Genomic DNA, 57,671 nt, shown 5'->3' on the forward strand with positions numbered 1-57,671 from the left:
AGGGTATATCATTGCTATAGCGAATATATTTTTGGAGCGAAACGCTATGAAGCCGTTTTATAGTCCTAGTGACGTGGTGGAGCAATTAGGTATCCAATCACCTACATTATGTGTTAGAAAAATAGGATTACAGCTTCATAGGAAACGAGCGTGGGCATAGGAAGTATAGAAATGGCATTCCGTAAGGTTATAAACCTAAAGAATGACACAGATATGACACTAGAAAATACCACAAAGTAAATTGTATCATGGCATCAAGGTGTTGCTATTTTGAATCAACATGAAGTTGAGCGCTATAAAGAACCGGATTTCAACGCTACAAACGATGATTCAAAATCAAAAAGAAGTCATTGAAAAACAAAATGAGTTCCTTCAGGAATTAACCTAACGACTAACTGAGCAAGACTAGTAATTCATACAAATTGAATTTTGATTAATTAAGGAGTGAATTGAAATAGGAAGATACCCAGTGATTACAATAATAAAAGAATTAGATAATAGCGAATATGCGATTTATAGTTTTGGTCCTACTATTGATATTTGTGAGCAATACCCAGAAAGGTATGAAAGATGGCGTTTTAAGATTTTGAAAGATAAAATAACCTTTGAAGAAGGCTATGTTTTACTTGATGATATGCCTAAAGAACATTTCCAATTATTTTACAAGTGCGCCTTTAAGGTATATAAGCAAGTTGAAGAATGTTGTGGAATGGAGAATTTTAAAAATATTGATTTACCAGATCAAATTTCATTTATCATTTAAAATTTATTAGGATAGATTGTATTTTATTGAAACATTGATTGACAAGTATCATATAAAGGGAATCACCTTCATTTTATCACTCAATTGAATGTAGAAGGTTTCTTCAGTCAAAGAATTCTAATTCTCTATCATCAGTTTGCTGTTTGTTACCGTAATACATGGCCTATTACATTTTGAAAATATCAATACAATACCTAATATTTTTATTTTATCCATATCAAATCTTGCTTTAGCAGAACATGTTCGAAAAGAGCTTATGTTAGATTTACGTAAAATCCCCATCATGCTTGAAATATAAGTTGGCCGTGAAATTTACAATAAATAAAAATACTTATTATCAGTGTAGGATATTCGAAATGATTAGCTTATTCACTAGAATCTTTGTGATTTAAACCATAACTTCGCCACTTGGGCAAGGTTATGGTTCCTTTTAAAATTATTTTGCGGGATTTGAGTCAAAAATCAAATTTATTCTTCACTCACCAAACTTTCCCACTCACTTAAATACATGACTTCTTGTTTTACTTTTTTCTTTTCGGGAAGTAAACACAGAAATTCTAAAGAATTGCCGTCAGGATCATAAAAATAAAGATTTGCAGTAGGTGTCCAGGTATGAACCATAGACTCGGAAGGTTCAAGACCAAAAGCGGCCCTTGGATTTATTCCTTTATTAAGAAGCCATTCTCTTGCATGAATGATTTCTTCATAGTTAACCTTGAATGCAAAGTGACTTGTATGGAATGCTTCTTCTGATACCTCCCAAACGCCCAGCATTTGTTCCTTCTTATTTTCTTTATCAAACCAAAAGAATGCTACACGACGTTCTTCAATAGTGCGAGCATGAAATAATCCAAGTTTAGTATAAAACTCTTTTGCTACTTCTAAATTTTTTGTTTTAACATGTGTTTCATATAAAGTACCTGGAAACAAAGCATACCCCTCCTTTATATTTTTAGAAATTCTTACTATAAAGCCTATTTTAATAAACTAGAAATAGAAGTGATATCGTATTTTCTTAAAATGTTTTTTCAATTTTGTAGCCTTAATGTTGAACAAAAAAGTTCTCTTCATTATCCGCGCTGAGTTCAATAGGGAACCCTAGATATATATTGGGAAGCATAAGTTGGGCAAAACGGCCATCTTATGCTTATTGTTACAAAATAATTGAAAGAAAAGGAATTGTATTAAATAATTTAATTATAATTTGGTATAATTTAGGAAAATCCAGCTGCTAGGGGGCCAATAATGAAAGGGTTAAAGAAAATATTACCGTTCTTTTTTCAAAACAAAAGGAAAGATACAGATAAAGAGAATACGAATTATAAAGAGACGGCAACAAAAACACTTAACTATTTTATTGAATTAGAGCATTTCAATTTCATGAATTGCGATAAAGAGTCTATAACTTTGCATTCATTTAAAAGTTTTTTTCATAAAGAACCTAATATTCATATACCGGATTTTGTCAATCCTAATGGAACTCCACATCAGGATATGCAAATATTTCTTCAAAAAAAAGGAAATAGCGCAAAAGGAAAATATCTTGCAGATAATAATGCATCATTATTTTATTTACCAGTAGCAAAAAATGAAGTATTAAGGCATTTCTCGAATGAATCAAAGCAAAAAACAAGTTTTACTGATTTCCAAAAGGACCCGAATAGTTTTTTGATTCATATTCAACTAAATCAGATGCTTAAGCTAATCCCTGATACCCCGCTCGAATCTAGTGTGGTGGTTAGTCCGATTGTGAAGTACTTTCTACGTACAGGTAAGAGTCTGAAGGAGCTAGAATCAGATTTATTTAATACGATTTCATCTGTAATTGAAAGTGATAATTATGGAAAAAAAGACAAAACGCTTGAATTTATCGGGTCAAAAGAACAAGATTCTTTAGAAAAAGACATTAATTATATACATATCAGATTTAAAAATTGGGAAGAGCTGACCAAAAATATTCAAAGTACATTACAATCATATATTTCAAAGAGACATTTCGATAAAGATGGTGTATTTCGGTTTTGCAGTGAAAAAGAATATGAGAAATATGTACGTTTAACATATAAAGAACATGTAGGCGTAAACAGCTTTTATATAAATGATTTAGAAAAAGTAAAATATGAAATTAAAGATAGCTCCGTTGGTAAAGCTTTAGAAACCTATTTATCTTTAAGTAACTGGGAGGTATTAAAAAACTCAGGGGAAAGAGTGGATTTATTTAAGAATGAAAGTATAAGTGAAATGAAGAACGTATTACGAAAAATACCTATTACGAGATGGCCCTCGGAATTTCCATTAGGACTTATGCAGCAGGTTGCTTTAAATCTTATTATTGCAAAATCAAAAGAAGAGAATGGCTTTATTTTTTCTGTTAATGGGCCACCGGGAACAGGTAAAACGACGTTGTTAAAAGATGTATTTGCAAATATTATATTTGAAAAAGTAAAGTTTCTAAAAGAAGCCACAGATCTATTCTCAAAAGTGCAATTTGCGGAGGGACAAGAAGATTATTATTATTCCTTTCACCCTAAACTTAAGGAATATCGTATTTTAGTAACATCTAATAATAATTCTGCAGTTGAAAATATAAGTGTAGATTTACCAAAGGATAAGGATTTACTGAAGAACGGTTATCAATTTTTAGGATTCGACAAAGAGAAAAAATGTTGGGGGAAAATTTCTGCGGCAATGGGGAAAACTGCAAATATAAAGGAATACTTCACTACAATTACAGAAGATTTACAGCGTGTTGGTGATTTAGAGCATGAAAACGTATATTCATTTACACAATTAGAACAAAATGTGCTGAAAAAGATAGCTACGGCAGAAGAGAATGATGTCTGTCATAATGTTAATGAAAAGAAATGGCAAACATCTGAGGAACAATTTGTGAATATCGACGGTGAAAACAAAGATGAGCAGATGAATTGCGAGCGGAGCAAACTTTTTGCAAAGTTAATGAGTGAGTATAATGATTTTTTAATTGCAAATCAGGACAAGATTGAAAAGAACTTATCTTTAGCAAAAACCTATTTTTTAGGCGGTAAAGAAAAAGGAAATCTTGATTCCCAAATTAACGAAGCCAAAAGAGACAATTTCATTCAAGCTATGTTTGATACTGTGTTTTTACTCACTCCAATTCTCTCTTCAACATTTGCTTCCATTGCAAGGTTTTTAAAAGATTTAAAGACGGAGGATATAGGTTGGTTGTTTATTGATGAAGCAGGCCAAGCTACTCCCCAATCTGCAATAGGTGCGATTTGGCGTTCAAGGAATGTTGTTGTTGTAGGAGATCCCTTGCAAATTCCTCCTGTCGTTACATTAAGTGATGACCAACTTAAACTAATTGCAAATGACAGTGCTGGAATAAATGAGCAATATAATTTCTTTTATCGTTTAACTAGAAATGAAGTGAGTGTTCAAGAGTTTGCTGATCTTAATAATAGATATGGAGGCGAGATGATTGACTCAAATCAGAATAAAACATGGCTAGGGTCACCTCTGCGTGTTCATAGAAGATGTAAAAATCCAATGTTTTCAATATGTAATGAAACAACGTATCAAGGTAAAATGTTCTACGGATTAACGGATACTAAGAGTAAAGAAAGTAAGCCTCAATATGTTAGCCAATGGTTAGATATAGGTGGGAAAACATATGGGACAGGAAATCACTTTATTCCCGAGCAAGGTGAAAAAGCAATTGAAATTGCAAAAAAATTCTCGCAAGATAACCCAGATAAATCTTGCTATATTATTTCACCTTTTGTAAGTGTTGTTCAAAAATTAAAGCAACTCAAACAACAAAAACTACCTGGGAAAGAGTATGGAAATATTGAAATTGGGACCGTGCACACCTTTCAAGGGAAAGAGGCACCAATGGTTATTTTTGTATTAGGGGTAGATGATCAAAAACAAGGTCCACTAAAATGGGCTTCTAGTACGCCAAATTTACTCAATGTTGCAGCAAGTAGAGCAAAAGAGGTATTCGTAGTGATTGGGAATGCAGAAAGTTGGGGGAAACAAGAGTATTTTGACATTGCTTATCGATATTTAACAAAAGAGTTAGTTGAATTAAAATGAAATAGATAATCTCATGAATTGTTTGATGTAGGAGCTGTAATGGTAAATTTACAGTTCCTTTTTTGTTTTTAATTCAGTGACAACGTTCATTGTTACAATCACATTATTTTTGGCTCTTTTTGTTATAGGCCCAATAGCTACAAAACGAAAAGAAGAGCACGATAGATTGGAAAAGGAATTGTTAGAACAACAAGGGGTATTAGAGCAAGAAATTAAGAAGCAAGCAGTTGGTGATATACCGGAAGTGAAGGAAAATAAAATGAAGATCAATAAGAGACCTAAGCTAAAAACAACTTTTGAAATAAATTTATTCGTTTATGGAATTCGAATATAACTAATTGTAAAAATATGAAAATAAGTTCTTGCATTATATTTACAATGGAAATAAATAGCAATATAATTTGATTGATTAATCAATCATTTATTATGAAAGGGGTATCTAAATGGCACCTGGACTTACTAAAGATGAAAAAATGAAAAGAAAAAGATCTACTATCTTAAACGCCGCAATTAAATTATTTAGTGTGAATGGTTTTGCAGAGACAAAAGTTGCCGAAATAGCAAAAGAAGCAGGAGTTAGCTTTGGTACTGTATTTACGTATTTTGATTCAAAAGAATCACTTTATGAATCAGCGATTTTAGAGCCATTGGAGGAAATTAGACCATATTTTACTGAGATAGAAAAACACTTTAAAGGTAAACCTTTTGAAGTTGTGAGGGAAATGATAGATTGCCATGTACAACTTTTTTCAATGAGAAGTGAATACCTACGTCTAATTCAGCAGGTTCTTGCGAGACCTGATCGCTTTCCAAAACTTTTTAAAGAACTAGACGATTTCGTAAATGTATTTATAGACTGTATTCATCCAGTTATTGAAGCAGGACAAAGACTGGGTTACTTTTATGAAGAATCACCTTCATTAATTGCTAGGTCGTACTTATCCATCTTAAACGGAATGCGTTTAACGTTTATTGATGAATATGCAAACATGATGTGGAAGGATATAACGATACAAGCCCTGAGATTATTTGGACCTATCTCGAATAAATAAGGAGTGACTTATATGAAATTGAGGGATATCCATCCCAACATCAAACTTCGCCTAGCCATGCAATTTCTAGGCAGCCTGATTTCTATGGCCGTTATACCTTTTCTGGCAATCTATTTTTCTCAGAAAATCGGAGCCACTGAAACGGGTATTATCCTTATAATAATTGTGATTAGTGGAGTCATTGGAGGCTTTATCGGGGGGCATGTCTCAGACAAAATAGGTCGGAGAAAAATAATGATTTATTCTGAAATTGGTATATTGCTTTCGTATCTGTTTATAGCACTTTGTAATTCCCCCTGGTTTAACCTTCCTTATATTTCCGCAGCATTCTTTATCATCAATATGTTTTGTGGGGGAATGTTTCAGCCAGCAGCACAAGCTATGATCATTGATGTTACTAATTCTGAATCGAGAAAGCTTGTATTTACAATTAGCTACTGGTTGGGGAATTTATCAACTGCTATTGGAGGAATCATTGGAGCTTTTCTTTTTAAAAACTACTTGTTTGAGTTATTTATTGGGATTTCACTCATCTCTTTGTTATCTGTCTTCATGACCGTATTCTTCATCACAGAAACCTATACACCGGAACCTTCATCTAAGTCTTCTAATTATAAGAAAAAATTTTCATCAATAGAGATGCTTCAAACCTATTTAATCGTTTTAAAAGATAAGCTGTTTATGTTTTATATTTTCGGAGCGATCTTAATCTTTTCCTTGGAACAGTCTTTAACAAACTATATTGGGATTCGTCTTGAAAAGGATATACCCCATCATTCAGCTTCATTGTTTGGAATAGACTTCATGCTTGATGGCACGAAGATACTGGGTTTTCTCCGAACTGAGAATACACTTCTTGTAGTTCTCTTATCAAGTGTTGTATTATTCTTATTTAAAAAGCGGAGTGATCGCTGGACTTTAGTTACAGGGATGTTGATCTTTTCTATATGTTTTAGTGTTTTTGCTTTTACAAATAGCGTAGTATTTCTTTTTATTGCCATGTTTATTGGGACAATTGGTGAACTGATGTATGTTCCTATTAAACAGGCGATGATAGGGGAACTTGCACCACCTAACGCTCGTAGTACCTATATGGCTTTTAATAGCTTGACTTTCTACGGAGCAATGATTGTATCTTCATTGTTGATCATCGTTGGAGAGTGGATTCGCCCCATATATATGGGGGGATTGCTTCTTATTCTAGGATTAACTGGTACATTTTTGTACTACATAATAACAAAAACGTTAGACTCTAAAGTTAGTGAAAATAATGAAGGAAAAGTACCTGTTTCTTATTAAAGGATTGTTTTTCCACTAATACATGAAAAGAACCTAACTAGAAAACGATTTTCCGTAATTGGGTGTGATTGTGGAGTAACACAGGCAGAAAATAATCAAACTTTTTTATAAAACCGAAACATAAACTTGTTGAATAGGAATCCATTTTGAACAATTTTTTTCAAAATGGATTCATTTTATCTATCATAGAATACGGGTTAACACGATATTTTTAATGGTAGAAATTTCATTGTGGATAAAAGGAGTAATTATGTTGAAAATCATTAAAAGTACAATTTTATTTGTTCTATGTTTAGTAGTTCTTAGTGGTTGTTTTACTATAGAGGGAAAAGTTGTTGGGGGGAAAGTAAAAAGTTCTTCAAATAGAATATTGGGAGACTATAGAAAGTTTACCGGTTCTGCAAGTCGAGATATGGAAGTTAAAAAGGGTGAGAATTGGGTATTTTCTTTTGATGAAACAACAAAGAAAGGAACAATAACTGCCTATGTTGTGGATTCAAATGATAATACAATACTAGAATTTAATAATGTGAAAGAGGAAAAAATATTAAAGTAACTAAAGATGATACATATAAAGTTAAAATTAAAACGGAAGAACATGGTGGGGAATTTATAATGTCATGGAAAAAATAACAGTAGTTTTTCAAACGATCTTATTGTTATATTTTTTAGTATAGTGAGGTATCTTACATCAAGCTCAAACAAGCATACCCCCGTCCTAGATTTAGAACGGAGGTATGCTTGTTTGAGAAAGTGAATTTATTGTTTATATGGAAGAAGTTTTACTGTAAATGTTGTTTTTTCAGCATCGCTGTATACCTCAATTGTTCCACTATGAATCTCCACAATGCTTTTGGCAATGGCCAAACCAAGCCCTGACCCTCCCGTGTATGTGGAACGGGATTTTTCAACACGATAGAAACGTTCAAATATATGTGGTAAATCTGTACTTGGAATAGGCTGACCGTAATTGACAATATCGATTGCAATCACTTGATCTTCTTGATAGGCTATTATATCAATGAATTTCCCATCGTTTCCATACGTCATCGCATTTATAATTAAATTTTCAAATACACGCACCAATTTATCACCATCGGCAAGTACAATTAGTTTTTCTGATGGAAATGAAGGCCTACATTCAATATTTGCTTCTTGAAATTGCATACGAAATTGAACAGATAGTTGACCAAGTAATTCAATTATATCAATAGGTAAAGTATTTAGTTGTAACTCTTTATTTTGAACACGTGTATACTCAAACAAGTCATTCATTAACATGTTTAATCTAGTCACTTTATCATAAATAACTTGAATATAATGACGTAACTCTACCTCATCCCTATAATTATCATGGTGAATGAGATTAACATAGCCAACTATGGATGTTAAGGGTGTTCGTAAGTCATGCGATACATTTGTAATGAGTTCACTTTTTGCTTGTTCGGTTTGACGTTCTTCTTCAATAGAAACTTTTAACTGTTCTACAATTTGATTAACGCCATTTGCTAAGTCTTCTAAGTAATTATGTTGTAAAACGGAAATTTTATGATTAAAGTTTCCATTTGCAATATAACGAATTTCCTCTATCATTTTTTTAATACAAGCTTCATAGTATAACTTCTTCTCATGACGATAAAAAAGATACACGTAGGAGGAGAAAATAGAAAATAAAAATACATAAGACACCATCATAGCCCAAAAAGATTCTTTAAGTCCTCGATATTTTTCATAGCCGACGATTCTAACAAATTCTTCACTTAAAGCTGTTAATGTAAGGGAACTGTCAATTACACTTGTAACAAGACGAGATATGAAAACCTCTGAAATGGGTGTAAGTAAAATAGATATTAAAAGCCAAAATGCAATTTTCCATTTTGGGATGACCTTCAATATATCAAACGTTTCATTTTTCAATTTTATAACCTACTCCCCAAACAGTATGGATGAGTTTTTCACCATTCGTTCTTGTTTCAAGTTTATCCCTTAAGTTGCTAATATGAACCATTACAGTTTTATTAGAACCGTAACCATCTTCATTCCAAACACGTTCAAATATTTCTTCTGAACTAAATACTCTCCCAGTATTGCTAGCAAGTAGGTATAGGATATCAAATTCAATAGATGTAAGCTTAATATATTCTCCATTCACTTTCACAGTATGATTATGCTTATGTATTTCTGCAGAACGAATCCGAATAATTCCGTCTTCCTTTATTTGCGAGGCAGTATACTGGAAGGAGGATCTGCGCAATAACGCTTTAACTCTCGCAATTAATTCGAGTGGATTAAAAGGCTTAATCATATAATCATCAGCACCTGTCATAAGACCTAGAATTTTATCCATATCTTCGGCTTTTGCACTTAACATAAGAATAGGAACCGTATTTTTTTCCCTTACTTGCTGACAAACTTCTAATCCATTACGCTTTGGCATCATGATATCTAAAATCATAAGATCAATTTGATAAAGTGAGAGCATATGTAACGCTTCCTCACCATCATATGCTTTATAAATGTTGTAACCTTCATTTCGTAAATAAACGGCAAGCAATTCTACAATCTCTTTATCATCATCAATAATTAAAATATTTCTTTCCATCGTATATTTAATTCCTCTCTCTACATTTCATCATCATTAATATAATAACAAACATTTATGTGTTTGGGAGTTAAGATTATATACATAATTTCATGTAACGTATTGAAAGGATTTAAAAAACACATCACGAATAAAAATAAGAGGATGCTTTGTTACTTATGATAAATAGAATATAAGTTTTGTTAGAAGAGAGTAACGTGTTACATAAAGAACTAGCTACATTAGAATCGAGTGAAGATTGGGGAAAAGATATAAAAAACTTTTTTATTAGAATGTATGTTTATTTACGATGATAGAGGATGTGAGGTAATTGCGAAGAATAAAGAAATGATACGAGATTTATATAAGAAATATAAAGATTTGATTTCCTGTTATGAGCGAGAAAGTAATGATGAATTATTCAAATGAAAATAGGAGGAAGTGAAAAGTGTAATGAAACGTATTGCAATTGTATCAGCATGGGAGCCTGAGCTTACATACTTGCATCAGCATCATCCAAGTCATCGTGTAGAAAAACGAGCAGCTTGGGACTTTCATTTTCATTCTATAAATGACTTAGAAGTAATATCGGTAATTACTGGCGTTGGAAAAGTAAGCTGTGCTAGTTGCGTACAGTTATTAATAAGCGAATTTAAGCCTGAACAGTTATTTATGACAGGTATTTGTGGAAGTTTATCTGAGAAAGTAAAAAATGGTCATATTGTTGTTGCACTTAACACATTACAGCATGATGTAACGGCTGCAGGAACAGGAACAGATAGTTTCAATTTATATACTGGTAGAGCAGCTCCTATTGAAACAACAGAATATCTTGTAAGGCAAATAAAAAAAGTGCTTGCTTATGATACAGTGCATTTTGGGACTTTCATATCCGGAGATCAGCGTATTCGCAGTACGGAAATGAGATATTTACTACATACTGTTTACGGTGCAATAGCTGTTGATCAAGAAATAGCAGCTTTTGCGTATGTGTGTCATGTGAATAAAAAACCTTTTCTTTGTTTGAAAGCAGCTTCAGATCAAGCGAACGATAAAACAGTGGAAGAACAAAAAGTATTTAAAATGTTGGCATGTGAGAAAGCATGTGAATATTTAATTGCGTTTTTACGCGTTTACGAATTAACTACATCTCATCAATAATACGATGTATAAATCTATATCCTTTAAAAGGAGCCTAACTTTAGTCATGAAAATAATAAATAAAGTAGCAATTATCGGTGCAAACGGAAAGGCTGGTAAATACCTTATAACTCAAGCACTACTAGAAGGATACTTTGTCCGTATTCTCACACGAGATCCACAAAAGTTTAAAATATCGCATAAACATTTGGAAGTTGTAAAAGGAGATGCTCGCGATATTTCTGCAATACGTCGATTACTGCAAGGTTGCAATGCTGTTATTAATGCAGTGGGGCAACCTAAAAAAGAGTCATATATATTTAGCACAGTTACGAATCATATTTTAGAAGTAATGAAAGAATACGGGATCAAGCGATATATTCTTATTTCTGGAGGATCAATGGATGTACAAGAAGATACTAAAAGTTTATTAAATAAAATAGGGGCAAAGTTATTTCGTTTGTTTCTTTCGAGTATGATGAAAGATAAATATAAGGAATTACAACTAGTGCGAGATAGTAATGTGAATTGGACTATTGTACGATTACCTTTTGTTGTAGACGGAGAAGGGACCGGTAAAATAAAAGAGAGTCTTATAGATTTACCAGGAATTAAGATTCAAAATGGAGATATTGCGCCGTTTGTTATAAAGCAAATTCAGGATGAAATGTATAGTTGGAAATGCCCATTTATTTCAAACTAGTTGGAAAGGTGGATGAAATTGTTACGATGGTTCATTATAAAAAATGTAGCGAAGTGAATATAGATTTCGTGTACGAAGCTTTTCGAGATGGTTTTTCTGATTACATCATAAAGATGGAAGTTTCAAAAGAAGATTTTATAAAAAGATTCTTCGGTCCGGAAGGAAATAAACTTGAGTATTCTTATATAGCGTTGGATGAAAATAAACCAATTGGAGTTATACTTGGTGGAATTAAAGAATATGAAAGTATAAAAACAATGCGATGTGGCGCATTAGCGGTTCATCCGAACTATCGTGGGGTTGGCGTTAGTCATAAATTATTTGAATTTCATAAAGAAAAAGCGATAAAAAATGGATGTCAGCAACTTTTTCTTGAAGTCATTGTCGGTAATGATAGAGCGATTCAATTTTATACGAAGTTAGGGTATGAAAAAGTATATGATCTCTCTTACTATAATTTGAGGGACACTTCTATTTTGACAAGTAAGAGTGTCCAAAATATAGAAATAAAGCAAATTAAGTTTGGCGAATTTCAAAACGGTATACAAAAATGGTTAAACTTCCATATAAATTGGCAAAATGATGTCGAGTATATGGAGAAAACTGAAAATAATAAGTATTATGGAGCTTATATTAACGATGATTTAAAAGGATGTATATGTGTTGGTGACAATGGTAAGATAAGTTTATTATTTGTTGATAAAAAATATAGAAGAATTAGAGTCGCTACAAGTCTATTACAAACTGTAAGCAAAGAATTACAGCTTTCCAGTCTTTCTATTGGATTCCCTAATAATGCTTTACTTGAAGGATTTGTAAAAAAGTGTGGATTCGAGAAAAGTTCGTTGGCTCAGTATGAAATGTATTATACATTATAACCGATAGAGTGGAAATAGAGAAAATCTGTGATTTTAAATGGAGGTATGACAATGTTAGCTTTAATAGAAAAAGTAGATAATGGATATGTAGCTCAATTTAATCGTCCGTTACATTATTCAGTAGAGCAAGTTTGGGCTGTATTAACAGAAAATGAAAAGCTAAAAAGATGGATGCCGAATCTTTACATAGAAGATTTGCGACAAGGAGGTAAGATAAAATTTGATATGATGGATGGTTCTGGAGAATTTATTAATATTGATATTTTGCGATGTCAAATAAATTCTGTATTAGAGTTCACATGGGGAGAAGATCGAGTTCGATTTGAAATACATAAAGATCAAGAAAATTGTTTATTAATATTAAAAGAGTTTATCCACGAAATAAATGATCATACACCAAAAGATTTATCTGGGTGGCATGTATGCTTAGAAATTTTTTCTTCTGTATTAGATGATAGTGAAATGGAGTTTCCAAAAGAAGAGTGGGAAAGATGGTATAAGAGATATGAATTAGTAATGGATAAAATCAAAAATGAGAGAGTAAATTAATTGTATTATTATATAATAATTTCATATTAAAAAAGCGCATATACGACAGAAAGAACATTGTGCTAATATTTATTTGAGTAGGGGATAATGTGCAGTTTGAGAATATAGTAGGAGGATAATATTGACGAAGAGTATACCGATATTTTTTATCCTATGTATCTTTGTTATCATTATTATAAATATTAAAGGGAATAATAAGAAAAAACGATACGAATCCATCTCTAATGTGTATAGAAGGTGCTAAGTACATAAATTCAGTGGTACTATCTCAAGATAAGCAGCCTCTACCAAATATTAAAGTTTATGAAGAGGCTATTAGTGAAAAAGAGCTTGCAGTTACAAATTCAAAAGGAGAGTTGAAATTTACGACCGGTGTTTGTAGTAAAGTTACTTTAATATTTATTACCTAAAATGGAGATATATTTACAAAGAAATATGATAGAAATAATATATCTGAAATTATTCAGTTGGATTAGCATAGCTTAAAAATAATAAGATTACTATAATTTTATTATGTAAACATATAACGGATTAAATAAGACTCTGATTTTGAAATTACTTTTTCAAAATCAGAGTCTTTTATTTAGTAGAGATAAGTTAATGCCGTACAAGGTTTTCTTAATTATTTACAGTATCTCTAGTAACTTTAATTCCTCTTCTACAAAATCTATTACTTCTTTTATTGTTTTACTAGAAAAATCAAATTGGATTCCAGCAGCTTCATATATTTCTTTTACAGATTTAGAACTACCTAAAGATAATGCCTTTTTATAGTTTTGCAATGTTTGCTGAGGGTTTTCTTTATACTGTTTATACATTTGTAAGGCGCCGATTTGTGCGATTGCATATTCGATATAATAGAAGGGAACCTCAAAAATATGTAAGACAGATAACCATTGTGCGACGATCCAACTTTCATGCCCATTTATATTTACTACGCTTGAATTATATGTTGTAGAGAGCTCTAAAAACTTAACATTTCTTTCTTCAGCGGTATGATTTGGATTCTCATACAACCAGTGTTGAAATTGATCGATGATAAGCGTAATGGGTATATACTCTATAATTTGTGTTAATTGCTCTTGTTTAGCTTGTTTGAGTTCTTCTTTATTACTATAAAAAACATCCCATTTATCCATTGTAAATAGTTCCATTGTCATACTCGCTAATTCAGCAGTTTCCATTGGTAAATGCTGATATTGGTGTATTAAAATATCTTTCATTAAATCGTGATGAATACAGTGACCCATCTCATGTAAGAAAACAACAACATCAGTTTGTGTTGTTGTTAAATTCATAAAAATAAACGATAACTTAGATGAAGGTAAATATTCACAAAATCCACCTGGTGCTTTTCCTTTTCTGCTTTCCAAATCTAGATTGGTATGCATTTTTTCTAGAAGAGCTGAAAAACTCGAATCGATTTTCGCAAAAATTGTTTTACTTTTTTCTATTAATTCATTTTCACTTTTTACAGGCTGTAAAGGCTTATGCTCTATAGGTACAGCATGTATATCCCACGGGCGTAATATATCTACTTGAAGCTTTCCTTGTAGTTCCTTATGTATTTTTTCTTGCAACGGCACAACGTATTTACGAATAGATTCAGCGAACGCATTGCATTGCTCGACAGTGTAATCAAAACGCTCGTATTTTTTAAACATGTAGTCACGATAATTCGTTAAACCAACATTTCTAGCTTTTTTTGTTCGAAGTATAATTAACTGGTTTAAGATTTCCTGAATTTCATTCTCTACGGATAGAAATTTTTCAGAGATAGCAGCCATCGCTTTTTGACGAACATTTCGATCTGGGTCTTGTAGATATACCCTTAATTCAGAAATGTTTACTTCTTCGCCATTCCACATAGAAGTGAGGTTGCCTGTGATTTCAAAATATTTTGTGATTAACTCATCTTCAGTAACTTCTAGACTAATATTTTCTTCGTTAAAGAGTTCTATCGTATTTTTAATCTTTGTATCTAAGAATCCAAACTGAGAAGAATTTAATTGTAAACGGTAGGGTGATTCATAATATTTTTGATCTAATAGACTTTTATAACGTTTTAATATAGGCTGTACGTGTTTTTGATCAAAGTCAAAAGTTTCTTTTGCTTCTATATTATTCGTATTTTGTTGAAAGGCAATATAATGTTGCATGAATTGTTCATTGATAGAATTTAAAGTCTGTGATTGTTGTATTAACCAATTCTCAAGTTCTTGACTAGAAGATATTGAGACGTTTACTAGTATATCCAATTCTTTTATTAATTCATCTATATTACTAATATTGATAGGTATTGCCTGCTGCATGAAATATCCCTCACTTTTTTATTTACTAATAGAGGTATTCTTTTCTTTTATACGAATTCCTTTTTAACCAGGAAGTTCATACTTACTACACCAAGAATAATACTCCTGTAGTAATTGTAATTAATGTAGATAGATTGTTAAAGACATTCATTTTAGCTACTTTAATATAAGAAATATTCCGCTTGTAACTGTTAAAGCTAATTTCACAAATATAAATGAAAATCCTGTAATAAATATATAATAATACAACTATATACACTTTAGTTGTATTATTATATATTTTACCTCATATAGTCAATTTATTACCGGCCATATGCACATGGTAATCTTTCTGAGTCGATGCTACAATGTGAACAAATACAGACTGTACCGGTACGCAATAAACAAGAGGTGTAATCATGTATAAATATTTAAAGGTACTAAATGATTTAGAAAACATAATTCAAAAGGGAGAAATGCAAGAAGGGAAGAAACTTCCATCTATACGTTCGCTTGTGACGCAATATGGATGTAACAAAGCAACAATCATACGTGCGCTTCATGAATTAGAGAAGCGTCATATTATTTATTCCGTACCTCAAAGTGGATATTATGTAGTGAAGAGAATGGGGATTTATGAGGAAGATGAAACGGAGAATATTGATTTTGCATCTTCAGCTCCAGACCCTGATGTATTTCCTTATTTAGATTTTCAACATTGTATTAATAAGGCGATTGATACGTATAAGAATCATTTGTTTATATACGGTACACCCAAAGGGTTACCATCGTTAATTACAGTTGTGCAAAAACAATTAGTAAACTATCAAATTTTCACAAAAGAAGAAAACATCTTTATTACTTCGGGAGTTCAACAAGCTCTCGCTATATTAACTTCTATACCCTTTCCAAATCAAAATGAAACAGTACTTATTGAACAGCCAAGTTATCATTTATACATTGAATACTTAGAAACAAATCGAACCCCTGTAATTGGTATAAAACGTACTGCTGAAGGTATTGATTTAATTGAGCTAGAAAGAATATTCCGAACGGGAAAAATTAAATTTTTTTATACAATTCCAAGGTTTCACCATCCACTTGGCACTTCATATTCTAAGAAAGAAAAAGAAAAGATTATTTCTCTCGCAAGAAAATACAATGTATTTATAGTAGAAGATGATTATTTAGCAGATTTAGAACAAAATTCGAAGATAGGCCCACTATATAGTTACGATAATTCTTCACATGTAATCTATCTAAAAAGTTATTCAAAGATTGTTTTCCCTGGATTACGTGTAGGTGTGGCAGTTATTCCTCCTTCTATTGCAGCGTTGTTTCATAAATATAAAAAGCTATTAGATATTGATAGTTCGATGATTTCCCAAGCTGCGTTAGAAATTTACATAAAAAGTGGGATGTTTGAACGACACAAGCAAAAAATTCAATCATCTTACTATGCTAGATCTAAAGTGCTATCAGAAACATTAGAAGAAGTTTATAAAGAAAATCAACATTTGTTTACATATAAAGGTGAAAACAACATAGGAATACATACGTGCTTATCATTACATAAAGGTATTGCTAAAGAAACACTTATTAAAAGCCTAAGACAAAATCAAATATTTATTGATGCTATTGATAAAAATTATTTGTCTTCTTTCCATAAGGAAACACTTTTAAAACTAAATGTATCAAATGTGAAAGAAGATAAAATCGCGGTAGGAATTCATAGAGTAATCGAGGAAATGAAACGAGTAAGTCGTGTAGATTTCCATTTTAAGAAAGGCTAATTCTTTATATAGGAGGCTTAGTATGAAGAAAAACGTAATAGTCTTGTTGATATGTATGGTGGTAGGAATCGGAGCGATAGCAATTGTGATATATAATAAGAAAAGTGAACAATGTATAGCAGTTGCTATTCAAATAAAATCCGTTGTTGTAGATCATAACAACATGCCTTTAGCAAATGTTAAAGTTTATGAGGGCTCAATTACAAATAAGGAACGTGCTATTTCAAATTCACAAGGTGAATTTGATTTTTATTCTGGTGTTTGTGGTAAGATTACTTTACAATTGGTTACTCCAGATGGGGAGAGCTATACGCAAAAATATGATAGAGAAAATGTACCTAAATTAATTCAATTGGAAAATGAACATTGAGGAGAATAATATGAAACCATTACAAGGAAAAGTGGCAGTAGTTGCAGGAGCAACACGTGGTGCTGGAAGAGGAATAGCGATGATGCTCGGTGAAGCCGGAGCGACTGTATATGTAACAGGGAGAAGTACAAAAGGAAATTTATCATCAATGGGAAGAATGGAAACAATTGAAGAAACAGCAGAACTCGTTACAAAACAAGGCGGAAAAGGAATTGCCGTTCGTGTGGATCATACAGTAGAAGCAGATATTAAAGCACTATTTAATAGAATCCAAGAAGAACAAAACGGAAAACTTGATATTTTAGTAAATGATGTTTGGGGCGGCGATCCGCTTACTGAATGGGAAAAAGATTTTTGGGAGCATGATTTACATAACGGCTTGCTTATGCAACAACGTGCTGTCCATTCACATATGATGACAAGTTATTATGGTGTTCCGCTTATGGTGAAAAATAAGAAAGGACTTGTTATTGAAATTACAGATGGGATTGATTATCAGTACCGCGGTAATTTATATTATAGCTTAGCGAAAATCTCAACAATTCACTTAGCAGAAGCGATGGCAAAAGATTTAGAGAAACATGGTATTACTGCAGTTGCGGTAAGTCCTGGCTTTCTCCGTTCTGAAGCAATGTTAGATTTATTTGGTGTGACTGAGGAAAATTGGCAAGAAGGTGTAAAGGAAGATCCTCACTTTATCGCATCTGAAACACCTTTCTTTGTAGGAAGAGCAATTGCTGCTTTAGCAAGTGATTCAAACGTTCATAATAAAACAGGGAAAGCGCTTAGTTCATGGGAGTTGGCGAGGGAATATGGGTTTAAAGATATTGACGGAAGACAACCTGATTGGGGAAAATATTTCGAAGAGAATGTGTTAAAAGAACAATGAGTATTATATAAAATTAAATGAAGGCTAAGAACCCTTTATAAATCGGTTTTTAAGTCTTCTTTTTTGTTATTACAATCCTTGCTGATTAAATAGCTTCCTTTTTTATGTTCACCTTCCTTTTATAGTTAAAACGAACAAGCTATTTTTTTGTCTAATGAATAATATATGGCATCAAATAAATAAGGAAGTGAATCACACATTGTCCCAATGTTTTATTGCTAAATTAGGAGGCCGGGAGGAAGTGCCCTCTGTTTGTACAAATGCTTTTGGAATAGCACAATTTAGAATTAATGATGATTTTACGATACTTCCATTCAAACTGGTAGTGCATGATATAGAACGAGTGACTGCTGCTCATATTCATTTAGGAGAGGGAGTAGAAAATGGTCCAGTTGTTGTTTTTCTATTTGGTCCGGTTACACGAGGAATTAGTGTAGATAGAGGAGTGGTAACAGGAACGATTACAGCATCTGATCTTGTGGGTCCTTTACAGGGAATATCATTACTGGATCTCGTAAGAAAGATGAGTGCTGGTAATACTTATGTAAACGTTCATACGGAAAAACATCCAAATGGAGAAATTAGAGGACAGATAAAAAGATTTTAAAATTTCTTAACTGTATATTGTTAGTGCAGAATATAATCCCCTATTTTTTCTTATAAGTATGATGACAAAAACCTTTAGACATAATTATGACTAAAGGTTTTTAATGTGGGGAAATGTATACAGGACCAACAATTTTAAAGGAGGTTAAGTTCATGGAAGATAATAAAAAATCGATCCTTGCTTTTATCGTGTTAGTTTTAGGTTTAGTGTTTTTTGTTGGAGGTATGGTTTATAGCTTGTGGGGACCATTTTAAATTTGTTCGTGACTAACTGCCCCTGGGTAATCCAGTCATAAATTCCTTTTTATTAGTTAGGTTAAGTTATATATTTCGAACATAAAGGAGAACATTAGCAATGAATTATATACTATTTAAAGCGATAAATGGTCTTGCTAGACGAGGAACTACTATGGATACGATAATGATTTTTATCTCACAGAAGACTCGATATTTATACCTTTTCATATTAATATGTATGTGGTTTAGAAACAATTTCTACAAAAAAATTATTTTGTATGCAGGAATTTCAGCAGGAGTCACTTTAATTATAAATCGTATCATCCAAATTTTTTATTTTAAACCTCGTCCTTTTATTGTTCATCGAATTCGTTTGCTTATTCCATCAAAAAATAATTCTTCATTCCCAAGTAAACATACTGCTTTAGCTTCTGCTGTAGCAACTTCCATTTTACTTCATGAACGTTGCATGGGCTCTATTATGTGGTTATTAGCAGTTTTGACAGGTTTTTCACGTGTTTGGGTAGGGCATCATTATCCATTTGACATAATTGGGAGTGCTGTTATAGGTAGTCTAACAAGCATTGTTATTGATAAAAATACATATACGTTTCAATCTTTTACTACTTGGATTATAAAGATGTATTCATCGTTTACAAAATTATTTAAATGAAAAGAAGCAGCAACTCTCCTTTTTTATTCTCAAAAATTATACCCGATATAAAGAGAACATCCACTTCTTTTTGTGAAATTTGAAACAACCTAGTAAATAGATGAGGAGAAATAGGAATTGACTAGGATAACTAAAAACTAGGCACGGCTAGTATATACTTGTTTTTAGTTTTTATGTGCTGTGTGAACAATAAAGAACTGGATCAATGGTAATGCTATTTATTAATTACCATTAAAGGAATGGATTGTTGATGAATATTTTTTTTGAAAGCATAATTTTAATTGTTACGGGTATCCTTGCGTTAAAATTAACCGGAAGTAAATCTGTTAGTCAGATGACACGAGCTGAGATTATTATTGTTGTCTCCATTGCGCGTATTATTGTAGAGCCGGTATTAAGTAGGAAAGTAGGGCCATCAATCCTTGCAGCTTGTATATTTTCAGGCATTTTACTTGTTATTCATTATGTAGAAGTGAAATCAAGGGGGATAGAAAAATTTTTAAATGGTAATAGCATTGTTATTGTTGAGGATGGAGAAATTTTGAAAAATAATTTGAGACGTACGAAAATAACAGAACAGCAATTACTTATGTATTTAAGAGAACAGGGAATTCATGATATAACAACATTACAGCAAGCAACAGCAGAACCGAACGGTCGCATCGGATATCAATTAACAGCTGGCGCGCAGCCGGTTACATGTGAAATGTTAGAAAAGATGTTGCATCAATACAACCTGAAAAAATAGTTAATATGGGGTATATTAACTATTTTTTATTATTTTAAGGAATGTAGTAATACGTTATGAAGTCTTTTTAACCCAATCAACATGTCTTTTTCATTCAACATGGAGTAACTAATTCGTAAATAGTTATAGTTTGATTCATGATTCAAAATACAGGCCGTTCCTGGTAGGAATGAAACATTCACTTCATTCGCTTTTTTCAGTAGCATAAAAATATCAATTGAATTCGGAAGTGCTCCCCATAAATTAAAGCCACCTAGAGGTTTTTGAAAATAAACTTCTCCTGTTTGAAAAGTTAATATTTCTAGTGTTGTATCGCGTCTTACTTGTAAAGCAGTACGCAATTTTTCTAAATGGTTTTTCATTCTTTCTGCTCGTAAAAATGGAAGAAGTGCTTTTTGTGTCAATAATGGACTGCCTATATCCATCGAAGCTTTCACAGCGTATAACCATTCGAAAATAGGACCTTCTGCAGCTAATGCTGCAATACGAAGGCCTGGTGCTAATGTCTTACTGAATCCTTTTAAGTATATAACATGCCCGTTTGCATCAAAGGTTTTAAGTGGAGCTGGAATTTTAGCACCCTCAAAATATATTTCTCCAAAAGAATCATCTTCAATTATAAAGAAATGATATAGCTCCGCTAGTTCTACAAGTTCCATTCGTCTTCTTTTACTCATAACAGTACCTGTAGGGTTTTGAAAAGTAGGATTTACATAAATTAAAGTCGGCTTCTTTTTTTGACAAACTTCATCGATTAAATCAGAACGAATCCCTTGTTCATCAAGCTCAATTGGGATGATTTGAACCCCTTTATTTATAAATACATCGATTGCGGCACCATAGCACGGGCTCTCTATTATAACTGTGTCACCTGGTTTTAATAATGTTTGAGCAATTAAATCAATTCCTTGCTGAGCACCACTTGTAATTAATAAAGTAGAAGAGTCTACAGATAGTTTTTGATAATCCTTTAAATATCTTGCAATTTCTATTCGAAGTTCTTCATCTCCTTGAACTGATCCATAAGTTGCCAATATCATTTGATTGTCCGCTATTATTTTTTGCATTTCACCCGAAAGAAAAGGATTGGGTAAAAGCCGAGGATAAAGAATAGCTTGTGAAAAATCATAATGCTTTCTATGTTGATTCATTACATATTGAGATCGCATGACATTGATTGATTTTCTATGTTGCCAATCATATGGCTTCGGCTGATTTTTCCGATTTATCGGTTTATGTATATACACACCTTTTCCTTGCTGAATATATACATATCCTTTCGTTTCTAACTTTTTATAGGCTTTACGAACGGTTAATATGCTTATCTGTAAATCATCCGCCATAGAGCGTAATGAAGGTAAAAAATCCCCATTTGATAGCATTCCACTTTGAATCCGCTCAACGATTTGCATATAAATTTGTTGATAGAATGGTATGTTAGATTCTTTCCGCAGTATAATCTTCATCAGCTCACCTAAGTTTCTTTTTAATTTAATTAAATCCAAAAACATATGCAGAAGCAACTATAGATTTATCAAACTGTTATACGCCTTGATATACTGTTATACACTGTTTCCTCTATACTCATTTCAAGAATACAAAGGAGGAAATGAAATGGTCATTTTTAATTATATTTTAATTTGTATAATTTTTGGGACAACATTTTTAACAATTAAAATTGGGATTGAAGCGGGGACGCCACCATTATTCTCGGCGGGAATTCGTTTCTTTTTGGCAGGCGTTATTCTTATTATCATATTTTCCTTAAAACGAAAACATGTCATGCCATACTTGTTATCAAAAAGAATTATGTACACTGGTTTTTGTTTAACCTTTATGACATTTGCAACGTTATACTGGGCAGAACAGTATATCTCTTCTGGATTAGCAGCTATTCTTTCTGCGACAGGGCCAATGATGATTTTGTTATTACAAGTGAAAAGAAATAAAACAAAATTACAAAGGGAACAACTTCTTGCACTAATCATAGCGATTAGTGGAGTTGTTTGTATTTCCTTACCAGGTATGCATCAACATTTCACTTTTATATGGAGTATTGCTTGTTTTGTTATATTAATAGGAGAATTGTTTTATGCAATAGGCTCCATTTGTTCAAAAGAAATACTTTCAGATTTGCCAAAAGTATCGCCATTTCTTATTAACGGAATCCAAATGTTTTACGGTGGAGTTTTTCTGTTGATTACTTCTATTTTTACAGAACAGCCAAATCTAGCTATGTTAACATCTTGGAGTGTACAATGGCCCATTTTGTATCTCGTATTTATTGGATCAATTGGTGGCCATGGACTCTATTATTGGCTCTTATCGAAAACAAATCCAGTTTTCCCATCAACTTGGCTGTATGTATCCCCATTAATTGCTGTTATTACAGGATACGTATTTTTAGGGGAACCAATTAATCCATTAATGGGAATCGGAGCATGTCTCATCTTGATTGATGTATTTTTAGCAAATCGCTCTACACTTGAAGTGTATTTTAAACAGGGAAGATTATTTAAAAAAGAAATGTAAAATTATATTTTGGTTGTGAAATAAAAGAATATTTTATCTTAATGTGCCTACAAATGACAGAAAAAACAAATTATTAGATAGAGTTAGAACTTTTTATATGTTATAATTATATATTGTTTTTATAAAATGGCCCTGTATATGATAGGGCTTTTTTGAGTTGTAAAGTGATAAGGAGAAAAATTATTATTCAACAAAGGGATAGGAGAGATACATGTGAAACAAGCATTAATTGTTATCGATTTGCAAGAAATCTTTTTTTCAGAAGAAAAAAATCACTTATATCAGCATGAACAATTACTTGAAAATGTGAACACAGTCATTAACTGGGCAAAAGTAAAGGAGATACCAGTAATTTTCATTCAGCATACAGATCAAAATCCATCAGATGAAATGGCGAAGGGGAAGTATGCCTGGGAATTACATAAAGGGTTGTACCGAGAAAGTAATGATATTGTTATAGAAAAAATCACATGGGACGCCTTCTATCAAACTACTTTAGAGGAAACTTTAAAAAAATTAGGTATAGAGCAATTAATTTTTGTGGGTGCTCAAACTGAATTTTGTTTAGATACGACTATACGAATTGCCTATAGTAAGGGATATCAACATAATTTGCTAGTAAAGGGTGCGCATAGTACGTTAAATAGCAATCAACTTAGCGCCAAGCAAATTATTGAGCATCATGAGTCTGTATGGAATAACCGTTTTGTGCAAATGCAGCCGCTTGATTTATATAAGTGATGAGAGAAATCATGAAGCTTTTCCAATCCCATTAAACAACTTGAATAAAATAGGGACTAGATGTTATGATTCCCGGTATTAAAGAAGAACCGCTAGAGAATGCAATTGCTCCTCTTGAAATTAGAGTGCAAGCATCATTGAAAAAAGTCAGTATGTTTTTGAGTTTTAAAACAAGTACGAGGAAAATATTAATAGGAGGGGACGTCTTATGGAGATAAAAATAGATGATTTAACCGGTACTGCAGTAGAAAAATTATTGATGGATCATCTACAAAGCATGGCACTACATTCTCCCCCAGAAAGCAGGCATGCTCTAGATTTAGATGGATTGCGGAAAGAAGATATTACATTTTGGAGTGCATGGGAAGGTAATGATTTAGTTGGATGCTGCGCACTTAAAGAACTCAATAGTCAACATGGGGAAATAAAATCAATGAAAACATCTTCGTTGCATTTAAGAAAAGGTATTGCCAAGCGACTTCTTCAGCATATAATTGAGGAAGCAAAGCGACGTGGTTACCAGAGATTGAGTTTGGAAACAGGATCTATGGATGTCTTCAAACCGGCTAGAAGTTTGTATACAAGTATGGGATTTCAATATAGCAAACCGTTCTCGAAATATATAGAGGATCCAAATAGTGTGTTTATGGAAATGAAATTTATGTAAATGATGTAAATAACCGAAGAAATATTTGTATTTAATGAGAATGTATATCTACTTTATTTGTAATATTGTCGTAATAATCGTAATGATAATTCTGAAAAGACAGAATTACATTCTGGTTCTAAGGGTATTTCTAATTGTTTTGTTGGATTTTAAGGAAGAGAAAGGTAAATACTTTTAAAGCAATATAAAAAGAAAATTAGGTATCTTTCTGCGCGTTAAATTAACATAAATAGGCATAAGTAGAGAGTTCAAATTTATTTGGATTTAAAGTGTTGTTAACCCTAATGAAACACGAAGCAATCTAATCGCTTATATAATTAGATTGTAAGAGTTAATTGGAAAGAAGGGGTTACTGTGAAAGAAATAATTAGTAGTTATGAAGATGTATTGAATATGTTAGATTCATTATTACGTGAACCAACTCAATTTTGGGATGGTTTTTATTCAAATCGTGAAGAAGAAGTTCCCTTTTTTACTAATAAACCAGATGAGAATCTCGTTAATTATTTCGAGAAAAAATTACTTAGTCCAGGAAAAGTTCTTGAATTTGGATGTGGTCCAGGCAGAAATGCAATTTACTTTGCTGAAAAAGGATGCTTAGTTGATGCAGTAGATTTATCACAGAAATCCATTCAATGGGCAACCGAACGTGCAAAGGAGAAAAATGTAAATGTAAATTTTATTTATAACAATATCTTTGACTTAAAAATCAAAGAGAATACATACGATATTGTGTACGATTCAGGATGCTTTCATCATATTGCACCACACAGAAGAATGAATTATATAAATTTGGTGAAAAAGGCTTTAAAACCAGGTGGTTATTTTGCAATCACTTGTTTTGTTCAAGGCGGAGAATTAGGTGGGGCAGACATAACGGATTGGGAAGTATACAAACTACAAAGTCTTAAAGGTGGATTAGGATTTACAGCTGAAAAACTTAGAGCCATTTTTAGTGACTTTTCTGAAGTAGAAATACGTAGAATGAAGGAAATAAATCAATCAAACCCAGTTTTTGGTGTCTCTGGACTGTGGACAGCTTTATTTATGAGTAAAAAGAATTAAGTGAATATAAAGTAATATCAACGGAAGAAATATTTTTTTCAAAAAAGAAAACAAAGTCTTTCTGATAACTCAACATTCTTTTAAGCAACATAATGAAACCCTCTCGNNCGAGAGGGTTTCATTATGTTTAGTTCATATGTACAAAGCATTAGTTTACTTTCTTTATAAACCCTTTGTAATGACGTTTTACAAGCTGACTTTCTAGCGTTTTCATTGTTTCTAACGCTACCCCAACAATGATGAGTAGGCTTGTACCACCAATTTGAGCAGAAGGTGGTAAAGTAGCAATCTTTGTGAATACGAGTGGTAAAATTGAGATAGCGCCTAAGAAAATAGCACCAATAAATGTTAAACGATACAAAATTTTTGTTACATATTGCTCTGTCGATTTACCCGGACGAATACCTGGAACATATCCATTTTGCTTTTTCAAGTTCTCTGCCATTTGTTCAGGGTTTACTTGAATAAATGCATAGAAGTATGTAAAAGCAATGATGAGTCCAACATAAAGAGTCATTCCGATCGGATGCGCGAAGTCCAAGTTCGTGCTTAACCATTTCGATACATTAGAGTCAGGAAATAGCTGCGCAATTGTCCGCGGTGTCATGAGAAATGCAGAAGCAAAGATAACAGGGATTACACCTGCACTATTTACCTTTAAAGGTAAATGAGTATTTTTTGCTCCTTGATATTGATTCTTACCTGAAACAGCTTTTGCATATTGAATAGGTATTTTACGAACTGCTTGTTGGATATAAATAACACCGACAACGATTGCTAAAATAACTAATCCAATCAATATGATTTTGACAATATGCATAAAGAGTTGATCGCCAGCATTTTGGAATTGCTGTAAATAAATCTGATTTACCACGTTTGGAATTGCTGCAACAAGCCCCGCAAAGATAAGCATTGAAATTCCGTTTCCTACGCCGTTTGCAGTAATTTGTTCACCTAACCAAAGTAAAAATGCAGTACCGGCAGTTAGCACTGTAGCGATAAATAAATAAGTAGTCCATCCTGGATTAGAAATTAGTTGCCCGCCTGCTATATTGTTAAAGCCAATAGACATTCCAATGGCTTGAATAAATGCGAGAATGATTGTAAAGTATCGGGTAAACTGAGCTGATTTTTTACGGCCCATTTCACCTTGCTTTGCCCACTCTGTAAATTTAGGTACAACATCCATCTGTAACAACTGTACAATAATGGAGGCTGTAATATAGGGTGTGATACCAACAGCAAAGATTGAGAAGTGTTGTAAAGCCCCTCCGCCAAATACATTTAGCATACCTAAAACATTGGCTTGATCTTGTACCTTTAATACCTCTGCGTTAGTATGAGGAACTGGTATAAACGTGCCAATTCGAAAAACAATTAACATCGCAAGTGTAAAAAGGATTTTCCTTCTTATCTCAGCTACTCTCATAAAGTTTGAAATTGTACGAAACATCATGTCGCCTCCTGTATTTTTATCAGTTACATAAAACTGATTGTTATATCCCGATGAATAAACCACAAACCTCCTTCCGTTTAAAATTCATTTGACAAATGGATTTTCGTACATTTTGTAGTTTTTTCACGGATTTAAGAAATACAAGTATTTGTATAGACGATAGATTTATTTTCGTAATCATTCAATAACCATAATATAACTAATAAATCAAAAAATGTACATAGATGTGCATGAAAAATGAATAAAAAGGGTACTTCTTTACAATTGTTATATGAAGAGTTGATTACATAAGTTTGTAATTGTTATCTATACATAAGTAGAGAATTATCCATAATGGTCGCATGGTTTATGAAATAAGTTTATGGATTATATACAAGAGACACGAATGGATTTTGAAAAATTATATTCACTAAATGTGCGAATGGGTATGGCACTATTGTACCGGTACAGTTATTGTAAATGAACATTGTTGATACTCATCATAACTTTTAAAATTTGCATATAATACATTCACTCTAAATATTGAAGGGGTGCTTTATATGACAGAGTTACAAGATCAGTTTTTTGAAAGATTGAACCTTAAGAAACAACAGACTGTGAAATTTGAGGACTTGAACAAAATAATGAGCGCAATTGCGTATGAAATTCCATTTGAGAATTTAGATATCGTAATAGGTAATACGAAAGAAATTTCTAAAGAGAATTTACAAAAGAAAATATTAATGAGTTCACGAGGTGGGCTTTGCTATGAAATGAATTCTATTCTATATTATTTTTTACAAGATTGTGGATTCGATGTGCAGTTGGCATTAGGCACAGTTTATAAAAGTGATTTAAATGTATGGTCTATTGAAGATAGTCATATTACAATCATTTTAAATTATGATTCCGCGTTGTATTTAGCTGATGTAGGAATTGCTTCATTTGTACCTCTCACACTTGTACCGTTTACTGGTGAGGTTGTTACTTCAAAAAATGGCGAATATCGTGTTATAAGAAAAGATACAGATAAAGGAACGTATATTTTAGAAAGACGAGACATTCACTCGCGGCACACCTCACAAGAAAATATAGAATGGAAGGTGTGTCACGCCTTTCGTACAGATCCCATTGATGAAACAATTTTAAATGAAGTTCAAAGAAAAGTTATAGAAGATGAGAATTCTAGTTTTAATAAGGGGGCAATTGCAGTAAAACTTACGCATTCTGGATATGTCTCTTTGACGAAAGATAGCTTGACTCAAGTAATAAATGGTCAAAAAAGTAAAAGTGTAATTACAGAGAATCACTACGAAAAGCTCTTACATGATAGATTTAACATAGAAATGTAAACCGAAGTAGTATGAATCTTAATGTAAAAGCATCATGGGAAATAGAGGGTTTATTTGCACAGCAAGGCCATTCTCTTTTATAGTAATATAGGTACGATAAAAGTAACAATGAATAGAAAAGGAGTCTACTATGTCAGTTATCGATAAATTGAACCTTAGTAAATATAGTAATATGGCAGTAATGAATCAACCAAACGATTATGCCCTATTTGCTGAACAAGCAATTAAGTTATCTAAAGATCATGATGCTATCTTCATTTTTGTAGAAACACTTGATGAGATGGTTAAACACACGCAACTTATTATTAATAAACAATTATTACTCGAAAAAGGCTATTTATTTTTCGCCTATCCGAAAAAAGGTAATACGCGTTATGACACTTTTATTCACAGAGATGAAATATTTCCAGCGATGAAAGTTGGAGAGGATGGATATGTAGGTAATAGTGATATCAAATTCGCGCGGATGGTTAGTATGGATGACGTCTTTACTGTTATTGGCTTAAAACGTGAAAAAAAGAAACCAAAGAAAACATCTGCTGCTAGTCAATGTGTTTCTGATTATATAGAGAATATTAAAGATGTAGAAGCATTTTTAGCTAATCACCCAAATGAACTTCAGTTTTATCAAGGTTTAACACCAGGATATCAAAAAGATTGGGCGCGCCATATATTTTCAGCAAAACAGCAACAAACACGCGAAAAACGTGTGCAGCAAATGATTGAAATTCTTTCACAAGGTTATAAATCAATGGATTTATTCCGCAGAAAGAAGAAATAAAGAAAATTTAATAGTAGAGCGTGATATTTTTAAATTAGGAAACAAATGTTAAATAATAAGATATAAAAGAATGAATAAGAAAAGGTGTTTTGAATGAAATCGTATATTGTAGTTGGAGCTGGAATTTTAGGAGCGTCTACTGCTTATCATCTCGCTAAAGAAGGAGCACACGTTACTCTAGTTGATCGCCAGGATTTAGGACAAGCAACGGATGCAGCAGCAGGAATTGTATGTCCTTGGCTTTCACAGCGGCGTAATCAGGCTTGGTATAAAATCGCAAAAGGCGGAGCGCATTACTATACTTCTTTAATTCAACAATTAGAAGAAGATGGTGAAACAGATACAGGTTATAACCGAGTGGGTGCGATTAGCTTACATACGGATGATAAAAAGTTAGATCAAATGGAGGAGCGAGCATATAAGCGACGTGAAGGTGCTCCTGAAATTGGCGAAATCACTCGCCTATCGCCAGAGGAAACAAAAAAACTATTCCCGCCGTTATCAGAGGAATATGGATCTGTACATATAAGTGGCGCAGCTCGGGTAAATGGACGAGCTCTTCGTCAATCTCTTGTAAATGCTGCGAAGAAACATGGTGCTACCTTTATAAAAGGAGATGCTGTTTTAATTCATGAGAATAATTATGTTAAAGGAATTCATGTAAATGGCGAAACATTAACGGCGGATCAAGTAATTGTCACTGCAGGAGCTTGGGCAAACGAATTACTAAAACCACTTGGGGTAAATTTTCTTGTGACTTTCCAAAAAGCACAAATTGTTCATTTACATATGCCGGATACTAATACTGAAAACTGGCCAGTTGCGATGCCGCCAAACGATCAGTATATTTTAACTTTTGAAGATGGCCGTGTAGTTGTAGGGGCAACGCATGAAAATGATACTGGTCTTGATTATCGTGTTACAGCAGGTGGTTTACATGAAGTGTTTGATAAGGCATTGTCTGTGGCACCAGGATTAGAAAATAGTACAATGCTGGAAACGAGAGTTGGCTTTAGACCATTTACACCAGGTTTTCTCCCAGTTATTGGTCCATTACCTAATTTTAAAGGTATACTCGTTGCGAATGGTTTAGGCGCTTCGGGATTAACAGCAGGTCCATACTTAGGTTCTGAGCTTGCGAAACTTGCTTTAGGACAACCGATAGAATTAGACTTAAATGATTATGACGTAGCAGGAGCAATCGAATAATTACAAAAACAAAAAAGATTAGGCATAACTACCTAATCTTTTTTGTTTGTTTCCACATTGCTCGCAGTAAATTTTATATGTGTAGAGGGAATTTTGAGTATTTTGGAGAAAAGCTATATGGATTGTAATTTTGAAATTTAGGAGATTAAGGAGTTGTCTTCGGTGGATCATGTTGAGATAAGAAGACCAATCATCGATGATTTTGAAGAATTAAATCAATTGTTTCGAACAGTCATTATCGATACGTTTGCTAGAGAAGGTCTATCGGAATTGGCTGATGACATAGAAAATGAAATTGAAACGAAAAAGCAGTACTTGAAATGTGACTTTGATAGCAATGGGAAAAATCGATATTTTTTGATAGCTGTAGATAAACGTTGTAATAAAATTATCGGCACAATTGAATTTGGTCCATCAAGTAAAATTATTAATAGTTGCACAGATGACGCATTAAAAAACTTGAATGAGGTGGGGACTGTATTTGTACTCCCGAATTATCAAAGATGCGGCATAGGAAATTTACTCTTAAATGCGATTTTTCTTACCTTATTGGGTAAAGGCATAAAAGAATTCTGTTTGGATAGCGGATATACTAACGCACAAAAAATATGGAAGAAAAGATTTGGAGAGCCTAACTTTTTGTTAAAAGATTATTGGGGCGAGGCGTATGATCATATGATTTGGAGAAAATACATACATGATATACCTATAATATTTGGGAGGTAGTGAAAAAACGGTATTTTTACTCAACACGAATAGCTTTTCTTGCATACATGTGCTATTATTTACCTTTATAATAAAAGAGGACGTGAAGCAACTTGATTAAAATTGATTTACCTGCAGTTGATGTTTCTATAACAGAAAGAAAACAAGTAATAAAAGGCGATGAGCCAAGAATCACTCCAATTCATGGGTTCATTGATTTCCACCTATTCCCAAGAGATAAAGGCGGCATTTTTATGTTTTATAACATTAATGACGAACTTCTCTTTGTAGGGAAAGCACGTAAAATAAGACAGCGTATTAAAAAGCATTTTGAAGACAATGTTTCACCAATTAAAGCAAATCGTGATGAAGTATACCGCATTGATGCATGTATTGTAGAAGATCCAATGGAAAGAGAAATTTACGAAACATATATTATTAATGAGTTTCAAGCGAAGTATAATGTTGATAAGGTATTTTATAAATAAAATAAAAGCAATGTAAAACATGATCTTAGTAATATAGTAAGGTCATGTTTTTTTATTTAACAAAAAAACATTGAGTCCTCTTTGATTATTCGACAAAATATAACAATGCAAAAGATTGTTTTTTGCTATGATAAGTAGGGAATTTATATATTGTGTTTATTGGGGGATAAAAAGTATGTTAAAAAAATTTACTACATGTATTTTGGGTGGAACTTTAGTATTTAACTTATCTGGCTGTGAAAGTACATCAGATAAAACTTCTTCTGAATCGAAAGAAACAATTTCTAAGCAAGAAGAAAAGAATATGAAAACAAAAGAGAATACAGATTCGAAAAATAAGGAACAAACAAAGGCAAAGACAACAATAAAAGAAAAAGAATATCCATTAAACAAAACTTTTAATACGTCAAAATTTGATGTAACTGTGAAAAGGGTTGTAGAAAGAGATAAGGTGGGTAAAGAAAGCATAGGGATTCAAGAAGCTGATAATGGAAATGTCTTTATTGTTATAGAAGTTGAAGGGAAAAATATAACAAACGAATCGATTAAATTAGCAGTTTTGCCATCAGTTGATTTAGTGGATGAAAATGATAATGCTTACGAAATGAATGTCTGGGCAGCTAGTAGTTATGCAGTTGAAAAAGGTGTAACTCCTAATCTTAATACAGAATTAAAACCTGGGGAAATAAAGAAAGATAATAGAGTTTATGTGATTAATAAAGAGAAGTTTGACACAGGTAAATGGTATGTTCTTGTTAATCATGAACATAAAGAACAAATTAAATAAAGTTTATACTAAGAGGGGGATTTTCCCTCTTTTTTGTTGTCTGGAAAAGTCCTTACATCTTGAATTCGTTTCCCTTTCTTTCATAACAGGTAAAAATAAACATATACTGGTACAAGCAAACAAGAAAGGAGACAATCATGAACTGGTTGGAAGCTTTTATATTAGGAATTATTCAGGGGTTAACGGAATTTTTACCTATAAGCAGTACCGGTCACTTGTATTTAGGAAGACATTTGTTTCATTTAGATGAAGCTGGGCTTTTTTTAGACACGATGCTGCATATTGGTACCCTGCTAGCGGTATTTATTTATTATAAAAAAGAGTTTATCTATTTGGTTAAAAACCCATTTTCAAAACTTACATTTTTACTCATTGTAGGAACAATCCCGGCCGTTATTATCGGTCTACTATTTAAAGATTTCTTTGAAGAGATTTCAAAAACGGGCATAACTATCGGATGGGAGTTTTTAGTGACAGGTTTGTTTTTGTATATGGCAGAGAAACAAAAAAATGGACGTAAGAAAATGAATGACATTACATATAAAGATGCTTTTATCATTGGCTCCTTTCAAGCATTTGCTATTTTTCCAGCAATCTCTCGTTCTGGTATGACAATTGTCGCTGCACTTTGGAGGAAACTAGACCGTGAAACCGCAGCGTATTTTTCATTCTTATTGTCAACACCTGCAATTGTTGGAGCAATCATCTTACAGTCTGTGGACGTTTTTCAAGGTAAAGCAGAAACAATTTCAAGTACATCGTTAATTGTTGGCACTTTATCCGCGGCATTTTTCGGATATATCGCAGTATCTTGGATGATTCAATATTTAAAAAAGCATTCTCTTAAAGTGTTCGCTTATTATGTTTGGGCTCTTGGCATATTAATATTAACTTTACAGTTCACTGGCATATTTTAAAGAGAGCCCTTGGAGATATACAGTTAAGCAGTAAGCATATATTAAACTAGCTCTTGCTGGTGAAGATGATTAGATTAACCTAACTTACTCACTTAGTACTTGTAATGAAAGGAAAAGATGAATAAATGTTGATAAAAAAATCCTGTCGTGTAAATTTATAGCAGGATTTTTTATTTTGTGATTCTATTAATATGCTAGGAGAATAAAGTGGGAAATGGAAAATTATATTTTAGCATCATAAAAGAAGCGGAAATATCTTTCGGGAGGTAGAAAATGTTAGGAAAAGCAATCGTTATTGGTGGAAGTATAGCTGGGAAATTAGCAGCAAAAGCTTTGTCTGATTTTTTTCAAGAGGTAATGATTTTAGAAGTGGGCACAGAGTGGAATGAAAAAAGCCCACGAAAAAGAGTACCTCAAACCCATCATCCTCATGTGTTATTAAAGGGTGGTGAAGAGGCTATTGAGAAATTATTCCCTGCGATTATGACCCAATTAAAAGAAGATGGTGGTATCATAAATAATTTTACTGGAGATTTGAAATGGCATCATTTTGGTTTATGGAAACAACCATTTATTGGAGAGTTGAATGCGGTTCAACAAAGTCGTCCTATGCTTGAGTGGCATATACAAAAAAGAATGAGTGAAGTAAATAATATTACAACAAAATATGAAACAATGGTTGAACAATTGATAATAGATCAGCAACATCACAAAATCTCTGGAGTAAAAGTGCAGTGTATGAAGACAGGAAATAAAGAAAATCTCCATGCAGATCTCGTTGTAGATGCAAGCGGATTTGGTTCGAAAAATATAGAGTGGTTAGAAACATATGGCATAAAGGTAAAAGAAGAAAAAGTATGGATTCAATTATTTTACGCAACTAGGGTATTCCGTTTAAAACAACATAAAAATCCTGATTGGTGCAATTTACTTATTTCTCCTAGCTTTCCTGAAAATCCTTATGGCGCCTTTATTCAAACTATTGAAGACAATTGTTATTTCGTAACTTTTAGCGGATATGCCAATGAGAATGCACCAAAAACAGATGAAGAGTTCCTTGCATTTGCTCAGAAGTTACCTGCATCAGATGTTATGCATTTTCTTGAACAAGCTGAACCAATTACAGATATAAAAATACACAAGATTCCTTATCAAGTTCGTCGCCGATTCGATTTAGTGAAAAATATGCCAGAAGGGTTTTTAGTAATTGGAGATGCTCATTGTCGCTTTGATCCAGTTTTTGGACAAGGAATTTCTGTTGCTGCCATGGAAGCTGTCGCGCTACAAATGAGTTTAAAGAAAAGAACATCGCTGCAGAATGGTTTTACTCGAGAATTTTACAGACGTATTTCTAAGGTGATTGCAACGCCATGGGAAATGGTTACTACAGAAGCATTCCGTCACCCTAAAATAAAAGGAGAGAAGTCTTTTATCCAACCATTTCAACAATGGTATACGAAAAAAGTATATCGGCTTTCTGCGAGTAATACAGATATTTATATTCGTCTGGTTAGGGTAATGAACCTTATTCGTAGTCCTCTACATCTTTTTCATCCTAAGGTATGGTTTGCCATTCTTACAGCTCGACAGAAATAGAGGGAGTTAACCTTACTACAAGCAGTAGGAAATTAACTATTAAATGGCGAATTAATAATAGTTAATCGATTAAAAAGGAATGATTCATAAATGGAAATATACATAGAAAAATTAAAGAAACAAGATGCAGAAGAATTATTTGCTTTTGAGTGTTATAACAGAACTTTTTTTGAAAAGATGGTACCGAGTCGTGGGGATGATTACTATGTTTATGAAACGTTTCAATATAAGCATGATGAATTGTTAAAGGAACAAAAAGAAGGCATTTCCTATTTTTATCTCATACGAAATAAGAAGAAAGCAATTGTAGGTCGAATAAACTTAGTAGACATAGAGAAAGATAGACAATTAGGATATCTTGGTTATCGTGTAGGAAAAGATTTTATCGGAAATGGAATTGCAACTAAGGCCGTTCAATTACTCCAAAATCAAGCAGTAAACGAGCAAATTACTGAAATTCATGCAAAGACAACAAATACCAACATTGCTTCACAAATCGTATTAGAAAAAAGCGGCTTTTCACGTACTGCAATTGATAAAAAAGCTACAGAGTTAAATGATTTCATTCATTACGTTTGGAAACAAACTAAAATGCTATAAAAGAAATTTAAAAACAAAAGGGGAACAATGCAATGAAGGACTTACGTTATCCAATTGGACAGTTTACTCATGAAGGAAATATTACAGAAGAAACGGTAGAGAAATGGATTCAAGAAATTGCCAATCTTCCTAAAGAATTAACAAAAGCAATTAGAGATCTAGATAAGGATCAATTAGATACGCCATATCGAAAGGGTGGATGGACAGTACGGCAAGTTGTTCATCATATTGTTGATAGTCATATGAATAGTTACATCCGTTTTAAATTAGCTCTTACAGAAAATAACCCGACAATTAAGCCGTATAGGGAAGAAAAGTGGGCAGAACTCCCTGACTCAAAATTACCTGTAGATGTTTCTCTTGTATTATTAGATTCATTACATAAAAGATGGGTAAATTTATTAAATTCTTTAGAACAGGCAGATCTTGAAAAAACTTTTAATCATCCAGAATCAGGTGAAACAAAACTAGAAGTAGCAATTGGATTATATGCATGGCACGGTCGTCATCATACGGCACATATTACTTCTTTACGAGAACGGTTAAGTTGGTAAGTGCTATGGAAGTAAAATTAGAAAGAGCAGTAAATTTTGATGCAGAATCTATTTTTGCTATTCAAATACAAGCGTTTAAACCGTTATTAGAAAAATACAAAGACTATAAAACGAATCCTGCTAATGAAACGATTGATAAAGTAATTACGAGAATAAACAATCCTAATGGAGGATTTTATAAAATAGTAGTTAATAATACTCTTGCTGGGGCTATTTGTGCATTTTGGAAACATACGACGACCCAGTTCTGGATTAGTCCTATGTTTATTCTACCTAATTATCAAGGAAAAGGGATAGCCCAGAAAGTATTCGTTTTAGTAGAAAAGATGTTTCCAAAAGCAGCTAGTTGGGAATTAGCTACAATTTTAGAAGAAGAACGTAATTGTTATCTATACGAGAAAATGGGTTACATTCAGACGGGAGTAAAAAAGAAGTTGAATGATCATACAACACTTGTTTATTATAAAAAAGTAGTATCATAATTTTTAAAGGGATAGATAAAACAGAATAAATCTGTGTCATCTATCCCTGTTATTTTGTATTTTTAAAACAAAATAATGTATGTTGTTCCAAAAAATACGGGGTTATAACTTTTGTTTTTGCATAAAAATGCAAAAAGGCTATTTTGTTGTATATTTTACTAAAGCTTTTTGGACGTTTAAAATACTGTCATCACCTTTTAATTCTTTTGTGATTGGATCGTGCATACTAGATATCCAAATTTTCAGTTCTGCATCTAAATCAAAATGTCCTGCTGTTTCGATGCTAAATTGTGTAATGCTTTTATAAGGAATAGAATGATATTCTGTTTTCTTACCAGTTACTCCTTGTTTATCTACTAAAATCATTCGTCGATTTGTAAATACAATTAAATCTCGAATCAATTTATATGCATACTCAACTTGTTCATCATCAAGCATAATTTTTTGTAAGTCACGCTCAACATTTTCTGTACTCGTATCAGATGCATTTCCTAAAATACCACTAAATAAACCCATATAAAATTCCTCCTTTGTAATCTGTGGAATGAGTTTCTTTTATTGTATCACGTTATAGACTAAGAGATTCTTACAATGCAGCAAGAGCTTTTGAAAGAGAATGCAATGAATTTATTGATACTTCATCATAATATCTTGTGCTAAAATATAAGTATTTATAAGTTTAAGAAACAAATGCAGAGGGAGTATACATGAAAAATATTGGTTTAGTATTAGAAGGTGGAGGCATGAAAGGATTATATACAGCAGGCGTGCTTGAATACTTCATGGAAAATGATATGTTTTTTCCATATGTAGTTGGAGTATCCGCGGGAGCATGTATGGGAGCAACCTATTTATCCCGTCAAAAAGGGAGAAATAAAAAAGTAAATACAGAGTTAGTGTCTGATCATCGGTATATATCTTATCGAAATTTAATTCGAAAACGAGAATTGTTTGGTATGGATTTTCTTTTCGATGAGGTGCCTAATCAAATTGTACCATTTGATTTTCAAACCTTTTTAAATACAAATGAGCAGTTTGTAATCGGCACAACAGATTGCGAGGCAGGAGAGGCTGTCTATTATAATAAGCAAGAGCACGGGAATGATATATTGAAAATTATTCGTGCATCAAGTTCTGTACCATTTATCGCTCCTGCTGTGGACTATGATGGTAAAAAGCTTTTAGACGGAGGGATTATTGATCCAATCCCTGTTCGAAAAGCGCAAAAAGATGGATTTCAAAAAAATGTTGTTATTATGACGAAGCCAGAAGGATATGAGAAAAAGCGTAATAAATTTTCGCCTATAGCAAAATATTTATATAGACGATATCCGAAAGTCTCTGAGCTTTTAGTAGAACATTATCGTTTTTATAATGAAACAATTATGTATATGTCTTCGGAATTACAAAAAGATAATTTTTTTGTGATTCAACCAAGTGCGCAACTTCCTGTTAGCGGGATTGAAAGGAATAAAGGAAGACTCGTTAACTTATATAACTTAGGGTATAACGATGCAAAAGAACAGTACGATAACTTATTACGATGGATAAATAACTAAGAAAATTGAGGAGAGCCATTGATACTAGGAAAAAAGGTGATTTTTGAAGAGTTAATGAAACTATATAGTCATTTATATAAACCATTCCCACATCGTGATACGCGTAACATGTATCGAGATTTTAAGAAGATGTTTTCTGAGGATGATTGTATAAATGCTGATTTGGATTTATATTGGATGAATATCTCAGGAACATTAAGTTATGTGTTAAATGGAAGGATAGAAAAAATTCCATTTAAGCAAATAAAATTACTTCGCGTATCATTTTTTGATCGCTTTAAACAATTTCGCTTTTTAGAAAAACATATTGAAGATTACTACATATTTTATAGAGACTATATGTATTATGAAAGAGCACGTAAATTATTACTTTATTATCTGACTTATGAAAAGACCCAACACANNTGTGTTGGGTCTTTTCATAAATAATACAACATTTATAAACTTGAAATCCCTTCTTGTATTGTAGATCGATTAACTGAGCTTATTTACAACAATAAAATGAACTCATTGAGGATTCTGAAGAAGCAGCAAAAATAGTTCGGACAATTAATAAATAGGGTTTAGAATATCACTTAATTTATCCTGCAAGTGCATAAAAATGAGGGTGAAAACAGAATTTTAGTGTTTTTCCATAAACCTACCACTCGTTATATAATCGAGATAGGCTTATTTTATATATCATGTAAGGGAGAAATGGAGAATGACAAATACATATCAATTACAAATACCAAAGCAATTAGAACAGTATAGGGATATTTTAGAAAAAAGTGTAAAACCTTATATTAAAATTACTGGTAAGATAGGGGAAACAACATTATTTCAAAGCAAATTTGGTGGTTATCCATATTTACCAATTAACCATGAGCACCCTAAAGATTCAAACGGAAAGCCGATGGTACTACTTGCACAATTAAATTTTGAAGAACTTCCTCATATCGAACCTATGCCGACAAAGGGTTTGCTACAGTTTTTTGTAAATGGAGAAGATGATCTTGTTGGTGCTGATTTTGATCATCCAACAACACAAAAAGACTTTCGGATTATTTATCATTTTGAAGTAAATTATGACGAATCACAGCTTGTAACGGATTTTAGTTATTTAAATAATCTTGATTTAGAGCATTTTGTTATACCCGAAGCAGCTAAGTTATCATTCGAACAAGCTTATCAACCTGTAACAATAGGAGATTATCGTTTTGAATCATTTTTTAAAGATACAGTTGATTTAGAAGATATCGTTGATAAAGAAGAAGAAATAGAGTTTGGTGAATTGTATGAGGAGTCTTTTGAGAGTCTAGGACACAAAATTGGTGGATATCCGTTCTTTACACAAAGCGATCCAAGGGAATGGGACGAATCATATCAAAAGCACAATATTTTACTGCTACAAATTGATACAGATGATTCTCTAGGTATTATGTGGGGAGATTGCGGCGTTGCGAATTTCTTTATAAACAAAGAAGACTTGATCAATTTAGATTTTACTAATGTACTTTATAATTGGGACTGCTGCTAAAGGAATTTAAAGCCACTCTCTAAATATCTATATAGATATTTAGAGAGTGGCTTTGTTTTTGCTTGAAAAGAAATATTTTAAGAAATTATACATTGCATGCGCGGGTTTTGATGAAAGTCACACCGAAAGAAATGTGAATTGCATTTATTAGAGATTCCTTTTTGAAATGAGAGGAGATTTTTTTAGTAATCCAAAATATGTTATGTTAACTAGATGGATATCGGAAATACAGAGCGTATACAAAAGGGTTAAGTGAATAAACACCGGAATTATATATATTCAATAAACAAGATGTTTAAGTATTATAAAGAACGAAAAAATTAATGATGAATTTATGAATCAAAATAACTGCTAATAACAAATAATTTAATCGCTCGTTTTATTAAGTTATAGTCGTTACAGTATCAATAATTAATCAGAGAAAGTTTTAGAATAAATTTGCTGTGACAAATTTGATCTTAAATCTATATAAAGACTAATACAATTAAGCGAAAGCATATATAGTGAGTTTCTTTGAAAAATCCCTGTTCCGTCTCAAAAAGTATAGTTTACTTAGATTTTGAGACGGAACGACTTTTATTTTCATAACTACCTATAATTTATATTATGTTAACTAGAAAAAAGTAATAAACTTACTAAAAGTATTTTTTATACCCTTTCCTTTCGCAGTGTGGATTTTCATTTTAGTCACTGTTAGTTTCGCATGTTGCAGTTACTTTAGATTAAGTGAATATAATGTACGAATGCTAAACAACCAGTACGTATGCACGACTAGTTGTTTAGCATTCGTACTGGTGATCGAGTTTGTTTTAGTATGTGCACAAAAACTATTTTTTCATATGATTTGCAAGGCATAATTCCATGTATGTTCATTAGATCGTTTTTCATTATTTTGCTATTTAGATTCAACATATAAACGCCGGTATTCTTGTTTTGGTATAACGGCTGGTCTGAATTGAGTTCTACCTTTATATCTTCTAAGATGCTGGATTCTTTTTGAGAAATACTTACAGATTGATTATCCTTTATAATGACACCATCGGCAATGAAGAATCCTAAAATATACGCCATATTGTTAGACCAATGTTTAAAGTAATCTTCATTCAAACTATATTTGCGTTTCCAACTACCTTGTGTTCGTTTTTTAACGTTGTTATCTGTTAAAACCATCCGAACATATCTAGCTGTGACGTTAGCTAATTTTGCGATATTAGACGTACTTTCCCCTTCTAAATACAGTTTAATCATTTCGTCCTTTTCCAGTGCGCATTTAGAATTTTTTTGCTCCGATCAACCATTTTGATTAGCTCCCTTCACTTGATATAAATTAAGTGTGCACCTTATTCTACATCATATAAAGGAACTAACGTTCTTTCTATTTTATCTATCGAAATTTAAGATAACATTTTTATTCACTGTAGATCTTCGTATCTTCCCTTCTTTCTGCTGTTATTTGCTCTTCCTGTACTGTACTGTACGTTTGTTCAATTTTTGTGGTAGCTATGTAGCATGTTTCCTCGAGCTATCTTCCGTCGGTTCTTTTTACACCCTTTAATTTATAGAATTTTTAAATTTAATAGAATTATCACCCTTTTCTTCTTGATTTGTATAAATTCCATCCTTTAATATGAATATGTAAACCTAAATGTTCCTATTTTGTTTAAATGAATCATAAATGATTAGATTTAGGTGATAAAGTTTATAAAATCAGGAGTGATATGTGTGTTTTCGAAATGGAAAAAAGGATTAGTAACTACTTTATTTGCACTAACAACGTTTTCGACAGTAGCATCTGCTGAAGAACTGCCTACAGATCAACAAAAATGGCAGAAATGGGTTAGTGAACATGCAGTTAAATTACAGGAACCAACTGCTAGCTCTAATGAGGATTTATCATTTTTAAAACAAACCTTGCAGGACAAACGTATTGTCTTATTAGGTGAATCTACTCATGGTTCCACAGAAATGAATCAATCAAAGGTTCGGATGATTAAATATTTGCATGAGGAAATGGGTTATGATGTACTTGCGTTTGAATCAGGCTTTGCGGAAGCGAATGCTGTATATCAAAACATAGATGATTTAACAGCTGAGCAAGCTATGAAAAAAGCTATTTATGGAGTATGGCATACAGAAGATGTAGAAGAATTATTTCAATACATAAAAGAGCAAAAAGAAAAAGGAACACCCCTTATTTTAACGGGATTCGATATAAATATCCCGTGGAATGCTTCAGCTGCTACATTTGCAACTTTTGCAAATGAATGGATTAGTAAATTGAATCCTGAAATAGGGAAACTACTCGTAGAAGCAGAAAAAGAAATTGTGAAATATCGTTCTGTCTCTTCTTATGAAGAGTTTCAAACAATGCAGAAACCTCTTTTAAGTAAATATGAAAGAGTAAAAGAATTTATCCAACAACATAAGAATGAATTACAACAAATAAAACCTAAAGCATCTTATAATGTAAATCTTCTAGAAAAATCGATTAGTACTCGAATTGATACGCTGAAAACGCATATTCCAAATGAAGTAAAAGAAGAAATACAAAGAAAACAAAAAACATATAACGAAAATGAACAAGCATTGAATGAGTCCACTTTTTACTCTCGGGATAAAGAAATGGGACAAAATTTAGCATGGTTAAGTGACATGCAATATAAAAACAAAAAAATAATTGTGTGGGGTCATAATTATCATATAAGAAAACAGAATTATAATATGCTTTTGAGTTTCCAGTATGCTATGGGTCTGTCCAAAAAACACCCTAATATGATTGACTTTTTGCCAAAATACTTGAAAAATCAAATGTATTCTGTTGGTTTGTATGCATATAGCGGAAGTAGTTACGATGACAGTCAAGACTCTATTGTAAATGTGAATAAAAAACATGAACCCAATAGCATTGAAGAAATCTTGAAAGCTGCTCAACATCCACAAGTCTTTGTAAACTTAAAAGATGTGAAAAAAATTCCCGAAACGTCTTGGATGTACTCACAGACTATAGGACAATATTGGGGGCTTATTCCTGAATATATGATTCCGAACCAACATTATGATGGTATTCTATGGTTGGAACACATTTCACCTGCTCAGTATAAATAAATACACAGCTAAACGCGCTATTGAGATAAGATGGTGCGTTTTTTTATACATCTTTAACACCATGATGTTTCATACTAATACTGATGTTTTTTACGAACGTCTTCTCCCTTTATGAAATTATTAGATTATATGTCTTCTTCTGAAGGTAAATAAGAAAAAACACCTTTTATAGGTGTCTAAGAATCTTATATATCATACAAATCAATTGGAATTATTCTTTTTTCTCTCTACCTGTATTCCCATAACCGAAAATCTCAAAAACGAATTCACATAGACCAACTACGACTTCCCCAATTATTTCGTGCATTTTCCTACACTCCTTTTTTGTAAATCTATCTTAAGTATATGAGTTGGATGTTTTTAAGTGCTATTGGAGAAAGTGACATAAACATTACAAATTTGTAATGTTACTCTAGTTTAAATGACACCAAATTTCTTTAATGCGTAAGATATTCCTCCTTCGCTTGCTTTTTTAGTAACAAAGTCTGCTTTTTGTTTTAATGTATCTCCGCCATTTTCCATGGCAATTCCAAAACCTACATACTCCAACATGTCGATATCATTTTCGCCGTCACCGAAAGCAATGGCTTCGGATTTGCAAAAGTTGAGATGCTCTAATACTTTTTTAATCGCAGCTGATTTGGATACTTCTGTTTCTTCAAGTACATTCATTACGTAGCCATGAAAACGCTCGAATCTAAGTTTTGAAAATCTATCTAGAAATTTTTGTGCTTCATTGTCGTCCACATACAAACATATACAGTAAATTTCCTCTGATAGAGATTTCATTTTTTCGGGATATTGTGTAAGGTTTAAAGTTTCTTTTAATGCTCTCATAACCCGCTCATCGTTGGAACCCATGCCGTTCATCGTAAATAGCTTGGTAAAATAAGAAACACCGTGTCCGTTCAACTCAGCAAAAGCTGAGACATCTTGAACTGTTTCTGTTGATAGTACTGATTTATGTATAACTTTCTCGTTACATGTTATAAGTGCACCATTAGCAGAAATAAATGTATCAATGCCCATAGTCTTAAACTCTTGGCACAAATTGTACGGTCTTCCTGTTGTAACTACAACTTTTATTCCTCTCTCGACTAATTTCTCAATTGCTTCTTTTGTGCTTAACGGTATACTTCTATCCACTTCACTTAATAGGGTGCCATCGACATCGAAAAATACAATCTTGTACATATTTAAACCTCCCTTGCTATATAAATACATCTTTATCCAGTATCTTAAAGACGTTTGATTTTGACATAAAAAGTTTTATTACACTTCGTATTTAGTAAGGCTTATAAAGTTATTTAAATTTCATTATGGTGATTATTAATTCTCTTTCGAATTAAAGTGACGTGTGTTATATAGTTATACTCGGGTTGTCTAACCTGTTAAAATCTTTGCATTCATATTCTACTAATGTATGATTTATAATGATATACCGATGTCCTAATACATGCGGCTCATTGAGTATTTTAGATAGAAAGCAAGGTATCATCTCCCCTACCCCATAATAATAATCACTAAGTATCATGGAAATAATTGATGATCTATTAATTTAATCGCCTTCTTTAAATAATTACCATTCGAAGGACTTTTTTATTTTTATGTTAGTCCTATTTATTTTCTGTAAATAGCTTGTTGAACAATGAGTAAGGAACCGTTTTTTTAATTAACAATTCGTAAACTTCAGCACCAACATCATGTAGAGTTACATAGGCAAAGAAATCTTCTGTTGTATCCAACAACGAAAATGTATTTTTAAGTCTATTCATTACATTGATTCCTATTAAAACTAGCTGCTCTTCAAAAAACGATTTATGAAATGCTATCTTTCTTTCGACATCAAGTATTGGATGCTCCGTATTTATACAATAGTATGCGTTTGTGATTTCTTCTAATTGTGGAGTGATTAATTCATTGAAAAAGGTAAACGGAAATGATGAATCATGGTACCGAACACCATTTAAGCTATTAAGCTCTTCTTCTGATTCATCAGAATACCATTTATCAACTATCTTTCGGTATGCATGTTCTGTATTTATTGATATACCGCAATAGCCTCCCTCAGTACCAACATACAATGCGAGTACAAACACATCTTTATTATTTTCGGAATGAGAAAATTTTTCTATGACTTTAGAACTGGCTTTAAAATTTTCAGGAGTATAAGCAACAAAACCTTTTTGATTTGACTTCCAATCTCCATTAATTACTCGCTTTAGTAGCTCGGTATAATCCCCTTTTTTCTTTGTTTTTACGTATTATTTGTTTGTATTTTGATATTCGTTATTATCTAATAATGTAAAGCAGCTATTACTTATATAATGGTATAGTCATCAAAATATTGATCGATGCTTTGTAGTTTTTCTACTTTAAAATTTGTAATAGCAAAAGAACTCTTATGTAAATGTAACGTTTCATCTAAGGTAATAATGTTGCCGTCTTTATCAAGCATTATGAACGAATAAACGCCCTCTATAGTAGCTGTTACTTTTCCTAACGCTTTTTTATCCAACCATATAGATAGTCCTGCAAACAAAGAAGCAGTAACAAACATTTTGTTATCTATTAATTCAAGTTTAATATAGTCTGGACTGTCAATATCAAATAGCTCGACGTAATTACATTCCGAATTTCCGTATTCTTTTTTAAAATTATCAATGAAACTACTAATAAACATTTCTTTGTTATTCAAATTTTCTAGTATTTCTCCACTTTCATTCAGTATAAGTTCCTCAAGTTTTTCGTTTGAAAGTATTTCGTTATATATTCGCATAGTTATTTCTCCTAAGCCCTTATTATTTCTGTGCATAATAATTTAAATGGTAACGATTTGTTTTTTAATAAACCTTTTTCATCCATGTATTGAATCAATTATTTTAATTTCTTTTCATGGGATATTCTTAGTTATCAAGTATCTTTCCCCTTATATTTGTTTCACCTTAAAATATTAGTTGTATTATTTGTGAATGATTGTCCCATTAAAAATATATGGTACAGTTACTTTTCGTTGTAACAGACCTTTCACATGTTCGGGAAGTCGTAAATATGTTTCAGCGGTTTGTAACTCCATCCATTTAATTTCCTCGATTTCTTCGGGCCTTGATATGTGTATTGCTCCACCTGTGATTTTCCCTACAAAGTTAATAAAAATAGCATGGTGCCCTTTTTCCTCAAAAAATGCTTCACTTATTGAAAAAATCCCATCTACCTCTATATCTAATCCTGTTTCTTCTTTTACTTCACGAATTGCTGCTTCTTCTAACGTTTCACCAAACTCGACTGCACCACCTGGTAAAGTAAAATAAGAACCATTTGTGCCTGTATTTTTAACCATCAATACTTTTTCTTGAAACTCATCAAAAAGTAGTACGTATGTTACAGTAACTTTTTTCATAAGAACCTCCTTAGTAAATTTCTAATATACAGTTCTATATAAGGTGTTGTATCCCCTTGTTAATAAATTTTAAATATTATCATATGGAATATTAAGGATGTCATTTGTTTTTATTTAAAGAAATAGTAGGAAAAATGATTGTGGATGGATGAAATGAAACCTCATAAAAAGAAACGACATAATCGGAGAGCGTATGGGCAATTCTTAAGTCAATGTTGGGTTAATATAAAAATTTTTTTAAAAATGTTATTCATTTTAGGACTTTTAGGTACATTTGTGGGATTTGGTTTTTACATAGTGGATTCAATATCGCATCGAGAATTTACAGTGTACCTTGCTTTGGCTTTTATAATTTGCTTTGTGTTGTCCTATATTCTAGCGCATATTATCAGTAAAGTTAAGAACTGGAATTTTTTAAATGCAGATGCAAACTTTGATGGAGATATCGGAGGTTGTTTACTAACTCTTATTTTATTTCTATCATTTTTATTATTATTTGGTGTGAACTACATCGTTTGTAAAATAACTGGAAATTAAAAAATTTAATTCCTTTTCAAAAGAGCCCTAGTATTCATTTAGGGCTCTTTTCTTAAGCTATTTTTTGATATAGCTTTTGTTTTTCTTTCTTTTTCTCTTTATTTGGTGGTCGAATTAAAATAGCAATAACAAAGGATATAATACACAGTATACCGATTGTAATAAAAGTAGGCTGAAACCCACCTAACAAAGCGCCGATAAATGCCCCCGCGAGTGCTCCAAAGCCAAAACCTTGATATACGATTCCATAATTTGTACTATGATTTTTTAGACCGAAGAAATCCCCCACAATTGCCGGAAATATGGTGATATTACCTCCGAAACAAAATGCAACACTTGCAACACAAGTAAAATAAATAGCGTAGTTTAAATTCATAAAACTGAGTGTGAACACAGACAAACCGATTACGACAAAAGTTGCGGATACAATTTTTAATCGACCTATTTTATCCGACAATGTCCCGAGAATAATACGGCCTGCAGTATTAAAGATTGCAATCATTGCAACGGCATTCGCTGCGGTTGCTGCACTCAGTCCTACGAGTTGAACTCCGATATCTTTTACCATACCGATTAAATATAGACCGCTCATGCACGATGTAAATAACATAAAAAATAATAAATAAGCTTGTTTTGTACGTAACATTTCTTTCGGTGAATAATCACTACTTACAGTTTCAGATACTGTTTCATTTGTAGGAGCCTCACGTAAGAAGAAAGATCCCACGAGTATTACAATCAAAACGATTATGCCCCAATATAAAAAAGCTTCCGATACACCAACTGTATCAATTAGCTTTCCATTCACGTATTTAAAAATTAAGCTTCCCATTCCATATGCTGAGACTGAAATACCAGAAATTAAGCCTTTACGATTTGGAAACCATTTAATTAAATTTGATAATGATGTGATATAAGCTGTTCCATCTGCATACCCTACGACGACACCAGCTAGTAAATAAAGTAACGCTAATGAAGAGACTTGTGAGCTAAGAATTAATCCAAAACCAAGAATAATTCCTGCAGTTGCAATAAGTTTACGAAGTCCCATTTTTTGTTGTAATTTACCTGCAAACAAAGTTGAAAACGATAAAGAAAAGCTGGTAATTGAAAAAGTTATCGCCACAGTATGAAGTTCCCAGCCAAATTTACTTACTAAAGGTTGATTAAACAAACTCCATGTATAAATAGTTCCCAGCCCAATTTGCACGATGATTGTGCCTAGGACAATAAGCCATGGGTTTATAGATGCTTGTTTCATGCGAACTGTCCCTTTCTTATCATGACATGATTTATCACAATTTAGTATATCCGTGTTAAAAGACGAGATACGAATTTAAAAACTGGAAATTAAATTAGAGTGATTGTATAAAATCAACAAAAAGGCACTTCAGTAAGAAGCGCCTTTTTGTTGATTAGATTATATACGGATTTATTGTAAAAAAGCTGTGTTAAGATAAGACATTTTCAAATGCTTATATACATATAGTACCAAATGATGCCCTTATTTTTATAGGGCCTAAGATGTATTTTTCTTTCATAAAAAAGTCTTATAAAAATAAAAATTAATATTCGATTTCCTCATAATCTTTTGGTTGTGGAACAGTTTGCATATTTGCTGCATCTTTTGGATCGCTATATATAGCATTTTGCTCTATGCTTGTGTCTTTGCTATTTTGTTTTGTAGTTCTATTGGTTTGTTTTTTCATAAGGGCTCACTCCTTTTCTTTATAAAAGTAGTTATACCCTAATTTAAATATTTTTACTGGTATGTAAAAGATGATTTCGAGAATGTATCAGCGACTAAATTGCTAAATTCTCGTAAATAATACAGATAATTGTCTCCCCCATAGTTATATCTTTTATTATACATTTTGGCAACGACAACATTATATTCGGGAATAACTAAAATGGTGGGTCCTGTAATGCCTAATATTTGATACGAGCCTTTAGGCACTCTTTCTCCAAGTTCACTTTGTAAAGCCGGTGTGTTTTGAACGAACCAAAAACATCCATTTTGTGGTAGGTCCATGTTTTCATATTTTGGGCTTTGAAGACTTGTTGCAATTTTAATGACCTCTTTCGGTACAATTTGTTTTCCGTTTAAATACCCTTCATTTAGATGTAAATTTCCCCAATAGGCGAATTCTCTAGCAGAAACGAATAGATTCTTTTCTGTTCCATCATCTAATATTCCAGTACTGCATATCGCTTCTTCATGAGGATTTACTATTACCTTTACCAAATTCTCATGATGCTTTTTTCGCCATCCTGTTTCTTTGAAACCTCCAGGTATAAAGATACGTTTCTTTAATAGCGTTGGAAAACTTGTATTATATAGCTGATTAATAAGGTGCGTCATCATACGTACATTAATGTCTCTATATGCCCATCCTTTTCCAGGTTCAAATTCTCGATAAATGGTTCCGTCTACTTGTTCATTTAAACCGTGTGAATGGGTTACTAAATGTCTTAATGTTGTTTTACCAAGTAAATCTTTATCATAGTCTTTAAAATAATCAGCTGCGTAATCATCGAGATTCTTTATTTTCCCTTCATACAGGGCGTAAGCGACTGCTAGACCTAAGTAGCTCTTTCTAGCCGAAGCGACATTAAATTGTGAAGAAGCTGTTATTGGTGCACTGTTTTCAGTATTAGAATGTTTTCCACTATAATGTTCAAGCACCACTTCATTATCTTTCATAATAAAAAGTGCTGCTGCAGTACTATGATTCTGTTCTTTTATTTTATTTCTTCTACCCATGAAACTAATTTTTGAAATGTATTCAATGTATCATTCACCTCTAAATAAAATGCTATATCAGATATTAAATTCGACAAAAATAGAAGATGCCCTTTAAATTATTTACTCTACAAAATGAAAGAAAAGTGTCTCTACAATTTGAACATGTACATACACTCTTCTTTCATATAATAACTTTATTTATGCTACAAAGTTAAATGAACCACCAGCTCCAGCAGCTAAAGCAGCCAAAGCAGCCGCCACAACCGCCGCATCCGAAGCAACGTCCACCACATCCGCCACAACGTCCGCATCCGCCGCAGCGACGAGCATCTTCTTGTGCATAATAGTATGGATATTGGTTTTGATTATCCCAGTACACAACATTTCCAGACTGATAATCATTTAAATTCAATGAGTGCAGTTCTTGTTGAAACTCATTCATTTTTATGACCTCCGTTTATAAAATTAATCTTCCATCTAACATAATTCATTGGTGCTTTTCTATATTTTTTTGCTTGTTTAATCTCTGTAATAAGCAGTGATAAATATAGAAACTATAAACTAATTTCAATACGTACAACAACAAAATATGAGTTTTTACTGGGTGATGTACCTTGTTCGGTTGCCTATTTTTAAATAGCTTAAATGAATATAATTTTACATGAATTTCTCATTTGTAAATTTAATGGGGGAATCTCGCAATATGATATGGGGGGTTACAATCGAGGTGGAAAGAATAAGTTGGGTACTTATACAGTAATATTTACATTTAAGCACCCATACCCTTTATCAACATTTTATAAGTTGCTAATCCAACAATTTGATACATTATCTTTCTGCATCTTTTCTATTAATCTTTGAACAGAGGGTTCGGGCATTATTTTATATGTAATGAAATTTTCATTACTTCATTACTAAGGATGATCCAATGAAAAGCCAAGTGAGACTCTTTCGAAATCGGCGCTATATCACTATGTAAGTCTTTACTATAAACCTCGAAAACATGATTAATTTCATAATGAAGAGTCTCACTATCTTGCCAATCGTTTTCAATCACTCCTAAAAAGCGCTTAATTTCACAATCGATCCCTATCTCTTCTTTCAGTTCACGAATTAATGCGCATTCTGCAGGTTTTCCTAATTCTACATGACCACCTGGTAGAAAAGAATGATGCCTTTTATAATTTGCTATTAAAAGTTTGTTATCTTTAATAATGATTTCTCTTACAATATGATGAAATTTTGTTTTCGATTAGGTTTCTCCTCTTTATCCATTTTCTTAATTAAAGTTAAACAAGTAAACGATATACTTCTTCCCTATCATAAACATGACCAAGATTTACAAAACGATAGCTTTCATATAATCTTTTTGCCCGAGTGTTCTTTTTGTGTATAGTTAGACGAATCTCTTATTCCGTACCTTTATTTCTTCTACCCATGAAACTATTTTTTGATATGTATCCAATGTACCATTCATCTCTATATGAAATGCTATGTCAAATATTAATTTCGATGAACATAGAAGATGCTCTTTTATTTGTTAAATTCACAAAATGAAAGAAAAGTGTCTCTACAGTTCTTGTATATACACTTTTCTTTCAAAAATATCTTTATTTATGTCACGAATTTAAATGACCCACCAGGTAACACCATTAAAACCGTCAAAACAATTAGAGCAACCACCACAACCACCACAACCACCGCAACCACCGCAACCACCGCAACCAAAACAACCGAAGCAACCAACACACCGGAATCCACCACAACGAAATCCACCGCAACGGCCACCGCAACCACCGCAACGACCACAACCGCCACAGCGACGAGCATCATCTTCAATATAGTAATGTGGATATTGGTTTTGCTGGTCCCAATACATAACATTTCCAGACTGATAATCATTAAGACTTAACGCTTGTAGTTCTTGTTGAAACTCATTCATTTTCATGACCTCCGTTTATAAATTAAAACCCCATCGATGCTTTCTTAGATTTCTGTTCGTTAAATCTAAGTAGAAATAGCGCTATAAACTAAGCTCAATACGTACACCAACAAAATATGACCTATCACTAGATGATGCACCTTGTTCATATGCCTATTTTTAGGTTGTTTTTACTATGGGCTCATTTTTATAAATGGAAATTATGAAATATGAATTTAAACAATAACATTTAGCTTTATGTCATCATTTTCTAGTTCTATAGCTTAAGCGTGGTAGTTTTTTGCGTGATATCTTTTAGTCATAAAAAAACACAGATATTAAATTTTTAAAAAGATGAACTAAGAGTATATTAGTCTTTCGAGAAAGGGTACTTATATCATGTTTTTTTTACAACGTAGTACTCTTACATGTTAGTTTATAAATTGCTAAGCCAACAACTTGATAATTCCTCTTTTTGCACCTTTTCTATTAATCTTTGAACAGAGGGGTCGGGCATTATTTTATATGCAATTAGATTTTTATTATTAGGAATAATCCAACTAAAATCCAGGTGAGACTCTTTAGAAATTGGTGCTATATCACTATGTAATTCGTTACTATCAACTTCGAAAACATGATTAATTTCATAATGAAGTATTTCACTATCTTGCCACTGGTTTTCAATCACTCCTAAAAAGCGCTTAATTTCACAATCTATACCTATTTCTTCTTTCAGTTCGCGAATTAATGCGCATTCTGCAGATTCTCCTAACTCAACATGACCACCTGGTAGAAAAGAGTGATGCCCTTTGTAGTTTGCTATTAAAAGTTTGTTATCTTTTATAATGATTCCTCTTACAATATAATGAAATTTTGTTTTCAATTAGCTTCCCCCTCTTTATGCAGTAACTACTTTATAGTATTTATGTTCATAAAGAATATTACATTTATCCAAAATACTCATTTAGTAGTGGAATAATATAAATCATAGGTGTTTCGTAGGGATGAATGCGATGAATAACCGCAAGTGCATCTTTTACTATTTCTCGTTTGCACCGTATTTCCACCTTACATTCTTGTCCTTCGCATATTTGACCAATTTCTCCATTATAAGGTTCTGAGTTAGTTAGCGGTCTCCAGTACCCTTTAACTGAGCTATAAGACATGCAGTTATCATAATTCCCCACTTTACAAGCCTGGACTTTATTTAATGCATCTCGTAAGTCTTCAATAAATTCTTCTGGAATAAATATTTCGATTTTTACTTCGTTAAATTGCATTCTTTGTTTCACACCTTTTTTAATTAAAGTTAAACAAGCAATCGATATACTTGCTCTCCATCATAAACATAACCAAGGTCTACAAAACCAAGGCTTTCATATAACCTTTTTGCTCGAGTGTTCTCTTTGTGAACAGTTAGACGAATTTCCTTGCACTGGGAGAAGTGATTGGTAACCCATTTAATCATCTCTATAAAAGCAGATTTTCCGTATCCCTTTCCTTGATATTTTCCATCAATCAAAAACCCATTAATCCAATACATGTCCACTGTGTTTCTATCGAAGGCATGCATAATAAACCCAACCATAACATCATCATCGTATATAGCAAATGGTATATATTCTACGTTGTCACCATCTGGTTTTATATATACTTTTGCAAGTGATACAGCTACAGACGGTACAAATTGATTTTGTTCCTTGGATACTTGTAATTTTAGTGCGTCTTCCCAATTTTCTCTTGTCACGACTTTCAATTGTAGGTTTACCATATCAAACTCCTTTGGAATAATGGATTATGAAATTATTGAAAAATCCTTATATGAATTGAAACAACACAAATAATTGGTAAGAAAAAAACTTCTTTAATTTTAATTCTTCTTTTATATTCGTTTCATTCCATTAATCTCCTTTTTCTCATATAGATTTTAAAACATCGAATGTGATTTATTTACATCGTTTGTTCTTTCAATTCGTATGTAGTGATCTTTTTCGTTTTTTATATGTGCAAGTACAACGCCAAATATTGTTATGACACCACCAAGTATTGATAACATAGTAGGAACCTCTCCTAACCATATCCAACTAATAAAGCAAGCAAACGCTGGTGTTAAATAAAGTGAGCTCGTTGCTTCAGAGGCTCCAGCATGAGAAGTTATATAAGCCAAAGCTATATACGGAAGTACCGTTGGAAAAAGACCTAAATACACAGCGCTAAGAGTAACTTCTATAGGAGCTTTTACTATTTCAGAGCCAAGCCCTGGTAAAAAGATTAGCATTAATACAGTCCCTGCCCATATCGTATATACAGTAAACGGTAAACTTCCATATTTTTTGAGGAATGGTTTTTGAAAAACAAAGAATAAACTTTCTGAAATTGCAGCAATAAGTATAAGTAGTATGCCAGTGTTGAATCCGAGTTCATCTCCAGTACTAATTGATATGAGTGCTACTCCTATAAAACTAACTGCTCCTCCTATCCATCCCCATAATTTAAATTTTTTACGGAAAAATATAAGAGCAAGTACTGCAGTTATGATAGGGGTAACTGATACAATCAAACTTGCAGGCCCTGCGCTCACACTTTTCTCTCCATAATTTAAGGTGATGTGATAAACGGTAAAACCTAAACCGCCTAGAATGAATATTACCGGTATGTCTTTTAATTCTGGTAGACGCATTCTACGTATGACCGCTAAAATAACTAAAGCAAATGAGGCTATTAATAAACGTAATAACGTAAGATGTTCCGGCGTATATGCTTCAAGCCCAACGCGAATTCCAGGAAATGCAGAACCCCAAAGAACAATCGTAATACAGTGTGAGAATAAAACACGGAAATTCCATTCACTATATTTCATACCATCTCTTCCTTTCATATAGAAAAAGCCAGCCACTTTTCCTTTTCCAATTATTTCTTTTCATAATATTCAATCGTTGATAAAATGTCTTCAACCAGTTCTTTAATAAAAAAACCAACCACTTTACGGTTCATTAGTAGAAAAAAGGGGGCTTTTTATGAATACATATAATCCAAAGTCGAATAAACAATCCCCTAAGTACCAACAGATTATGGAGTATATGAAAGTAAAGATTACAAATGGCGAATGGCCGATAGGTAGTAAAATCCCAAGTCAACGAAAATTGGCACAGATATTTGATGTAAATCGAAGTACGGTTATTACAGCATTAGAGGAGCTAACTGCAGATGGTTTAATCCAAGGGAAAATGGGTATGGGTACAATTGTGGTCAATAATACATGGACCCTATTAGCTACTGATCCACCGCCTAATTGGAATGAGTATGTGAAAGCGGGTTTGCATAAACCGAGCAAAGAAATGGTTCAAGAAATTAATACAGTAGAATCAAATAAACAATTCATTCACCTTAGTAAAGGCGAACTTGCTTCTAATATTTTCCCATTAGAAACAATGCAATTAGTCATGCAAGAAGTTTGTAAAAACCTCACTGCTTTCGGATATGAAGAACCAAAGGGGTTTCTTCCTTTACGTGAAGCCATCAGTAATTATGTAAGTTCATTTGGTATTCATGTCTCACCATCTTCCATATTAATCGTCTCTGGAGCTTTACAAGCATTACAGTTGATAGCTGTTGGTCTGCTACATAAGGGATCTCCAGTTCTACTTGAACAACCATCTTATCTCTATTCGCTTCATGTATTCCAATCAGCAGGAATGCATTTATCAGGAGTATCCTTGGATTGCCAAGGGGTTATACCAAGTGAGTTATCTAGACTGAATAAATACAATGGTGAAAAAACTGTTTTATATTCTATTCCTAGCTTTCATAATCCCACAGGAACTTTAATGTCAAAAACTCGGCGAAAAGAACTTATAAAAGTATGTGAGAAAGAACAACTTCCTGTTATTGAAGATGATATTTACCGTGAATTATGGATTGATGAGCCACCTCCTCTCCCGTTAAAGGCAATGGATAAACACGGACATGTATTACATATCGGTAGTTTATCAAAGACACTAAGTCCAGGTTTAAGAATCGGATGGATTATCGGCCCTGAACCTGTAATTGAACGATTATCAGATATAAAAATGCAAACAGACTATGGTTCTAGTTCTTTATCACAAAGAGTTGCTGAAAAGTGGCTTTCTAGCGGTTTGTATCAAGAGCATGTAGAATTTGTGAGAGCGCAACTAAAGATACGAAGAACCCTAATGATTCAAGCATTGGATATGTATTGCAAAAATATTGCCGAATGGAATGTTCCTAGTGGTGGTTTTTTTATATGGTTAAAAATAAAACCGAAAATTCCAATGAAAAAACTATACTCAAAAGCGTTATCTAGCGGGATACTTCTTAACCTAGGGCGTATTTATGGAGAAGAGTCTGATCAGCATATTCGACTTTCGTATGCCTATGCATCTGTGGAAGATCTAACAAAAGGAATCTATCAATTAAGCGAAATTGTTCGAGAGTTGATAAACTCATAGTAAAAAAGCCTGTTCCTTTAAGAAACAGGCTTTTTTATAAATTTATTAATCCTTTTATTGAAATAAAGTGAAACTCCTATTGGCGGGGTGTTTAGTTCCCCACTGATGGTTAACACAACCAATAGGGATTTATATTTTTTTATTCATTCATTATGGTTCTAATTTCTTATAAGGCAAGAATATTTGCATTAATTTATCTCTCCACAAATAGCCTATTTGCTTGTTCTAAATATTACAGGTAGCAATTCGTATTTTTATTCCTTTCTAGTTTTTATAAAGAGTTTTCTCCAAAACTCCTTTTATAAAATCTGTTTTCGCCTTACAATAACGATCAATATCTTTCCGATAATTTTCAGCTAGTTTGTATTTCAATTCCTCATATTCTTTACGTGCAGCTTTATTCGACGATAAATAATCACGTAAAGCGATATGCTCTAAATAACCTTTCCCGTCCTTTGGACAAACATAGAGATGGTATTTCATAAAATGATCTTCTTTATTCCGTTGAAAAGCTTCACGACCTTCAACACCTAGATCTCCTTGATATTGATAACCTTCTTTTTCTAATCGTTTTATAATATCAGGCAAAATATCGTAACTATCTATAACGACATCAATATCAATAATCGGTTTCGCTGCTAATCCTTCAATAGAAGTGCTCCCTACATGTTCAATTCTTAAAGTCAAATCTCCAATATAACTTTCAATCATCATTTTGATTTTCTTAAATTCCATTTTCCATTCAGGATTATAAGGCATAATTTCTATTACTCTTGTTTTTTCAGCCATTAGTCTGTTCCTCCTTAATAAGACCTAGAACTTTTGCAAAAGCAGGTTCTGTTTTCTCTTTTTTTCAGAACTGTAATATCTCCTCAAACATGAGGTAGTTACTTAAAATTACAATATATATTCTAAATTAGCTAATAAAATATGATGAAAAATATTAAAGATAGAGAATGTTCTAGAAGCACCTTTATTTCAATATATTAAATTGAACCAAAGATGTATTTCATCTCTTCGTTAACAAACCAAAAATATTAAAGTAGCAAAGGAGGAAGTTTATTGGATATCTTTCACATCCTTTTAATCATTCATATTCTATTTGGGACCATATGTTTAATTTCAGGGGCGGTTGCAATGTCTGCAAAAAAGAGAAAAGGAACTCATACAGAATGGGGTGAAGTTTACCATGCATCTTACGTTGTAGTTTTCATCACTGCAATTATATTATCTATTTTACATTGGAATGAGATTGCTTATTTGTTTTATGTCGCACTTTTTTCTTATTCATTTGCTATTTATGGTTATCTTGCAAGAAAAAGACGTTGGAAAAATTGGATTCATCATCATATTAGAGGTATGCTAGGTTCATATATAGGTGCTGTAACGGCCCTTTTAGTGAACATCGGGAGCTATATTCCAATATTAAATTTACTTCCTAAACTATCGTTTTGGTTTTTACCTACATTGATTGGTACCCCACTTGCAATAATGGTTGTAAAAAAATACAAAAAACATACAAACAAGTAAAAAGTTCTATCTCTCTTGGAAAATAATAAAAGCACCATTAATCATGCAGTAAATATTCTGCTTCGATAATTAGATTCAATGATTTATATTATGACGCAATCATTTTAGTTCAAAGAAAAAGAATCCAGATTTTACTGGGTTCTTTTTTACTTTAGACTCGTCATGTTAAATCTATTTCTGTATCATTGTCAATTAATTATTAAAATAAAATAGACGATCTACGGATTAGAAAAATCCTTAAATCGTCTATTTTAGCTGTGTAATTTCCTACACTTACACTCTTGAAGTATGTTTCGAAATAGCGTTAATTATATTACCCCAA

At 32.5% G+C, this 57,671-nt stretch carries 60 protein-coding genes and 6 pseudogenes (1 of these 66 running past the window's edge); 41 read left to right on the forward strand and 25 right to left on the reverse strand.

The genetic code is table 11. The annotated features are described in order from the left end of the window. Positions 1-46: 46 nt before the first annotated feature. Together CN288_RS30110 and CN288_RS24645 are read left to right on the forward strand one after the other, a co-directional pair. Positions 47-385, forward strand: a pseudogene (locus CN288_RS30110) (DUF3967 domain-containing protein); the annotation flags it as partial. An 84-nt stretch (positions 386-469) separates the two neighbouring features. After that, complete coding sequence (locus tag CN288_RS24645; protein WP_231503907.1) at positions 470-763, forward strand: hypothetical protein; 294 nt, start codon at positions 470-472, stop codon at positions 761-763. A gap of 468 nt (positions 764-1,231) precedes the next feature. Here the strand turns inward: CN288_RS24645 and CN288_RS24650 are convergent, their stop codons facing one another. Then, positions 1,232-1,693, reverse strand: a complete 462-nt coding sequence (locus CN288_RS24650) for a VOC family protein (protein ID WP_098303320.1) — start codon at positions 1,691-1,693, stop codon at positions 1,232-1,234. 315 nt (positions 1,694-2,008) lie between these two features. Here CN288_RS24650 and CN288_RS24655 point away from each other — a divergent pair, with 315 nt between their 5' ends. The 5 genes and pseudogenes from CN288_RS24655 (at position 2,009) to CN288_RS24675 (ending at position 7,827) form a co-directional block, all read left to right on the forward strand. Continuing rightward, entirely contained in the window at positions 2,009-4,843 is a 2,835-nt protein-coding gene (locus CN288_RS24655) for a DEAD/DEAH box helicase (RefSeq protein ID WP_098303321.1), read from the forward strand. 76 nt (positions 4,844-4,919) lie between these two features. Further along, the gene (locus CN288_RS24660; RefSeq protein WP_098303322.1) at positions 4,920-5,177 is read left to right on the forward strand and encodes a hypothetical protein; all 258 of its coding nucleotides are present in this window, start codon (positions 4,920-4,922) and stop codon (positions 5,175-5,177) included. Between the two features lie 109 nt (positions 5,178-5,286). After that, positions 5,287-5,895, forward strand: a complete 609-nt coding sequence (locus CN288_RS24665; protein ID WP_098303323.1) for a TetR/AcrR family transcriptional regulator — start codon at positions 5,287-5,289, stop codon at positions 5,893-5,895. Positions 5,896-5,907: 12 nt separating this feature from the next. Beyond that, positions 5,908-7,194, forward strand: coding sequence for an MFS transporter (locus CN288_RS24670; RefSeq protein WP_098303324.1), 1,287 nt, complete (start codon positions 5,908-5,910; stop codon positions 7,192-7,194). Between the two features lie 250 nt (positions 7,195-7,444). Next, a pseudogene (locus CN288_RS24675) lies at positions 7,445-7,827 on the forward strand (hypothetical protein). A gap of 126 nt (positions 7,828-7,953) precedes the next feature. On the opposite strand, the gene CN288_RS24680 reads toward CN288_RS24675, so the two are convergent. Next, a complete protein-coding gene (locus CN288_RS24680; protein ID WP_098303325.1) occupies positions 7,954-9,111 on the reverse strand; it encodes a sensor histidine kinase in 1,158 nt (385 codons plus the stop codon). Continuing rightward, positions 9,101-9,796, reverse strand: a complete 696-nt coding sequence (locus tag CN288_RS24685; protein ID WP_090689426.1) for a response regulator transcription factor — start codon at positions 9,794-9,796, stop codon at positions 9,101-9,103. The genes CN288_RS24680 and CN288_RS24685 overlap by 11 nt, the downstream gene beginning before the upstream one ends. Positions 9,797-10,072: 276 nt before the next feature. On the opposite strand from CN288_RS24685, the pseudogene CN288_RS30270 reads away from it, so the two are divergent. The 6 genes and pseudogenes from CN288_RS30270 to CN288_RS29065 all read left to right on the forward strand — a co-directional run. Next, positions 10,073-10,204, forward strand: a pseudogene (locus CN288_RS30270) (DUF3885 domain-containing protein); the annotation flags it as partial. 24 nt (positions 10,205-10,228) lie between these two features. Next, entirely contained in the window at positions 10,229-10,936 is a 708-nt protein-coding gene (gene mtnN / locus CN288_RS24695; RefSeq protein WP_026590870.1) for a 5'-methylthioadenosine/S-adenosylhomocysteine nucleosidase, read from the forward strand. Between the two features lie 46 nt (positions 10,937-10,982). After that, on the forward strand, positions 10,983-11,618 hold the full coding sequence (locus tag CN288_RS24700) for an SDR family oxidoreductase (protein WP_090689430.1): 636 nt from the start codon (positions 10,983-10,985) through the stop codon (positions 11,616-11,618). Positions 11,619-11,644: 26 nt separating this feature from the next. Continuing rightward, a complete protein-coding gene (locus tag CN288_RS24705; protein WP_141528007.1) occupies positions 11,645-12,496 on the forward strand; it encodes a GNAT family N-acetyltransferase in 852 nt (283 codons plus the stop codon). Between the two features lie 51 nt (positions 12,497-12,547). Continuing rightward, entirely contained in the window at positions 12,548-13,045 is a 498-nt protein-coding gene (locus CN288_RS24710; RefSeq protein WP_090689433.1) for an SRPBCC family protein, read from the forward strand. A 257-nt stretch (positions 13,046-13,302) separates the two neighbouring features. Beyond that, entirely contained in the window at positions 13,303-13,455 is a 153-nt protein-coding gene (locus CN288_RS29065; protein WP_176527735.1) for a hypothetical protein, read from the forward strand. 216 nt (positions 13,456-13,671) lie between these two features. Here the strand turns inward: CN288_RS29065 and CN288_RS24720 are convergent, their stop codons facing one another. Both CN288_RS24720 and CN288_RS30275 read right to left on the reverse strand, forming a co-directional pair. Next, on the reverse strand, positions 13,672-15,357 hold the full coding sequence (locus CN288_RS24720) for a M3 family oligoendopeptidase (protein WP_098303327.1): 1,686 nt from the start codon (positions 15,355-15,357) through the stop codon (positions 13,672-13,674). A 180-nt stretch (positions 15,358-15,537) separates the two neighbouring features. Then, positions 15,538-15,637: pseudogene (locus tag CN288_RS30275) on the reverse strand (EamA family transporter); the annotation flags it as partial. Positions 15,638-15,755: 118 nt separating this feature from the next. Between CN288_RS30275 and CN288_RS24725 the strand changes: the two are divergent. From CN288_RS24725 to CN288_RS24755, 6 genes are all read left to right on the forward strand, one after another. After that, positions 15,756-17,129 carry an aminotransferase-like domain-containing protein gene (locus CN288_RS24725; protein ID WP_098303328.1) on the forward strand — a complete coding sequence of 458 codons (1,374 nt, stop codon included), beginning with the start codon at positions 15,756-15,758 and terminating at the stop codon, positions 17,127-17,129. 22 nt (positions 17,130-17,151) lie between these two features. Then, complete coding sequence (locus tag CN288_RS24730; protein WP_026590876.1) at positions 17,152-17,499, forward strand: hypothetical protein; 348 nt, start codon at positions 17,152-17,154, stop codon at positions 17,497-17,499. A gap of 10 nt (positions 17,500-17,509) precedes the next feature. Continuing rightward, a complete protein-coding gene (locus tag CN288_RS24735; protein WP_098303329.1) occupies positions 17,510-18,388 on the forward strand; it encodes an SDR family oxidoreductase in 879 nt (292 codons plus the stop codon). 154 nt (positions 18,389-18,542) lie between these two features. Beyond that, positions 18,543-18,995, forward strand: a complete 453-nt coding sequence (locus CN288_RS24740; RefSeq protein WP_098303330.1) for a CHRD domain-containing protein — start codon at positions 18,543-18,545, stop codon at positions 18,993-18,995. A 354-nt stretch (positions 18,996-19,349) separates the two neighbouring features. After that, positions 19,350-19,904, forward strand: coding sequence for an undecaprenyl-diphosphatase (locus CN288_RS24750; RefSeq protein WP_098303331.1), 555 nt, complete (start codon positions 19,350-19,352; stop codon positions 19,902-19,904). A gap of 250 nt (positions 19,905-20,154) precedes the next feature. After that, complete coding sequence (locus CN288_RS24755; RefSeq protein ID WP_026590880.1) at positions 20,155-20,652, forward strand: DUF421 domain-containing protein; 498 nt, start codon at positions 20,155-20,157, stop codon at positions 20,650-20,652. Between the two features lie 29 nt (positions 20,653-20,681). Here the strand turns inward: CN288_RS24755 and pdxR are convergent, their stop codons facing one another. After that, positions 20,682-22,118, reverse strand: a complete 1,437-nt coding sequence (pdxR, locus tag CN288_RS24760; protein WP_098303332.1) for a MocR-like pyridoxine biosynthesis transcription factor PdxR — start codon at positions 22,116-22,118, stop codon at positions 20,682-20,684. 148 nt (positions 22,119-22,266) lie between these two features. Here pdxR and CN288_RS24765 point away from each other — a divergent pair, with 148 nt between their 5' ends. The 4 genes from CN288_RS24765 (at position 22,267) to CN288_RS24780 (ending at position 25,657) form a co-directional block, all read left to right on the forward strand. Next, entirely contained in the window at positions 22,267-23,184 is a 918-nt protein-coding gene (locus CN288_RS24765) for a DMT family transporter (RefSeq protein ID WP_098303333.1), read from the forward strand. 213 nt (positions 23,185-23,397) lie between these two features. Beyond that, entirely contained in the window at positions 23,398-23,925 is a 528-nt protein-coding gene (locus CN288_RS24770) for an isochorismatase family protein (RefSeq protein ID WP_098303334.1), read from the forward strand. A gap of 208 nt (positions 23,926-24,133) precedes the next feature. Next, positions 24,134-24,592, forward strand: coding sequence for a GNAT family N-acetyltransferase (locus CN288_RS24775; protein ID WP_026590884.1), 459 nt, complete (start codon positions 24,134-24,136; stop codon positions 24,590-24,592). 354 nt (positions 24,593-24,946) lie between these two features. Next, positions 24,947-25,657: a class I SAM-dependent methyltransferase gene (locus CN288_RS24780; protein ID WP_098303335.1), complete on the forward strand. Its 711-nt coding sequence runs from the start codon at positions 24,947-24,949 to the stop codon at positions 25,655-25,657. Between the two features lie 148 nt (positions 25,658-25,805). Here the strand turns inward: CN288_RS24780 and secY are convergent, their stop codons facing one another. Beyond that, on the reverse strand, positions 25,806-27,110 hold the full coding sequence (gene secY / locus CN288_RS24785) for a preprotein translocase subunit SecY (protein ID WP_026590886.1): 1,305 nt from the start codon (positions 27,108-27,110) through the stop codon (positions 25,806-25,808). A gap of 542 nt (positions 27,111-27,652) precedes the next feature. On the opposite strand from secY, the gene CN288_RS24790 reads away from it, so the two are divergent. From CN288_RS24790 to CN288_RS24840, 11 genes are all read left to right on the forward strand, one after another. Next, complete coding sequence (locus CN288_RS24790; protein WP_098303336.1) at positions 27,653-28,444, forward strand: arylamine N-acetyltransferase family protein; 792 nt, start codon at positions 27,653-27,655, stop codon at positions 28,442-28,444. Positions 28,445-28,574: 130 nt separating this feature from the next. Next, on the forward strand, positions 28,575-29,225 hold the full coding sequence (locus CN288_RS24795; RefSeq protein WP_098303337.1) for a YdeI/OmpD-associated family protein: 651 nt from the start codon (positions 28,575-28,577) through the stop codon (positions 29,223-29,225). A 93-nt stretch (positions 29,226-29,318) separates the two neighbouring features. After that, entirely contained in the window at positions 29,319-30,434 is a 1,116-nt protein-coding gene (locus tag CN288_RS24800) for an NAD(P)/FAD-dependent oxidoreductase (RefSeq protein ID WP_090689469.1), read from the forward strand. A 162-nt stretch (positions 30,435-30,596) separates the two neighbouring features. Next, positions 30,597-31,160, forward strand: coding sequence for a GNAT family N-acetyltransferase (locus tag CN288_RS24805; RefSeq protein WP_098303338.1), 564 nt, complete (start codon positions 30,597-30,599; stop codon positions 31,158-31,160). Between the two features lie 92 nt (positions 31,161-31,252). Then, positions 31,253-31,627, forward strand: a complete 375-nt coding sequence (locus tag CN288_RS24810) for a nucleotide excision repair endonuclease (protein ID WP_026590891.1) — start codon at positions 31,253-31,255, stop codon at positions 31,625-31,627. Between the two features lie 175 nt (positions 31,628-31,802). After that, positions 31,803-32,414, forward strand: a complete 612-nt coding sequence (locus tag CN288_RS24815; RefSeq protein WP_098303339.1) for a DUF4352 domain-containing protein — start codon at positions 31,803-31,805, stop codon at positions 32,412-32,414. Positions 32,415-32,551: 137 nt separating this feature from the next. Beyond that, positions 32,552-33,331, forward strand: coding sequence for an undecaprenyl-diphosphate phosphatase (locus CN288_RS24820; RefSeq protein WP_090689476.1), 780 nt, complete (start codon positions 32,552-32,554; stop codon positions 33,329-33,331). Between the two features lie 273 nt (positions 33,332-33,604). Then, positions 33,605-34,927 (forward strand): FAD-dependent monooxygenase, encoded by a 1,323-nt coding sequence (locus CN288_RS24825; RefSeq protein ID WP_098303340.1) that lies wholly within the window; start codon positions 33,605-33,607, stop codon positions 34,925-34,927. A gap of 90 nt (positions 34,928-35,017) precedes the next feature. Then, entirely contained in the window at positions 35,018-35,527 is a 510-nt protein-coding gene (locus tag CN288_RS24830) for a GNAT family N-acetyltransferase (protein WP_098303341.1), read from the forward strand. A 32-nt stretch (positions 35,528-35,559) separates the two neighbouring features. Further along, positions 35,560-36,081, forward strand: coding sequence for a YfiT family bacillithiol transferase (locus CN288_RS24835; RefSeq protein WP_026590896.1), 522 nt, complete (start codon positions 35,560-35,562; stop codon positions 36,079-36,081). After that, on the forward strand, positions 36,021-36,563 hold the full coding sequence (locus tag CN288_RS24840) for a GNAT family N-acetyltransferase (protein WP_098303342.1): 543 nt from the start codon (positions 36,021-36,023) through the stop codon (positions 36,561-36,563). The genes CN288_RS24835 and CN288_RS24840 overlap by 61 nt, the downstream gene beginning before the upstream one ends. A 138-nt stretch (positions 36,564-36,701) precedes the next feature. On the opposite strand, the gene CN288_RS24845 is transcribed toward CN288_RS24840, so the two are convergent. Continuing rightward, positions 36,702-37,079: a PH domain-containing protein gene (locus tag CN288_RS24845; protein ID WP_026590898.1), complete on the reverse strand. Its 378-nt coding sequence runs from the start codon at positions 37,077-37,079 to the stop codon at positions 36,702-36,704. 191 nt (positions 37,080-37,270) lie between these two features. Here CN288_RS24845 and CN288_RS24850 point away from each other — a divergent pair, with 191 nt between their 5' ends. The 3 genes from CN288_RS24850 to CN288_RS24860 all read left to right on the forward strand — a co-directional run bounded on the left by CN288_RS24850 (position 37,271) and on the right by CN288_RS24860 (position 39,641). Beyond that, on the forward strand, positions 37,271-38,122 hold the full coding sequence (locus CN288_RS24850; protein WP_090689488.1) for a patatin-like phospholipase family protein: 852 nt from the start codon (positions 37,271-37,273) through the stop codon (positions 38,120-38,122). Between the two features lie 18 nt (positions 38,123-38,140). After that, entirely contained in the window at positions 38,141-38,551 is a 411-nt protein-coding gene (locus CN288_RS24855) for a YxiJ-like family protein (RefSeq protein WP_098303343.1), read from the forward strand. A 274-nt stretch (positions 38,552-38,825) separates the two neighbouring features. After that, positions 38,826-39,641, forward strand: coding sequence for a YwqG family protein (locus CN288_RS24860; RefSeq protein ID WP_098303344.1), 816 nt, complete (start codon positions 38,826-38,828; stop codon positions 39,639-39,641). Between the two features lie 771 nt (positions 39,642-40,412). Here the strand turns inward: CN288_RS24860 and CN288_RS24865 are convergent. Further along, positions 40,413-40,889 carry an LAGLIDADG family homing endonuclease gene (locus CN288_RS24865; protein ID WP_098303345.1) on the reverse strand — a complete coding sequence of 159 codons (477 nt, stop codon included), beginning with the start codon at positions 40,887-40,889 and terminating at the stop codon, positions 40,413-40,415. A 474-nt stretch (positions 40,890-41,363) separates the two neighbouring features. Between CN288_RS24865 and CN288_RS24870 the strand changes: the two genes are divergently transcribed. Continuing rightward, entirely contained in the window at positions 41,364-42,746 is a 1,383-nt protein-coding gene (locus CN288_RS24870) for an erythromycin esterase family protein (RefSeq protein WP_098303346.1), read from the forward strand. Between the two features lie 417 nt (positions 42,747-43,163). Here the strand turns inward: CN288_RS24870 and CN288_RS24875 are convergent, their stop codons facing one another. From CN288_RS24875 to CN288_RS24895, 4 genes are all read right to left on the reverse strand, one after another. Then, on the reverse strand, positions 43,164-43,940 hold the full coding sequence (locus CN288_RS24875) for a Cof-type HAD-IIB family hydrolase (protein WP_098303347.1): 777 nt from the start codon (positions 43,938-43,940) through the stop codon (positions 43,164-43,166). 422 nt (positions 43,941-44,362) lie between these two features. Further along, positions 44,363-44,845, reverse strand: coding sequence for a hypothetical protein (locus tag CN288_RS24885; RefSeq protein ID WP_231503909.1), 483 nt, complete (start codon positions 44,843-44,845; stop codon positions 44,363-44,365). A 221-nt stretch (positions 44,846-45,066) separates the two neighbouring features. Then, on the reverse strand, positions 45,067-45,525 hold the full coding sequence (locus CN288_RS24890) for a hypothetical protein (protein WP_026590905.1): 459 nt from the start codon (positions 45,523-45,525) through the stop codon (positions 45,067-45,069). Positions 45,526-45,708: 183 nt separating this feature from the next. Further along, positions 45,709-46,146, reverse strand: coding sequence for an NUDIX hydrolase (locus CN288_RS24895; RefSeq protein WP_026590906.1), 438 nt, complete (start codon positions 46,144-46,146; stop codon positions 45,709-45,711). 153 nt (positions 46,147-46,299) lie between these two features. On the opposite strand from CN288_RS24895, the gene CN288_RS24900 reads away from it, so the two are divergent. After that, positions 46,300-46,683 carry a permease gene (locus tag CN288_RS24900; RefSeq protein ID WP_255260055.1) on the forward strand — a complete coding sequence of 128 codons (384 nt, stop codon included), beginning with the start codon at positions 46,300-46,302 and terminating at the stop codon, positions 46,681-46,683. A gap of 52 nt (positions 46,684-46,735) precedes the next feature. On the opposite strand, the gene CN288_RS24905 is transcribed toward CN288_RS24900, so the two are convergent. The 10 genes and pseudogenes from CN288_RS24905 to CN288_RS24955 all read right to left on the reverse strand — a co-directional run bounded on the left by CN288_RS24905 (position 46,736) and on the right by CN288_RS24955 (position 54,210). After that, complete coding sequence (locus tag CN288_RS24905) at positions 46,736-47,944, reverse strand: L-lactate MFS transporter (RefSeq protein WP_026590907.1); 1,209 nt, start codon at positions 47,942-47,944, stop codon at positions 46,736-46,738. Positions 47,945-48,248: 304 nt separating this feature from the next. Further along, positions 48,249-48,392 carry a hypothetical protein gene (locus CN288_RS29070; protein WP_098303348.1) on the reverse strand — a complete coding sequence of 48 codons (144 nt, stop codon included), beginning with the start codon at positions 48,390-48,392 and terminating at the stop codon, positions 48,249-48,251. 53 nt (positions 48,393-48,445) lie between these two features. Further along, a pseudogene (locus CN288_RS24915) lies at positions 48,446-49,473 on the reverse strand (serine hydrolase domain-containing protein). Between the two features lie 167 nt (positions 49,474-49,640). After that, positions 49,641-49,871, reverse strand: coding sequence for a heterocycloanthracin/sonorensin family bacteriocin (locus CN288_RS24920; protein WP_090689519.1), 231 nt, complete (start codon positions 49,869-49,871; stop codon positions 49,641-49,643). Between the two features lie 355 nt (positions 49,872-50,226). Beyond that, positions 50,227-50,645 (reverse strand): annotated as a pseudogene (locus CN288_RS24925) (NUDIX domain-containing protein). A gap of 411 nt (positions 50,646-51,056) precedes the next feature. Then, the gene (locus CN288_RS24935) at positions 51,057-51,371 is read right to left on the reverse strand and encodes a heterocycloanthracin/sonorensin family bacteriocin (RefSeq protein ID WP_141528006.1); all 315 of its coding nucleotides are present in this window, start codon (positions 51,369-51,371) and stop codon (positions 51,057-51,059) included. Between the two features lie 415 nt (positions 51,372-51,786). After that, positions 51,787-52,233 (reverse strand): NUDIX domain-containing protein, encoded by a 447-nt coding sequence (locus tag CN288_RS24940; protein ID WP_026590911.1) that lies wholly within the window; start codon positions 52,231-52,233, stop codon positions 51,787-51,789. A gap of 64 nt (positions 52,234-52,297) precedes the next feature. Continuing rightward, the gene (gene cutA, locus CN288_RS24945) at positions 52,298-52,630 is read right to left on the reverse strand and encodes a divalent cation tolerance protein CutA (protein WP_026590912.1); all 333 of its coding nucleotides are present in this window, start codon (positions 52,628-52,630) and stop codon (positions 52,298-52,300) included. 29 nt (positions 52,631-52,659) lie between these two features. Next, a complete protein-coding gene (locus tag CN288_RS24950; protein ID WP_026590913.1) occupies positions 52,660-53,121 on the reverse strand; it encodes a GNAT family N-acetyltransferase in 462 nt (153 codons plus the stop codon). 156 nt (positions 53,122-53,277) lie between these two features. Beyond that, the gene (locus CN288_RS24955; RefSeq protein ID WP_098303355.1) at positions 53,278-54,210 is read right to left on the reverse strand and encodes a DMT family transporter; all 933 of its coding nucleotides are present in this window, start codon (positions 54,208-54,210) and stop codon (positions 53,278-53,280) included. A 157-nt stretch (positions 54,211-54,367) separates the two neighbouring features. Here CN288_RS24955 and CN288_RS24960 point away from each other — a divergent pair, with 157 nt between their 5' ends. Then, positions 54,368-55,819, forward strand: coding sequence for an aminotransferase-like domain-containing protein (locus CN288_RS24960; RefSeq protein WP_026590915.1), 1,452 nt, complete (start codon positions 54,368-54,370; stop codon positions 55,817-55,819). Between the two features lie 264 nt (positions 55,820-56,083). On the opposite strand, the gene CN288_RS24965 is transcribed toward CN288_RS24960, so the two are convergent. After that, complete coding sequence (locus tag CN288_RS24965) at positions 56,084-56,608, reverse strand: GrpB family protein (protein ID WP_098303350.1); 525 nt, start codon at positions 56,606-56,608, stop codon at positions 56,084-56,086. Positions 56,609-56,881: 273 nt separating this feature from the next. On the opposite strand from CN288_RS24965, the gene CN288_RS24970 reads away from it, so the two are divergent. Then, a complete protein-coding gene (locus CN288_RS24970) occupies positions 56,882-57,349 on the forward strand; it encodes a DUF2306 domain-containing protein (RefSeq protein ID WP_026590917.1) in 468 nt (155 codons plus the stop codon). A 273-nt stretch (positions 57,350-57,622) separates the two neighbouring features. Here CN288_RS24970 and CN288_RS24975 read toward each other — a convergent pair whose 3' ends face one another. Then, a protein-coding gene (locus CN288_RS24975; protein ID WP_026590918.1) for an alpha/beta fold hydrolase crosses the window boundary here: on the reverse strand, positions 57,623-57,671 show its final stretch. 806 nt of this gene lie beyond the right edge of the window; only the last 49 of its 855 coding nucleotides appear in the window; the start codon falls outside the window, past its right edge; the stop codon is at positions 57,623-57,625.

The organism is Bacillus sp. AFS023182 (assembly GCF_002560575.1).
Taxonomy (GTDB): Bacteria; Bacillota; Bacilli; order Bacillales; family Bacillaceae_G; genus Bacillus_A; species Bacillus_A arachidis.

What these genes read in the sequence shown, in the direction of transcription:
- CN288_RS24655 (WP_098303321.1), top strand. Translation starts at nt 2,009, where the DNA reads ATGAAAGGGTTAAAGAAAATATTACCGTTCTTTTTTCAAAACAAAAGG.
- CN288_RS24665 (WP_098303323.1), top strand. Translation starts at nt 5,287, where the DNA reads ATGGCACCTGGACTTACTAAAGATGAAAAAATGAAAAGAAAAAGATCT.
- CN288_RS24670 (WP_098303324.1), top strand. Translation starts at nt 5,908, where the DNA reads ATGAAATTGAGGGATATCCATCCCAACATCAAACTTCGCCTAGCCATG.
- CN288_RS24685 (WP_090689426.1), bottom strand. Translation starts at nt 9,796, where the DNA reads ATGGAAAGAAATATTTTAATTATTGATGATGATAAAGAGATTGTAGAA.
- mtnN (WP_026590870.1), top strand. Translation starts at nt 10,229, where the DNA reads ATGAAACGTATTGCAATTGTATCAGCATGGGAGCCTGAGCTTACATAC.
- CN288_RS24700 (WP_090689430.1), top strand. Translation starts at nt 10,983, where the DNA reads ATGAAAATAATAAATAAAGTAGCAATTATCGGTGCAAACGGAAAGGCT.
- CN288_RS24705 (WP_141528007.1), top strand. Translation starts at nt 11,645, where the DNA reads ATGGTTCATTATAAAAAATGTAGCGAAGTGAATATAGATTTCGTGTAC.
- CN288_RS24710 (WP_090689433.1), top strand. Translation starts at nt 12,548, where the DNA reads ATGTTAGCTTTAATAGAAAAAGTAGATAATGGATATGTAGCTCAATTT.
- CN288_RS24720 (WP_098303327.1), bottom strand. Translation starts at nt 15,357, where the DNA reads ATGCAGCAGGCAATACCTATCAATATTAGTAATATAGATGAATTAATA.
- CN288_RS24725 (WP_098303328.1), top strand. Translation starts at nt 15,756, where the DNA reads ATGTATAAATATTTAAAGGTACTAAATGATTTAGAAAACATAATTCAA.
- CN288_RS24730 (WP_026590876.1), top strand. Translation starts at nt 17,152, where the DNA reads ATGAAGAAAAACGTAATAGTCTTGTTGATATGTATGGTGGTAGGAATC.
- CN288_RS24735 (WP_098303329.1), top strand. Translation starts at nt 17,510, where the DNA reads ATGAAACCATTACAAGGAAAAGTGGCAGTAGTTGCAGGAGCAACACGT.
- CN288_RS24740 (WP_098303330.1), top strand. Translation starts at nt 18,543, where the DNA reads ATGAATAATATATGGCATCAAATAAATAAGGAAGTGAATCACACATTG.
- CN288_RS24750 (WP_098303331.1), top strand. Translation starts at nt 19,350, where the DNA reads ATGAATTATATACTATTTAAAGCGATAAATGGTCTTGCTAGACGAGGA.
- CN288_RS24755 (WP_026590880.1), top strand. Translation starts at nt 20,155, where the DNA reads ATGAATATTTTTTTTGAAAGCATAATTTTAATTGTTACGGGTATCCTT.
- pdxR (WP_098303332.1), bottom strand. Translation starts at nt 22,118, where the DNA reads ATGAAGATTATACTGCGGAAAGAATCTAACATACCATTCTATCAACAA.
- CN288_RS24765 (WP_098303333.1), top strand. Translation starts at nt 22,267, where the DNA reads ATGGTCATTTTTAATTATATTTTAATTTGTATAATTTTTGGGACAACA.
- CN288_RS24775 (WP_026590884.1), top strand. Translation starts at nt 24,134, where the DNA reads ATGGAGATAAAAATAGATGATTTAACCGGTACTGCAGTAGAAAAATTA.
- secY (WP_026590886.1), bottom strand. Translation starts at nt 27,110, where the DNA reads ATGTTTCGTACAATTTCAAACTTTATGAGAGTAGCTGAGATAAGAAGG.
- CN288_RS24790 (WP_098303336.1), top strand. Translation starts at nt 27,653, where the DNA reads ATGACAGAGTTACAAGATCAGTTTTTTGAAAGATTGAACCTTAAGAAA.
- CN288_RS24795 (WP_098303337.1), top strand. Translation starts at nt 28,575, where the DNA reads ATGTCAGTTATCGATAAATTGAACCTTAGTAAATATAGTAATATGGCA.
- CN288_RS24800 (WP_090689469.1), top strand. Translation starts at nt 29,319, where the DNA reads ATGAAATCGTATATTGTAGTTGGAGCTGGAATTTTAGGAGCGTCTACT.
- CN288_RS24815 (WP_098303339.1), top strand. Translation starts at nt 31,803, where the DNA reads ATGTTAAAAAAATTTACTACATGTATTTTGGGTGGAACTTTAGTATTT.
- CN288_RS24820 (WP_090689476.1), top strand. Translation starts at nt 32,552, where the DNA reads ATGAACTGGTTGGAAGCTTTTATATTAGGAATTATTCAGGGGTTAACG.
- CN288_RS24825 (WP_098303340.1), top strand. Translation starts at nt 33,605, where the DNA reads ATGTTAGGAAAAGCAATCGTTATTGGTGGAAGTATAGCTGGGAAATTA.
- CN288_RS24830 (WP_098303341.1), top strand. Translation starts at nt 35,018, where the DNA reads ATGGAAATATACATAGAAAAATTAAAGAAACAAGATGCAGAAGAATTA.
- CN288_RS24835 (WP_026590896.1), top strand. Translation starts at nt 35,560, where the DNA reads ATGAAGGACTTACGTTATCCAATTGGACAGTTTACTCATGAAGGAAAT.
- CN288_RS24840 (WP_098303342.1), top strand. Translation starts at nt 36,021, where the DNA reads ATGGCACGGTCGTCATCATACGGCACATATTACTTCTTTACGAGAACG.
- CN288_RS24845 (WP_026590898.1), bottom strand. Translation starts at nt 37,079, where the DNA reads ATGGGTTTATTTAGTGGTATTTTAGGAAATGCATCTGATACGAGTACA.
- CN288_RS24850 (WP_090689488.1), top strand. Translation starts at nt 37,271, where the DNA reads ATGAAAAATATTGGTTTAGTATTAGAAGGTGGAGGCATGAAAGGATTA.
- CN288_RS24860 (WP_098303344.1), top strand. Translation starts at nt 38,826, where the DNA reads ATGACAAATACATATCAATTACAAATACCAAAGCAATTAGAACAGTAT.
- CN288_RS24865 (WP_098303345.1), bottom strand. Translation starts at nt 40,889, where the DNA reads ATGATTAAACTGTATTTAGAAGGGGAAAGTACGTCTAATATCGCAAAA.
- CN288_RS24875 (WP_098303347.1), bottom strand. Translation starts at nt 43,940, where the DNA reads ATGTACAAGATTGTATTTTTCGATGTCGATGGCACCCTATTAAGTGAA.
- CN288_RS24890 (WP_026590905.1), bottom strand. Translation starts at nt 45,525, where the DNA reads ATGCGAATATATAACGAAATACTTTCAAACGAAAAACTTGAGGAACTT.
- CN288_RS24895 (WP_026590906.1), bottom strand. Translation starts at nt 46,146, where the DNA reads ATGAAAAAAGTTACTGTAACATACGTACTACTTTTTGATGAGTTTCAA.
- CN288_RS24900 (WP_255260055.1), top strand. Translation starts at nt 46,300, where the DNA reads ATGAAACCTCATAAAAAGAAACGACATAATCGGAGAGCGTATGGGCAA.
- CN288_RS24905 (WP_026590907.1), bottom strand. Translation starts at nt 47,944, where the DNA reads ATGAAACAAGCATCTATAAACCCATGGCTTATTGTCCTAGGCACAATC.
- CN288_RS29070 (WP_098303348.1), bottom strand. Translation starts at nt 48,392, where the DNA reads ATGAAAAAACAAACCAATAGAACTACAAAACAAAATAGCAAAGACACA.
- CN288_RS24920 (WP_090689519.1), bottom strand. Translation starts at nt 49,871, where the DNA reads ATGAATGAGTTTCAACAAGAACTGCACTCATTGAATTTAAATGATTAT.
- CN288_RS24935 (WP_141528006.1), bottom strand. Translation starts at nt 51,371, where the DNA reads ATGAATGAGTTTCAACAAGAACTACAAGCGTTAAGTCTTAATGATTAT.
- cutA (WP_026590912.1), bottom strand. Translation starts at nt 52,630, where the DNA reads ATGCAATTTAACGAAGTAAAAATCGAAATATTTATTCCAGAAGAATTT.
- CN288_RS24950 (WP_026590913.1), bottom strand. Translation starts at nt 53,121, where the DNA reads ATGGTAAACCTACAATTGAAAGTCGTGACAAGAGAAAATTGGGAAGAC.
- CN288_RS24955 (WP_098303355.1), bottom strand. Translation starts at nt 54,210, where the DNA reads ATGAAATATAGTGAATGGAATTTCCGTGTTTTATTCTCACACTGTATT.
- CN288_RS24960 (WP_026590915.1), top strand. Translation starts at nt 54,368, where the DNA reads ATGAATACATATAATCCAAAGTCGAATAAACAATCCCCTAAGTACCAA.
- CN288_RS24965 (WP_098303350.1), bottom strand. Translation starts at nt 56,608, where the DNA reads ATGGCTGAAAAAACAAGAGTAATAGAAATTATGCCTTATAATCCTGAA.